56 protein-coding genes, 1 tRNA gene and 1 pseudogene (1 of these 58 only partly in view) are annotated in these 56058 nt (G+C 70.4%); 23 read left to right on the top strand and 35 right to left on the bottom strand.

The genetic code is table 11. The annotated features are described in order from the left end of the window. Positions 1–220, bottom strand: partial view of an acetyl-CoA C-acetyltransferase gene (locus HC031_RS27260; protein WP_167928297.1) — the start only. It extends 965 nt beyond the left edge of the window; the window shows 220 of its 1185 coding nt (coding positions 1–220); it begins with the start codon at positions 218–220; its stop codon lies off the left edge, out of view. A gap of 66 nt (positions 221–286) precedes the next feature. On the opposite strand from HC031_RS27260, the gene mce reads away from it, so the two are divergent. The 4 genes from mce to HC031_RS27240 all read left to right on the top strand — a co-directional run bounded on the left by mce (position 287) and on the right by HC031_RS27240 (position 7132). Continuing rightward, positions 287–757 (top strand): methylmalonyl-CoA epimerase, encoded by a 471-nt coding sequence (gene mce / locus HC031_RS27255; RefSeq protein WP_167928296.1) that lies wholly within the window; start codon positions 287–289, stop codon positions 755–757. Between the two features lie 411 nt (positions 758–1168). Further along, a complete protein-coding gene (ccrA, locus tag HC031_RS27250; RefSeq protein WP_167928295.1) occupies positions 1169–2524 on the top strand; it encodes a crotonyl-CoA carboxylase/reductase in 1356 nt (451 codons plus the stop codon). Positions 2525–2808: 284 nt separating this feature from the next. Further along, entirely contained in the window at positions 2809–4071 is a 1263-nt protein-coding gene (locus HC031_RS27245; protein ID WP_167928294.1) for a DivIVA domain-containing protein, read from the top strand. Between the two features lie 112 nt (positions 4072–4183). Further along, positions 4184–7132 (top strand): hypothetical protein, encoded by a 2949-nt coding sequence (locus tag HC031_RS27240; protein ID WP_167928293.1) that lies wholly within the window; start codon positions 4184–4186, stop codon positions 7130–7132. A 10-nt stretch (positions 7133–7142) separates the two neighbouring features. On the opposite strand, the gene HC031_RS27235 is transcribed toward HC031_RS27240, so the two are convergent. The 3 genes from HC031_RS27235 to HC031_RS27225 are packed head-to-tail and all read right to left on the bottom strand — an operon-like array spanning position 7143 to position 10108. Further along, on the bottom strand, positions 7143–7943 hold the full coding sequence (locus tag HC031_RS27235; RefSeq protein ID WP_167928292.1) for an alpha/beta hydrolase: 801 nt from the start codon (positions 7941–7943) through the stop codon (positions 7143–7145). Between the two features lie 10 nt (positions 7944–7953). Continuing rightward, positions 7954–8280: a hypothetical protein gene (locus HC031_RS27230; RefSeq protein ID WP_167928291.1), complete on the bottom strand. Its 327-nt coding sequence runs from the start codon at positions 8278–8280 to the stop codon at positions 7954–7956. Between the two features lie 37 nt (positions 8281–8317). After that, complete coding sequence (locus HC031_RS27225; RefSeq protein ID WP_167928316.1) at positions 8318–10108, bottom strand: 3-hydroxybutyryl-CoA dehydrogenase; 1791 nt, start codon at positions 10106–10108, stop codon at positions 8318–8320. 291 nt (positions 10109–10399) lie between these two features. On the opposite strand from HC031_RS27225, the gene HC031_RS27220 reads away from it, so the two are divergent. The 5 genes from HC031_RS27220 to HC031_RS27200 all read left to right on the top strand — a co-directional run bounded on the left by HC031_RS27220 (position 10400) and on the right by HC031_RS27200 (position 14091). Further along, entirely contained in the window at positions 10400–10771 is a 372-nt protein-coding gene (locus tag HC031_RS27220; RefSeq protein ID WP_167928290.1) for a DoxX family protein, read from the top strand. Between the two features lie 16 nt (positions 10772–10787). Then, positions 10788–11267, top strand: coding sequence for a MarR family winged helix-turn-helix transcriptional regulator (locus HC031_RS27215; protein WP_167928289.1), 480 nt, complete (start codon positions 10788–10790; stop codon positions 11265–11267). A gap of 10 nt (positions 11268–11277) precedes the next feature. Further along, complete coding sequence (locus HC031_RS27210) at positions 11278–11976, top strand: SDR family NAD(P)-dependent oxidoreductase (RefSeq protein ID WP_167928288.1); 699 nt, start codon at positions 11278–11280, stop codon at positions 11974–11976. A 45-nt stretch (positions 11977–12021) separates the two neighbouring features. After that, positions 12022–13527, top strand: a complete 1506-nt coding sequence (locus tag HC031_RS27205) for an aldehyde dehydrogenase family protein (protein WP_167928287.1) — start codon at positions 12022–12024, stop codon at positions 13525–13527. Positions 13528–13599: 72 nt separating this feature from the next. Next, a complete protein-coding gene (locus HC031_RS27200; protein ID WP_167928286.1) occupies positions 13600–14091 on the top strand; it encodes an ATP-binding protein in 492 nt (163 codons plus the stop codon). On the opposite strand, the gene nucS is transcribed toward HC031_RS27200, so the two are convergent. After that, on the bottom strand, positions 14063–14722 hold the full coding sequence (nucS, locus tag HC031_RS27195; RefSeq protein WP_167928285.1) for an endonuclease NucS: 660 nt from the start codon (positions 14720–14722) through the stop codon (positions 14063–14065). The two genes, HC031_RS27200 and nucS, sit on opposite strands and share 29 nt — an antisense overlap. Positions 14723–14794: 72 nt before the next feature. On the opposite strand from nucS, the gene HC031_RS27190 reads away from it, so the two are divergent. Next, complete coding sequence (locus tag HC031_RS27190; protein WP_167928284.1) at positions 14795–15205, top strand: DUF4259 domain-containing protein; 411 nt, start codon at positions 14795–14797, stop codon at positions 15203–15205. A gap of 89 nt (positions 15206–15294) precedes the next feature. Further along, on the top strand, positions 15295–15900 hold the full coding sequence (locus HC031_RS27185) for a DUF4126 family protein (protein WP_167928283.1): 606 nt from the start codon (positions 15295–15297) through the stop codon (positions 15898–15900). Here HC031_RS27185 and HC031_RS27180 read toward each other — a convergent pair. Next, positions 15890–17059 carry an acyltransferase family protein gene (locus HC031_RS27180; protein WP_167928282.1) on the bottom strand — a complete coding sequence of 390 codons (1170 nt, stop codon included), beginning with the start codon at positions 17057–17059 and terminating at the stop codon, positions 15890–15892. The two genes, HC031_RS27185 and HC031_RS27180, sit on opposite strands and share 11 nt — an antisense overlap. A 329-nt stretch (positions 17060–17388) precedes the next feature. Between HC031_RS27180 and HC031_RS27175 the strand changes: the two genes are divergently transcribed. Beyond that, complete coding sequence (locus tag HC031_RS27175; RefSeq protein ID WP_205863299.1) at positions 17389–18555, top strand: NHL repeat-containing protein; 1167 nt, start codon at positions 17389–17391, stop codon at positions 18553–18555. 61 nt (positions 18556–18616) lie between these two features. On the opposite strand, the gene HC031_RS27170 is transcribed toward HC031_RS27175, so the two are convergent. Further along, positions 18617–19105, bottom strand: coding sequence for a phosphatase PAP2 family protein (locus HC031_RS27170; RefSeq protein WP_167928281.1), 489 nt, complete (start codon positions 19103–19105; stop codon positions 18617–18619). 88 nt (positions 19106–19193) lie between these two features. Next, positions 19194–21200, bottom strand: coding sequence for a protein meaA (locus tag HC031_RS27165; protein WP_167928280.1), 2007 nt, complete (start codon positions 21198–21200; stop codon positions 19194–19196). A 148-nt stretch (positions 21201–21348) separates the two neighbouring features. On the opposite strand from HC031_RS27165, the gene HC031_RS27160 reads away from it, so the two are divergent. Next, on the top strand, positions 21349–22203 hold the full coding sequence (locus tag HC031_RS27160; protein WP_167928279.1) for an ATP-binding cassette domain-containing protein: 855 nt from the start codon (positions 21349–21351) through the stop codon (positions 22201–22203). Further along, entirely contained in the window at positions 22200–23033 is an 834-nt protein-coding gene (locus HC031_RS27155) for an ABC transporter permease (protein ID WP_167928278.1), read from the top strand. The genes HC031_RS27160 and HC031_RS27155 overlap by 4 nt, the downstream gene beginning before the upstream one ends. A 61-nt stretch (positions 23034–23094) precedes the next feature. Here HC031_RS27155 and HC031_RS27150 read toward each other — a convergent pair whose 3' ends face one another. Both HC031_RS27150 and murA read right to left on the bottom strand, forming a co-directional pair. Beyond that, a complete protein-coding gene (locus HC031_RS27150; protein ID WP_167928277.1) occupies positions 23095–23943 on the bottom strand; it encodes a 3-hydroxyacyl-CoA dehydrogenase family protein in 849 nt (282 codons plus the stop codon). Positions 23944–24041: 98 nt separating this feature from the next. After that, positions 24042–25328 carry a UDP-N-acetylglucosamine 1-carboxyvinyltransferase gene (murA, locus tag HC031_RS27145; RefSeq protein ID WP_167928276.1) on the bottom strand — a complete coding sequence of 429 codons (1287 nt, stop codon included), beginning with the start codon at positions 25326–25328 and terminating at the stop codon, positions 24042–24044. A 29-nt stretch (positions 25329–25357) separates the two neighbouring features. Here murA and HC031_RS27140 point away from each other — a divergent pair, with 29 nt between their 5' ends. Genes HC031_RS27140 through HC031_RS27130 form a run of 3 tightly spaced genes read left to right on the top strand, consistent with a single transcriptional unit; the run spans position 25358 to position 27600 of the window. Then, complete coding sequence (locus HC031_RS27140) at positions 25358–25939, top strand: cob(I)yrinic acid a,c-diamide adenosyltransferase (RefSeq protein ID WP_167928275.1); 582 nt, start codon at positions 25358–25360, stop codon at positions 25937–25939. Between the two features lie 46 nt (positions 25940–25985). Further along, positions 25986–26372: a VOC family protein gene (locus HC031_RS27135; RefSeq protein ID WP_167928274.1), complete on the top strand. Its 387-nt coding sequence runs from the start codon at positions 25986–25988 to the stop codon at positions 26370–26372. Between the two features lie 34 nt (positions 26373–26406). Next, positions 26407–27600: a hypothetical protein gene (locus tag HC031_RS27130; RefSeq protein ID WP_167928273.1), complete on the top strand. Its 1194-nt coding sequence runs from the start codon at positions 26407–26409 to the stop codon at positions 27598–27600. Between the two features lie 31 nt (positions 27601–27631). On the opposite strand, the gene HC031_RS27125 is transcribed toward HC031_RS27130, so the two are convergent. From HC031_RS27125 to HC031_RS27075, 11 genes are all read right to left on the bottom strand, one after another. Next, a complete protein-coding gene (locus HC031_RS27125) occupies positions 27632–28072 on the bottom strand; it encodes a DUF2550 domain-containing protein (protein ID WP_167928272.1) in 441 nt (146 codons plus the stop codon). 14 nt (positions 28073–28086) lie between these two features. Next, entirely contained in the window at positions 28087–28377 is a 291-nt protein-coding gene (locus tag HC031_RS27120) for a F0F1 ATP synthase subunit epsilon (protein ID WP_167928271.1), read from the bottom strand. A 146-nt stretch (positions 28378–28523) separates the two neighbouring features. Continuing rightward, complete coding sequence (gene atpD / locus HC031_RS27115) at positions 28524–29966, bottom strand: F0F1 ATP synthase subunit beta (protein ID WP_167928270.1); 1443 nt, start codon at positions 29964–29966, stop codon at positions 28524–28526. Next, a complete protein-coding gene (locus HC031_RS27110; RefSeq protein WP_167928269.1) occupies positions 29966–30868 on the bottom strand; it encodes a F0F1 ATP synthase subunit gamma in 903 nt (300 codons plus the stop codon). The genes atpD and HC031_RS27110 overlap by 1 nt, the downstream gene beginning before the upstream one ends. Before the next feature lie 2 nt (positions 30869–30870). Next, positions 30871–32517, bottom strand: a complete 1647-nt coding sequence (atpA, locus tag HC031_RS27105) for a F0F1 ATP synthase subunit alpha (protein WP_167928268.1) — start codon at positions 32515–32517, stop codon at positions 30871–30873. Positions 32518–32577: 60 nt separating this feature from the next. Continuing rightward, a complete protein-coding gene (locus tag HC031_RS27100) occupies positions 32578–33399 on the bottom strand; it encodes a F0F1 ATP synthase subunit delta (RefSeq protein WP_167928267.1) in 822 nt (273 codons plus the stop codon). Then, entirely contained in the window at positions 33399–33956 is a 558-nt protein-coding gene (locus HC031_RS27095; RefSeq protein WP_167928266.1) for a F0F1 ATP synthase subunit B, read from the bottom strand. The genes HC031_RS27100 and HC031_RS27095 overlap by 1 nt, the downstream gene beginning before the upstream one ends. A gap of 26 nt (positions 33957–33982) precedes the next feature. After that, complete coding sequence (gene atpE / locus HC031_RS27090) at positions 33983–34210, bottom strand: ATP synthase F0 subunit C (RefSeq protein ID WP_167928265.1); 228 nt, start codon at positions 34208–34210, stop codon at positions 33983–33985. A gap of 105 nt (positions 34211–34315) precedes the next feature. Continuing rightward, the gene (atpB, locus tag HC031_RS27085; protein ID WP_167928314.1) at positions 34316–35086 is read right to left on the bottom strand and encodes a F0F1 ATP synthase subunit A; all 771 of its coding nucleotides are present in this window, start codon (positions 35084–35086) and stop codon (positions 34316–34318) included. 42 nt (positions 35087–35128) lie between these two features. Continuing rightward, positions 35129–35344 carry an AtpZ/AtpI family protein gene (locus HC031_RS27080; RefSeq protein ID WP_167928264.1) on the bottom strand — a complete coding sequence of 72 codons (216 nt, stop codon included), beginning with the start codon at positions 35342–35344 and terminating at the stop codon, positions 35129–35131. Between the two features lie 331 nt (positions 35345–35675). Further along, complete coding sequence (locus tag HC031_RS27075; protein ID WP_338090855.1) at positions 35676–36110, bottom strand: Cg1360 family ATP-synthase-associated protein; 435 nt, start codon at positions 36108–36110, stop codon at positions 35676–35678. A 62-nt stretch (positions 36111–36172) separates the two neighbouring features. Here HC031_RS27075 and HC031_RS27070 point away from each other — a divergent pair, with 62 nt between their 5' ends. Further along, positions 36173–37729: an SDR family oxidoreductase gene (locus HC031_RS27070; RefSeq protein WP_167928263.1), complete on the top strand. Its 1557-nt coding sequence runs from the start codon at positions 36173–36175 to the stop codon at positions 37727–37729. On the opposite strand, the gene HC031_RS27065 is transcribed toward HC031_RS27070, so the two are convergent. The 3 genes from HC031_RS27065 to prmC are packed head-to-tail and all read right to left on the bottom strand — an operon-like array spanning position 37726 to position 39841. After that, on the bottom strand, positions 37726–38322 hold the full coding sequence (locus tag HC031_RS27065) for an arsenate reductase/protein-tyrosine-phosphatase family protein (protein WP_167928262.1): 597 nt from the start codon (positions 38320–38322) through the stop codon (positions 37726–37728). The two genes, HC031_RS27070 and HC031_RS27065, sit on opposite strands and share 4 nt — an antisense overlap. 5 nt (positions 38323–38327) lie before the next feature. After that, entirely contained in the window at positions 38328–38969 is a 642-nt protein-coding gene (locus HC031_RS27060) for an L-threonylcarbamoyladenylate synthase (protein WP_167928312.1), read from the bottom strand. Beyond that, positions 38969–39841, bottom strand: a complete 873-nt coding sequence (prmC, locus tag HC031_RS27055; RefSeq protein WP_167928261.1) for a peptide chain release factor N(5)-glutamine methyltransferase — start codon at positions 39839–39841, stop codon at positions 38969–38971. Before prmC ends, HC031_RS27060 begins: the two co-directional genes overlap by 1 nt. A gap of 69 nt (positions 39842–39910) precedes the next feature. Here prmC and HC031_RS34110 point away from each other — a divergent pair, with 69 nt between their 5' ends. Then, a complete protein-coding gene (locus tag HC031_RS34110; protein WP_338090854.1) occupies positions 39911–41440 on the top strand; it encodes a GGDEF domain-containing protein in 1530 nt (509 codons plus the stop codon). A gap of 67 nt (positions 41441–41507) precedes the next feature. On the opposite strand, the gene HC031_RS27045 is transcribed toward HC031_RS34110, so the two are convergent. From HC031_RS27045 to argS, 9 genes are all read right to left on the bottom strand, one after another. Beyond that, positions 41508–41738, bottom strand: coding sequence for a hypothetical protein (locus HC031_RS27045; protein WP_167928259.1), 231 nt, complete (start codon positions 41736–41738; stop codon positions 41508–41510). Between the two features lie 147 nt (positions 41739–41885). After that, on the bottom strand, positions 41886–42974 hold the full coding sequence (gene prfA / locus HC031_RS27040) for a peptide chain release factor 1 (protein WP_167928258.1): 1089 nt from the start codon (positions 42972–42974) through the stop codon (positions 41886–41888). Between the two features lie 103 nt (positions 42975–43077). Further along, positions 43078–43305: a 50S ribosomal protein L31 gene (gene rpmE / locus HC031_RS27035; protein ID WP_167928257.1), complete on the bottom strand. Its 228-nt coding sequence runs from the start codon at positions 43303–43305 to the stop codon at positions 43078–43080. Positions 43306–43566: 261 nt separating this feature from the next. Continuing rightward, positions 43567–45681: a transcription termination factor Rho gene (gene rho, locus HC031_RS27030; protein WP_167928256.1), complete on the bottom strand. Its 2115-nt coding sequence runs from the start codon at positions 45679–45681 to the stop codon at positions 43567–43569. 279 nt (positions 45682–45960) lie between these two features. After that, a complete protein-coding gene (gene thrB, locus HC031_RS27025; RefSeq protein ID WP_167928255.1) occupies positions 45961–46911 on the bottom strand; it encodes a homoserine kinase in 951 nt (316 codons plus the stop codon). A gap of 139 nt (positions 46912–47050) precedes the next feature. Beyond that, the gene (gene thrC, locus HC031_RS27020) at positions 47051–48100 is read right to left on the bottom strand and encodes a threonine synthase (protein ID WP_167928254.1); all 1050 of its coding nucleotides are present in this window, start codon (positions 48098–48100) and stop codon (positions 47051–47053) included. Between the two features lie 2 nt (positions 48101–48102). After that, entirely contained in the window at positions 48103–49386 is a 1284-nt protein-coding gene (locus HC031_RS27015) for a homoserine dehydrogenase (protein ID WP_167928253.1), read from the bottom strand. A 2-nt stretch (positions 49387–49388) separates the two neighbouring features. After that, positions 49389–50774, bottom strand: coding sequence for a diaminopimelate decarboxylase (gene lysA / locus HC031_RS27010; RefSeq protein ID WP_167928252.1), 1386 nt, complete (start codon positions 50772–50774; stop codon positions 49389–49391). Between the two features lie 6 nt (positions 50775–50780). Continuing rightward, the gene (gene argS, locus HC031_RS27005) at positions 50781–52433 is read right to left on the bottom strand and encodes an arginine--tRNA ligase (protein ID WP_167928251.1); all 1653 of its coding nucleotides are present in this window, start codon (positions 52431–52433) and stop codon (positions 50781–50783) included. Between the two features lie 121 nt (positions 52434–52554). Here argS and HC031_RS27000 point away from each other — a divergent pair, with 121 nt between their 5' ends. After that, a complete protein-coding gene (locus tag HC031_RS27000) occupies positions 52555–53508 on the top strand; it encodes a DUF3105 domain-containing protein (protein ID WP_167928250.1) in 954 nt (317 codons plus the stop codon). After that, positions 53508–54146: a DUF305 domain-containing protein gene (locus HC031_RS26995; protein WP_167928249.1), complete on the top strand. Its 639-nt coding sequence runs from the start codon at positions 53508–53510 to the stop codon at positions 54144–54146. The genes HC031_RS27000 and HC031_RS26995 overlap by 1 nt, the downstream gene beginning before the upstream one ends. A 55-nt stretch (positions 54147–54201) precedes the next feature. Here the strand turns inward: HC031_RS26995 and HC031_RS26990 are convergent, their stop codons facing one another. Then, positions 54202–54339 carry a hypothetical protein gene (locus HC031_RS26990; RefSeq protein ID WP_167928248.1) on the bottom strand — a complete coding sequence of 46 codons (138 nt, stop codon included), beginning with the start codon at positions 54337–54339 and terminating at the stop codon, positions 54202–54204. Between the two features lie 193 nt (positions 54340–54532). Here HC031_RS26990 and HC031_RS26985 point away from each other — a divergent pair. Both HC031_RS26985 and HC031_RS26980 read left to right on the top strand, forming a co-directional pair. After that, positions 54533–54607: transfer RNA gene (locus HC031_RS26985), tRNA-Arg, on the top strand. Between the two features lie 301 nt (positions 54608–54908). Then, complete coding sequence (locus tag HC031_RS26980; protein ID WP_167928247.1) at positions 54909–55739, top strand: hypothetical protein; 831 nt, start codon at positions 54909–54911, stop codon at positions 55737–55739. Here HC031_RS26980 and HC031_RS34105 read toward each other — a convergent pair. After that, positions 55706–55855: pseudogene (locus HC031_RS34105) on the bottom strand (integrase); the annotation flags it as partial. The gene HC031_RS26980 and the pseudogene HC031_RS34105 overlap by 34 nt on opposite strands. Between the last annotated feature and the right edge of the window lie 203 nt (positions 55856–56058).

The raw sequence follows: 56058 nt of genomic DNA, 5'->3' as shown, positions 1-56058 counted from the left end.
TGCCGGCCTCGACCGCCGCCTGCCGGGCCGGCATCTGGCCGGCACCGGCCTGCAGCACCTGACCCATGATCACGTACTGCACCTGCTCGGGAGCCACGCCGGAGCGCTCCAGAGCCGCCTTGATGGCGATGCCGCCCAGCTTCGTGGCCGGGAAGTCCTTGAGGGCGCCGAGCAGTCGTCCCATCGGGGTGCGCGCGCCGTTGACGATCACCGAGCTCATGGATACAGGCCCTTCGCGAGGTATCTCACAGGGAATACTTAACGAGGATTAGGTCAGACTAACGCCATGACGGACCAGTCTTCGACGTTGTCTATCTCACCCGAGCCGATCGGCCTGCTGCGGATCGATCATGTCGGCGTGGCCGTGCCCGACCTTGACGCCGCAATTGAATTCTACGGCCGGGTATTCGGCATGACCTGCGTGCACATGGAGACGAACGAAGAACAGGGCGTACGCGAGGCGATGCTGTCCGTGGGCCCGGACCCGTCCGGCGGCTGCATCCAACTGCTGGCCCCGCTGTCGCCGGAGTCGACGATCGCCAAGTTCCTCGACCGCAACGGCCAGGGGGTGCAGCAGGTCGCGTACACCGTGCGCGACGTCGACGCGGCCTGCGAGGCCCTGCGGGACCGGGGGGTGCGCCTGCTCTACGACCAGCCCAAACGGGGTACGGCCGACTCCCGGATCAACTTCGTGCACCCCAAGGACGCCGGCGGTGTCCTCGTCGAACTCGTCGAGCCGGCGGTCTCGCACGCCTGACCATCGGCCACCGCCGGAGCCCGGTCCGCGGGCGGCGGGCCGGGCCGGCCCGGCCCGCCGCCCGCCCATCCGTTGAAAGTTGTGCCCCGCCCCGGGTCTGAGACCGCCCCTTCCGGGAAGTCGTAACGGGGACGAACGCCAGTTCGTGCACTTTTTCACACCACGGTTCCAGACGGAGGCTACTGGGCAGTAACATCGAAGATCACGCGAGACGCTCGACGGTGTCGTCACGTCTCGTCGCGGCCGCGACCGTCACCACGCGCCACGCAGCCACCGCCCGGGCACCCCGCGGGCGAAACATCGCAGCTTGACCCCATATAGCGGCACCACATATACCCGGCGGGCTCGAACCGGCGCAGGCTGGTGGCGTCGCCGACCTATCCACGACCACCTCTTGCGAAAGGTAGCGCCGTGAAGGACATTCTCGAGGCGATCATGGCTGCGGAGAATGCGGCGGATCCCGCCCGGGAACTCGCCTCGATCTCCGGTCTCCCGGTTCCGGACAGTTATCGCGGCGTGGTCGTACGCGCCGACGAGTCGACCATGTTCGAGGGCCTGCCCACCCGGGACAAGGACCCGCGCAAGGCGCTGCACGTCCAGGAGGTGCCGACCCCGGAACTCGGCCCGGGCGAGGCGATCGTGGCGGTCATGGCCAGCGCGGTCAACTACAACACCGTGTGGACCTCGATCTTCGAACCCGTGTCGACGTTCAAGTTCCTGCACCGCTACGGCAAGGTCTCGCCGCTGACCAAGCGCCACGACCTGCCGTACCACGTGGTCGGCTCGGACCTGGCGGGCGTCGTGCTGCGCGTCGGCCCGGGCGTGACGAAGTGGAAGCCCGGCGACGAAGTGGTCGCGCACTGCCTGAGCGTCGAGCTCGAGGACGCCGAGGGGCACGACGACACGATGCTGGACCCCCAGCAGCGGATCTGGGGCTTCGAGACGAACTTCGGCGGCCTTGCCGAGCTCTCCCTGGTCAAGGCCAACCAGCTGATGCCGAAGCCGAAGCACCTGTCGTGGGAGGAGGCGGCCTGCCCCGGCCTGGTCAACTCCACCGCGTACCGGCAACTGGTCTCGCACCACGGCGCCCAGATGAAGCAGGGCGACACCGTCCTGATCTGGGGCGCCTCCGGCGGCCTGGGCAGCTACGCCACCCAGTTCGCCCTCAACGGTGGCGCGCAGCCCGTCTGCGTGGTGTCCAGCCCGGAGAAGGCGGAGCTGTGCCGGCGGATGGGCGCGGAGCTGATCATCGACCGCAACGCCGAGGGCTACAAGTTCTGGAAGGACGAGCAGACCCAGGACCCCTCGGAGTGGCGCCGCTTCGGCGAGCGCATCCGCGAGCTGACCGGCGGCGAGGACCCTGACATCGTGTTCGAGCACCCGGGCCGGGAGACGTTCGGCGCGAGCGTCTACGTCGCCAAGAAGGGCGGCACGATCGTCACCTGCGCATCCACCTCCGGCTACATGCACCAATACGACAACCGGTACCTGTGGATGAGCCTCAAGCGCATCATCGGCAGCCACTTCGCCAACTATCGCGAGGCCTGGGAGGCCAACCGCCTCATCGCGCGCGGTGCGATCCACCCGACACTGTCGAAGGTGTACAGCCTGGAGCAGACCGGGCAGGCGGCGTACGACGTGCACCGCAACGCCCACCAGGGCAAGGTGGGCGTGCTCTGCCTGTCGCCCGAGGAAGGTCTGGGCGTCCGCGACCGGGAAAAGCGCGCCCGCTTCGAGACAGAGATCAACCGTTTCCGCGGACACTGAGTTTCGGCGGACACTGAGTTCCCTCGGACACTGACCGTCGGTCACCGGCAACAGGAGTGACCGATCGGCGAGCCCGGAATAAGCTCCGCGTCGGGCGGGCCACAACGTTGTGGCCCGCCCGACGCGGCCGGCATTTCAACGCGCTCCGTAACGGCAGTCGGACGCCCGTTCGTGCGCACCCGGCAGCCGAATGATCATGTTGCGTGCGTAATAGCGCACATTGGATATCCGACGCGCAAACACACTCTTGCGAAGGTCAGGGGTGAGTCTGCCAGTATGTGCCAATGCCCCAGCAGCAGCAGCAACAGAACATCGCATTCTTCGACAACGCCAACGCCGGCTCCGAGTTCAGCGTTGTCTTGCGCGGTTACGACCGCGCTCAGGTCGATGACTTCATCGGGCGACTGAACGGCGCGCTGACCCAGGCCGAACAGGCACGCGGCGAAGCCGAACAGCGGATGAACGAGGCGCAGCGCCGGCTGCGCCAGACCGAGCAGCGACTCAGCGCGGTGGAGCAGAAGCTCACCGACACCAGCAAGCAGCTCGAGGAGAACAGCCGGCCGACGCTGTCGGGCCTCGGCACCAGGGTCGAGCAGATTCTTCGGCTCGCCGAGGAACAGGCGAACGACCACCGCAGCGAGGCGAAGCGGGAGGCGGAGGGGATCGTCTCCGCCGCGCGGCTGGAGGCCAGGGAGATCACCGACAAGGCCCGCGCCGAGGCCGCCGCGATGAAGGCGACGGCCGAGCGCGAGGCGAGCAACCTGCGTACCGCCGCCGAACGCGAAGCGGCCGAGGTCCGTGTGCAGGCCCGCCGCGAGGCCGACACGCTGCGCACCGACGCCGAGCGCGAGACCAAGCAGCTGCGTACCGCCACCGCGCACGAGGTCGCCGAGCTGAAGGCGACCGTGGAGCGCGAGGTCGCCACGCTGCGGGCCACGGCCGAGCGCGAGATCACCCAGCTTCGCGCCAAGGCCGCGCGCGAGGCGGAAGAGAAGCGCGCCGAAGCGACCAAGCTGCTGACCGACGCCCGGGACAAGCGCGACAAGGACCTGCAGGCGCTGCAGCTGGAGCTGGCGGAGCGGCGCGAGCGGGCCGAGCGCGAGGAGTCGCAGCGCCACGCCGCCGCCGTCGCGCAGACCCAGAAGCTCGTCAGCGAGGCGGAGCAGCGGGCGAACGCCGCGGAGGAGCGGGCCAAGGCGATCGAGCAGCGGGCCGAGGCCCGGCGGGTGGAGTCGGAGCGGACCGCGTCCGAGACGCTCGAGAAGGCCAAGGCACTGGCCGAGAAGACGATCAGCGAGGCTCGGGCCGAAGCCAACCGTCTGCTCACCGAGGCGCGCACCGAGGCCGAGCACACGACAACGGCCGCGCGCCGCGAGGTCGAGGACCTCACCCGTCAGAAGGACGCGGTCACTTCCCAACTCGGTCAGATGCTCTCCGGCCTGGCGGGCATCGTCCCCACGTCCAACCCGGCGCCGGGTGCCGAGAACGCCAAGAAGGCCGACAAGGTCGAGAAGACGGGCGACGGCGCGACGAAGGTGAACCTCTAACGGGAGTACTCCCTGCTGGTGGCTGATGCCTGACCTCGTCGGCAGGCATGGGGGTCCCGTCACGCGGCTTTTGCGCCGAGCGTGACGGGACCCTGCGTGTGAGGATGGGGCCATGTCGCACGGCGGTGAGGTCTTTTCGCTGAGCCAGAGTCCCGTTGCCGAGGCCGGCTTCGACATCGCACTGCGTGGCTACGAACGCCGCCAGGTCGACCGGTACGTCAGCCATGTAGAGGCTGAAGTCGCGGCGCTCAGTGCGGAACGCGACGAAGCCTACGCGCAGGTTCAGCATCTGTCGCTTCAGATCCATGAGCTAAATGGACAGATAAGCGACCTGCGAAAGTTGGCGACATCCGACGTGCGCCGTTCGTTCCGCCACCTCGGCCCCCATGTGGAACAGATCCTCACGCTCGCCGAGGAGCAAGCGGACGCCATCAGGGCCAACGCCATCGACACGGTCGAGCGCAACCGAGCCGAGGCGCACAAGATCCTCGAGGACGCCCGCGAGCGCGCCAACCAGGCTTTCCACGACTTCGAACTGGCCCTCGATACGCGCCGCAAGGAGGAGGACAGGGACGCTGCCGCCCGCCGGGAAGCGCTGGAGGCGGAGGTCGCCGAGGCCGAGGAGTTCGCGCGCGAGGTCCGCGCCCGCGCGGAGGAGCTGTACGGCTCGACGCAGGAGGAGGCCAGGCGCCTTCAGGAAGGCGCGGCCGCCGAGGTCGAGCAGGCCCGGGCCCGGATGGAGGAGGAGTACGCGGAACACCACGCCACCCTGCAGCAGGAACAGCAGAAGATGCTGGAGACCGCTGAGGAGTACGCCCAGCAGGTCCGTGAGCGGGCGGAGGCGCAGGCAACGACGATCGCCAAGCAGGCCGAGCAGCACGCCGCCTCCATCCGCGCCGAGGCCGACAAGGACGCCGAGGAGACGCGCCGCGACGCGAAGCGCGAGGCCGAACAACTCCTCGCCAACGCCCAAGCGACCTTGAAGGCGGCCGAGACCGACGTCCGACAGCTGCGTACCGACGCCGAACGCGAGGCCGACCAGCTACGCAGCCAGGCCCGGGAAGAGCTGGACACCGCCAAGGCCGAGGCCGGCCAGCTGCGCACGGACGCGAAGACAGCCGCCGAACAGCTGCGCACCCGGGCCCAGGAAACGCTCGACGCCGCCACGGCCGAGGCCGAGCAGACGCGCGCCGACGCCCAGAAGAAGGCGGACAAGCTCCTCGCCGATGCGAAGGCGAAGCTGGAAACAGCCGAGACCGACGTCCAACGGCTACGCGCCGACGCCGAACGCGAGGCCGAACAGCTACGCACGCAGGCCCAGGAGAAGCTCGACGCCGCCAAGGCCGAAGCCGAACAGCTACGCGCCCAGGCCCAGGAGAAGCTCGACGCCGCCAAGGCCGAAGCCGAACAGCTACGCACGGACGCGAAGACAGCCGTCGAACAGCTGCGCGCCGAGGCCAAGGCCGCCGCCGAACAGCTACGCACCGACGCCCGGAAGAAGGCGGACAAGCTCACCGCCGACGCCCAGCGCGACGCCGAGCAACTCCTCGCCAGCGCCCAGGCCACACGGGAGGCGGCGCAGGCCGAGGCGCAACAGATACGCGCCGACGCGCGGCGCGCGGCCGAGCAGACGCGCGCCGACGCGAAGAACAAGGCCGGCCAGATCCTCGCGAGCGCGCGGACGGACCTCAAGGCGGCGCAGGCCGACGCGCAGCAGCTACGCGCCGATGCCCAGCGGGCCGCTCAGCAGCTACGTACCGACGCCCGGGCGAAGCTGAAGGCGACCGAGACCGACGCGGGCAAGCTACGCGCCGACGCGGAAGAGGCCGCGCGGCAGCTACGGGCAGGTGCCGAAGCGGACGCCGCACAGCTACGCGCCAGCGCCGGGCGCGAGGCGGAACAGCTTCGGGCGGATGCCGAAGCAGCCCTCGAGCAGCAGCGCGCCAATGCGCAGCGCGAGACCGACCAGCTCCGCGCCGACGCGCGGCGCGCGGCCGAGCAGGTACGGGCCGACGCCAAGGACAAGGCCGGCCAGATCCTCGCGAGCGCGCGGGCGGAGCTGAAGGCAGCCCAGACGGACGCCGCACAGCTACGCGCCGAGGCTGAGCGGCTACGTTCCGACGCCAAGGACAAGGCCGGCCAGATCCTCACCACGGCGAAGGCGAAGCTGGAAGCAGTCGAAGCGGAGGCCGAACAGCTACGGGCGCAGGCTCAGCGCGACGCCGACCAGCTGCGTGCGCGGGCCAAGCGCGAAGGCGAACAGCTCACCGCCCAGCTGGCCAAGCGCGCGGACGAGGCGGAACGTCGGGCGGTCGCCGCCGGCGAGCGCCGCGCCGAGGCGCTCCGGCAGGTCGACGAGGCCGAGCGTCGGCAGGCCGCCGCGCTCACGCAGGCGGAGGAGGCCAAACGGCGCCACGCCGCGGTGCTGGCGCAGATCGAGGACGCCACCGAGCGCCACGCCATGGTGCTGCGCCAGATCGACGATGCCAAGCGGCGTCATGCCGAGCTCGAGCGGCAGGTGGACACGGCGCTGCAGACCCGCGACCAGGCGCAGCATGCGGCCGCGACGGCGCTGCGTGCCGCCGAGGAAGCGGAACGTCAGGCCACCGAGGCGGAGCTCCGCGTCGACGAGGCGCTACGCCTCGCCGAGGAGGCCGAGCGGCTGGCAGCCGAGGCCGAAGAGGAGGCCACCCGGTTGGCCGCGGAGGCCGGCGGCAGCGCCGATCCGGCGCCGGAGGCCGAGCGCGGCGAGGCACAGCAGCGCGCCCGCCGGGTAGACCGGCCCGCTGAGCCCGTCTCCGTCCCGGCGAGCACCGGCGCGGACGCCACGCAGCCCGACGCCCTGCTGGGCGAGGCGAAGGTCAGCGAGGCCGAGGAGTCCGACGACGCGTACGCGGAGCCCGAAGCAGCGGAAGCGAGCCCGGACGCGGCGGACCGGGACGGCGGCGAGGGCGGCGAGGGCGGTGCCCCCGGTTCGTCCAGAGTGGTCGTTGCCGGCCCCCGCCGCAGCCCGGAGAAGGACCTCAGCCGGCGGGGCCCCAAGCGGCGCCCCTCGAAGTGACGGCCCGCCGTCAGCTCGGGCCGGTGCCCGGCCGCGGCACGTCGGAGAACGCGGCGACGGTACGGTCGGCGTACGCGCTCGCGTCGCCGTACTCCATCGGCCCGTCCCACTCCCGCGGCAGCGGGTGCGCGGCCGGGTTGACCCGGCGCACGATCTCGTCGAGTACGGTCTCCGCGTCACCCACCCACAGGTGCTTGGCCCCCGCGATCCCCACGACCTCGGCGTGCGGGATCTCGGCGAAGCGCACCATCGCCTCGTCCGGGCGCAGGTAGTCGTCGAACTCGGGCACCAGCGCGGTGACCGGCTTGTCGGAGCGCGCCCAGACGGCGAGATCCTCGGAGGTCGCCGAGCGCAACGGCGGCGACAGCAGGATGGCGCCGACGACGGCCGGGTCACAGCCGTACCGCAGCGCCAGATCCGTACCGAACGACCAGCCGATCAACCAGACCGCCGGCAGCTCGGCGAACTCCGCGTACTCGATCGCGGCCGCCACGTCGAGCCGCTCGGTCTCTCCGCCGCCGAACTCACCCTCGCTCGTGCCGCGCACGCTGCTGGTACCGCGGGTGTTGAAACGCAGGACGGCCAGGTCGGCGAGGGCCGGCAGCCGCCACGCCGCCTTGCGGAAGACGTGGCTGTCCATCATCCCGCCGTGCGTCGGCAGCGGGTGCAGGCAGAGCAGTGTGGCGACCGGGGGTTTGTCGGCCGGCAACGCGAGTTCGCCGACGAGCGTGAGCCCGTCGGCGGTCTGCAGGGTGATGTCCTCGCGACGGGCGGGCAGGATCGAGTTGGCTCTGATGGGCCGGTTAGACAAGACATTCCTCTCAGCCGTACCGAGGGGCGCTGCGGGAACGCTGGATGTTAGGGGTACGTCGGTCGCGCGCCCGCCAGCAGCCCGTGTGCCAGTGGCGCCGGTCCTCGGCGCCACCGAGCCCGTCGGCCGGCCACGCCACCACGTGCGCCACACCGGCCGCGATCTCCTGATCGCAGCCGGGGCAACGGTAGACCTTGGTCGCCGAGCCGCCGGGGATGGTGCGTACCGCCCACTGGCCGTCACTCCACCGCTGAACACCCTCGACGCCGCGGCGGACCTGAGCCTCATCGAAGGTCCGGGCGGCGTCGGGGCGACGGTGGTGTCGACGTGGGCTCACGCGTCAAGGGTACGGGTGGCCGCCCGCAACGTGATCCTCACCGGGAGTGGTCGCGGAATCCGCGGCCCACCTTGCGCCCCAGATAACCGGCCGTGACCAGCTGTTCCAGCAACGGCGCCGGGGCGAAGCCGGGCTCGCGCAGCTCGTTGTACAGCTCGCGCTCGATGGCCAGCGAGACGTCCAGCCCGACCACGTCGAGCAGCTCGAACGGGCCCATCGGGTAGCCGCAGCCGAGCTTCATCGCGAAGTCGATGTCGTCGGCGGTCGCGTAGCTGGTCTCGAGCATCCGGATCGCGTCGTTGAGGTACGGGAAGAGCAGCGCGTTGACCACGAACCCGGCCCGGTCGGCGCAGACCACCGGGTACTTGCCGAGCTTCTGGCAGAGCGCCCGGGTCGTGGCGACGGTCTCCTCGGAGGTACGGATGGTCCGGACGACCTCGACCAGGCCCATGATCGGAGCCGGGTTGAAGAAGTGCAGGCCGATCACGTCGCCGGGCCGGTTGGTCGCGACCGCGCACTCGACGACGGGCAGGCTGGAGGTGGTGGTGGCGAGGACCGTACCGGGCTTGCAGATCTCGTCGAAGTTGGCGAACAGCGCCTTCTTCACCGACAGCTCCTCGACGACCGCCTCGACGACCAGGTCGACGTCGCCGAGGTCGTCCAGGGAGTTCGACCACGTGACGCGGCCCAGTGCGGCGTCCCGGTCGGCCTCGTCGAGCTTTCCGCGTACGACGGCCTTGGTGAGCGAAGCGGTGATCTTGTCGCGGGCCTTGGTGGACTTCTCGGCGCCCCGGGTGACGGAGACGACGTCGTAGCCGGCCTTGGCGAACACCTCGATGATGCCGGTGGCCATGGTGCCGGAGCCGACCACGCCGACCTTGGCGATCTGCCGGCCGCCGTCGCCCGCCTCGTGCGCGCCCGGCGCGGCCGGCGTCAGCTCGTCGGGTACGACGACGGGCGAGCCGGGCTTCTCGTACGTGTAGAAGCCGCGGCCGGACTTACGGCCGAGCAGACCGGCGGTCACCATCTGCTTGATGAGCGGCACCGGCGCGTGCCGGCGGTCGCGGCCGCCGCGCCGGTACATGGTGTCGAGGATCTCGTACGCGGTGTCCAGGCCGATGAGGTCCATCAGCGCGAGCGGGCCCATCGGCAGGCCGCAGCCCAGCCGCATCGCGGCGTCGATGTCCTCGCGGGTGGCGTACTTCGACTCGTACATCTGCACGGCGTGGTTGAGGTACCCGAACAGCAGCGCGTTGGCGATGAAGCCGGCGCGGTCGTTGATGGTCACGTCGACCTTGCCGAGCCGCGCGCACAGCGCTTCGATGTCGGAGACGACGTCGTCCGCGGTGACGACGGTCTTGATGATCTCGACCAGCTTCATGATCGGCGCCGGGTTGAAGAAGTGCATCCCGACGACCTGGTTGGGCCGGGTCGTCGCGACCGAGATCTCGGTCACCGACAGCGAGGACGTGTTGGTGGCGAGGATGGCCGCGGGCTTGCAGACCTTGTCGAGCTCGGCGAAGATCGCCCGCTTGAGCTCGAGGTGCTCCGGGACGGCCTCGATGACCAGGTCGACGTCGCGCAGCTCGGTGAGGCCGGTGGCGAACCGTACCCGGCTCAGCAGCGCGGCGCGGTCGGCTTCGGTCAGCTTGCCCCGGGCCACCGCCCGGTCGGTGGAGCCGGTGAGCACGGCGCGACCGCGCTCGAGCGCCGACTCGCTGACCTCGACGGCGACGACGTCGACGCCGTTGCGGGCGAAGACCTCGACGATGCCGGCGCCCATGGTGCCCAGCCCGACGACCCCGATCGATGTGAACTCGCGCGCCACCTTGAGACCTCCCACGGATACCTAACGGAAATTAAGGTACGTGTCCGCGCCGCGCCGCGTAACGAGGTGTGACGTATGCCGCCCAACCGCATCTCGATCGATATCTGTGAACCCGGTGGGGCCGGGCGCGTACGCAGCACCCGGGTTCTTCGGGTGGTATCTCCCCCGAGCGGACGCCCCCACGCGACCCGTCGCCGGTGAATTTACTTGACGCTTCAACAATAACTTCGTACATTTCGTTGAAGCTTCAACTAAGAGAGTTATCCGGCGACGATCAAGGAGCGTTGAGCGATGAACGTCTTTCTCTGGATCCTGCAGATCCTCCTCGCACTGGCCTTCCTCGGCGCGGGCGCGTCGAAGTTGCTCCAGCCGAAGGAGAAGCTGCAGAAGAACATGGCGTACGTGGAGGACTTCTCCGCGGGTACGGTCAAGGTCATCGGCGCTGTGGAGGTGCTCGGCGCGCTCGGGCTGATCCTGCCCGCCGCCACGGGGATCGCCCCGGTCCTCACCCCGCTCGCGGCCACCGGCCTGCTGATCGTCATGGCCCTCGCCATCGTCGTCCACCTCCGCCGCGGCGAGGGCAAGATGGTCCCGATCAACGTCGTTCTGCTCGTGATCGCCGCGATCATCGCGTGGGGTCGCTTCGGCCCGTACCACTTCTGAGGGAACCATTGCTCACATGGCTGAGCCACGCTGGTTGGACGAGACGGAACGACGCGCCTGGCTGTCCCTGATGACCCTCGTCATCGTGGGCCTGCCCGAGATCGAGCGAACATTCCGGGCCCACGGCCTCGTCCATGTCGAGTACGGGCTGCTCGCCGCTCTCAGCGAGCAGCCCGACGGCCTGCGACTGTGCGACCTCGCGCAATCCATGAATGTGTCGCCGAGTCGGCTCAGCCACCGGATGCGCAAACTCATCGAGCGCGGCTACGTACAGGTACGTGGCAGCGACGACGACGGCAGGGTGAGCATCGCGGTCATCACCGAGGCCGGCCGCCGCCTGATCGAGGAGGTGGCGCCGCAGCACGCGGCGGACGTCCGCCGGCTGTTGTTCGACCGGCTCTCTCGCGAGCAGACCGCCGCCCTCGCCGACGCCCTGGCAAGCGTCGCCGGGCAACTTGCTCCATGCCCGGGAGCCGAGGTCGAGACCGCGCCGTAGGGTTCCCACTATGCGCTCTGTCGTCCTCACCGGCATCTCCCGCGGGCTCGGCGCCGACCTCTTCGCCCAGTTGCGCGGCGACGGCGACCGGATCTTCGGTATCGGGCGCCGCTTCACCGACGAGCAGGTCAGCCTCGCCACGGCCGAGCCGAGCCGGGTCCGGCTGCACCAGGCCGAACTGGCCGATCCCACTACCCTGCCGAGCGCCGACACCCTGCGCGAGTTCCTCGCGGACGGCTCCGGGCCCGCCGTACTGATCCACAACGCGGGAGTGGTCGAGCCGGTCGGCCCGATCGGGCAGCTTCCGGAGGCGGCGGCGGTCACCGCCGTGGGCGTCAACCTGACCGCGCCGATGCTGCTGACCAACGCGTTCATGAACGCGCTCCCACCTGGCCGGCCGGCACGGGTCCTGTTCATCTCGTCCGGCGCCGCGCACCGGACGATCAAGAACTGGTCGGTGTACTCCGCGACCAAGCGGGGCGCCGAGATGTTCTTCGAGGGGTTGCGGGCCGAGCACCCCGGGCTGTACGTCGCCAACGTCAACCCCGGCGTGATGGACACCGGGATGCAGGCGGCGCTGCGGGCGTCGGAGTTCCCCGACCGGGACCGGTACGTGGAGCTTCACGAACGCGGCGAGCTACCGGACCCGGCCGACGTGGCGCGGCGGATAATCGAGCAACATCTCGATCAGCCTATTACCAGCGAGTAGCTTCACGGCTAAGCTGACGGGCAACCACCACGATGGGAGCCCGGCATGACGGCGACCCGCACCCCCGGCGTACCGGTCGTTGAAGACGGCGTGCTCGTCTCGACCAGCCCAGCCACGGGCGACGAGGTGGGCCGCTTCCCGGTGGCCTCCGCCGCCGAGGTGGACGCCGCCGTCGCCCGCGCCCGTACCGCGTCCTCCTGGTGGGCCTCGCTCGGCTTCGACGGCCGCCGCGAACGCCTCCTGCGCTACCGCAGCCTCCTCGCCAACCGCCTGGCGGAGCTGGCCGATCTGGTCCACCGCGAGGGCGGCAAGCCCGCGGCCGAGGCCGTCGTCGAGGTCACGGCCGCCATCGACCACGTGGCGTGGGCCGCCAGACACGCCCGCCGGGTGCTCGGTCCGCGCCGGGTGCGCGGCTCGCTCCTGGTGGCCGAGCACGCGGCGTACCTGGAGTACCAGCCGTACGGGGTGATCGGTGTGATCGGCCCCTGGAACTACCCGGTCTTCACCCCGATGGGCTCGATCGCCTACGCCCTCGCCGCCGGCAACGCGGTCGTCTTCAAGCCCAGCGAGTACACCCCGGCCGTCGGGCAGTGGCTGGTCGACCGGTTCGCCGAGGTGGTGCCCGAGCAGCCGGTCCTGCAGATCGTCCACGGCACCGGCGAGGTGGGCGGCGCGCTGTGCCGGTCGGGCGTCGGCAAGCTCGCGTTCACCGGCTCGACCGCCACCGGCAAGAAGGTGATGGCCGCGTGCGCGGAGACGCTCACTCCCGTACTCGTGGAGTGCGGCGGGAAGGACGCGATGATCGTCGAGGCGGACGCCGACCTCGACGCGGCGGTCTCGGCCTGCCTGTGGGGCGGCATGACGAACGCCGGCCAGACCTGCATCGGCATCGAGCGGGTCTACGTGGCCGAGCGGGTCTACGACGACTTCCTCGGCAAGCTGGTGGAGCGCGCGGCGAAGCTCACCGTGAGCGACGGCGAGGACGCCGACTTCGGCCCGATCACCATGCCCGGCCAGATCGACGTGATCCGCCGGCACATCGACGACGCGATCGCCCGGGGCGGCCGGGCGGTGCTGGGCGGCCCCGACGCGGTGCAGCCTCCGTACGTGAAGCCGACGATCCTCGTGGACGTGCCCGAGGACAGCGTCGCCGTACGCGAGGAGACGTTCGGCCCGACGCTCACGGTGACCAGGGTGCGCGACGGCGACGAGGCGGTGGAGCGGGCGAACGCGTCCGTCTACGGCCTCGGCGGCTCGGTCTTCTCCCGCTCGCGCGGCATGGAACTGGCCCGGCGGCTGCGCTCGGGCATGACGGCGGTCAACGGGGCGCTCTCCTTCGCCGGGGTGCCGAGCCTTCCGTTCGGCGGCATCGGCGACTCCGGCTTCGGCCGCATCCACGGCGAGGACGGGCTGCGCGAGTTCGCCCGGGCCAAGGCGATCACCCGCCGCCGGATGCCGTCGCCGCTGCCGGCGATGTCGTTCGACCGCTCCCCCAAGGCGGTCGCGATGATCGCCCGCGCCGTCCGGCTGGTGCACGGCCGCAGCCGCTGACTCCGCGATCTTGGACACTTCGCGGGGTTATAGGCCCGCTAACTGTCCAAGATCGCGGGTAGAGGGGTCGGCATGGCCGAGGTGGCGCTGCTGGCCGGACTCCAGGCGTCGGGCAAGTCGACGTTCTACCGGCAGCGCCTGGCGTCCACGCATGCGCACGTCAGCAAGGACAACTGGCCCAACGCCCGGCACCGCGAGCAGCGGCAGCGGCGGGAGATCGCCGCGGCCCTCATCGAAGGCCGCGACGTCGCCGTCGACAACACCAACCCGTCACGCCACGAGCGGGTACCGCTCATCGAGATGGCGCACGCCCACGGCGCGAAGGCCGTCGGGTACTGGTTCCCGCCCGACCCCGCCGTGTCGCTGGCCCGTAACGCCCAGCGTGAGGGCCGCAAACGGGTACCGGACGTCGGACTGTTCTCCACCCTGAAGCGGCTGACCCGGCCCTCCTTCGACGAAGGATTCGACGCGCTGTACACCGTTCGTCAGGACGGGCGGGGCGGCTTCACCGTCACGCCGTGGGCGCGGGAGACCGTCAGAACAGCGTCATCTCGTCGCGGGTGATGCCCCTCAGCGCGTGGTAGTCGAGGACGACGCAGCGGATCCCGCGGTCCTCGGCCAGTACCCTCGCCTGGGGTTTGATCTCCTGGGCGGCAAAGACGCCGGAGACCGGGGCGAGCAGCGGGTCCCGGCCGAGCAGCTCCAGATAACGGGTCAGCTGCTCCACCCCGTCGATCTCGCCGCGCCGCTTGACCTCCACGGCGATGGTCGCGCCGTCCGCGTCGCGGCACAGCAGGTCGACCGGCCCGATCGCGGTCGGGTACTCGCGGCGGATCAGCGTGTAGCCCTCCCCCAGCACGCTCGGGGTCGCCGCGAGCAGCTCCTGCAGGTGCGCCTCCACGCCGTCCTTGATCAGGCCCGGGTCGACACCCAGCTCGTGTGAGGTGTCGTGCAGCACCTCCTCGATGGTGATGCGCAGCTCCTCACCGGCCTTGTTGACCACCCGCCACACGCCGGGGGCCTCCTCGACCCGGCATGGCGGGCTCATCCAGTTGAGTGGTTTGTATGCACGGTCGTCGGCGTGGATGGACACCGACCCGTCGGCCTTGACCATGAGCAGCCGCGTCGCGAGCGGAAGATGGGCTGTGAGCCGGCCGATGTAATCCACCGAACACCGGGCGATGACTAGTCGCACCGGGAGAGGGTACCCACAAGCAGACAGCCGCGTGCTACGACCGGCCGGTTGTCGATGCTGGAGGGAAGTTCGATGAACGTCTGGGGTACCGGTCCGTTCGACAACGACGTCGCCGAGCAGTTCGCGACGGAGCTGGACGACGCCGACCCCGACCAGCGCGTGCTCATGCTCCGCGGGAGCCTGCAGGCGGCGGTCGACGCCGACGAGGCGGTCGACGCCGAGTCCGCCTTCCGCGCGTTCGCCGCGGCCACGGTCGCGGCGGCCGGCTGCCCCGGCGCGCCCCTCATCGAGTCCGACTACGCGCCGGAGTTCCTGACGCTGGACGATCCACCCAAGATCCCTCCGGACCTCCCCTCGCTCGCGCGCGACGCGTTGGAGCGGATCGAGGAGCATGACTCGGGCTGGTACCAGCTGTGGCAGAAGGCGGACAACCTGCGTGAGGCGGTCGAGACGCTGGAGGTCGTCCGCGATTCGCTGTGCTGAGCCGTATTGCCGTGGTGAGCCGTATTCGCTGCGCTGAGCCATCATTGCCGTGCTGAGCCATCATTGCCCGTCGCTGTCATGCTGAAGCGGTGCTGGAAGCGCTGACCGGAGCCGGGCTCGCCACGTCGGCCGGCCTGAACGCCTACATCCCCCTGCTGGCGATGGGGCTGCTCGCGCGGTACACCAGCGTGGTCACCCTCCCGCCGTCCTGGCACTGGCTGGCGGGCGGCTGGATCCTCGCGATCCTCGGCGTGCTGCTGGCGGTCGAGATCGTCGCCGACAAGGTCCCGGTGGTCGACCATGTCAACGACATCGTCCAGACGGCGGTCCGCCCGACCGCCGGCGGACTGGCGTTCGGCGCGGCTTCCGGCGCCCGGACGGTCACGGTCTCCGACCCGGGCCGGTTCTTCTCCGGGCACCAGTGGGTGCCGGTCGTACTCGGCGTGCTGATCTCCCTGACGGTCCACAGCGGGAAGGCGGCAGCGCGGCCGGTCGTCAACGCCAGCACGGCCGGTTTCGGTGCGCCGGTCGTGAGCACCGTCGAAGACCTCGGCAGCATCGCCCTGTCCCTGGCCGCGATCCTGCTTCCGGTACTCGTGCTGGTCGGACTGGTCGCGATGGTCGCCGGGTTCTGGGCCCTGCGTCGGCGCCGGCGCCGGCGCCGACGCAGGGCCACCCCTTCGCTCAGTCGGTGACCACCGCCTGGAAGCGGCGGCGCAGCGACAGGAACCGCTTCTCGAACAGCTGATAGCTGAGCACCGCGAGCACCACCGTGAGCACCAGGGAACACACCAACTGCGCCGGCCCGAACCGCCACCCGAGGGACGCGTCCAACGCCTCCAGTGAGAGCAGAACCGGCCAGTGGTACATGTACAACCCGTAGGTCCGCCGACCCAACCAGCCGAGGACGCGGGCCGGCGGGTTCGCGCAGCGGGCGCGCTGTGCCACCACGATGGCGGCTGCCGCGAGCAGGGAGACCAGCGAGTACGACACGACGCTGAGCCGGCCCGCGTAGATCGCCGGATACTGCAGCCCGGCGAGGGTCATCAGCGCAATCAGGCCCAAGGTGAGGACGACCGGCCCGCGCCGGCCGCCCAACGCCCTGTCGAGGTACCGCCACGCCCGCCCGTGCCGATGGTGCACAGTGGCGAGTACGGCGCCGATGACGATCGCGTCGAGGTGTGAGGTGGTGGCGTTCCAGACCATCGGGTAACGTGCGCCGGCCTCGATGGTGACCAGGCGGGCGATCGGACCGAGCGCCGCCAGCGTGACGAGGACCCGCCAACGGCCGGTGGCGCCGAGCAGCGCAAGGAGCGGCAGCAGCAGGTACGCCTGCTCCTCCACGCCGATCGACCAGGTGTGGCTGAGAAAGCTCACCGGCCCGGGCAGCAGCGGCACCGCCCAGTTGAATGTGAAGGTCAGGTAGTAGGGAACCGCGCTGGTGGGCAACGCTCCCCGGACTCCAACCGCGTCACCGACCCAGGCGATCGCCAGCAGGACGAAGTACAGCGGCCAGATTCGCAGGATGCGACGCCACCAGTAGGCGCCTTGCCGGATCCGACCGGTGGTCGAGCGCTCGATGAGCAACAGCCGGGTGATCAGGTACGAGCTGAGGGTGAAGAAGCCGACCACGCCGAATCCGCCGAACCGGGAGGCGCCGACGAACGCCCGTCCGAGTGACTCGACTGCGGGTAGGCGGCCGACGCTGTGCAGCAGCCACACGCACAGAAAGAGCGCGAACCGCAGGACGTCGAGCCCAGGAGCGTGCCACCGGGTCTGCCGGCGGCCGGTCTGACCGCTCCCCCAGGTTGGACCGATCAGGGTCCCGCTCTCGTGCGCCGTCGGTTGGTGCATCGCAGTCCGAACGCCTCCTATCGCGGCTCGTGGATCCGGCGAACGCACCGTGGCGCTGGTCACCCTCGTTCATGAGCGCCGGCACTCACTCAACGGCGATGGCGTAGGGGCCGATACGGGATGCCATGACTCTGTGCGACGCCCGGCGCCTGGCTGTACCTGGTGGACAGTGCGACGGCGCGCATCACCCGGCGGTCCACTTCGAACGGTTGGTTTCGTCCGTTCCTGAGGGGGCAAGCGCCCTCCGCCACTTCGCACGATTCCCAGCCTGACCGGGCCGGACACTCCCGCCGGTCGGGCCGTCCGCGAACGGGAAGGGAGATGCCGTTGTGAAGTTCCCCCTCAAGATGGCTCTGGTGGCGGCCGGCGCGCTGGTCGTGAGCGCCGTCAGCACCGTCAGCGCCGCCAGCGCCGCCAGCCCGAGCGCCTACGCCGATTCGCCACCGAAGCCGAAGACACCGTTCGTGCAGCCGTTCCACACGGTTTCGACGATCTCCTCGACGGTGCCCGCGAACGGAGACCTCAACCCCTACGGGACCACCGTCGTACCCGTCAGCAAGGACCGGCTGCGCACCGGCGACGTGTTGGTCAGCAACTTCAACAACGCGCAGAACCAGCAGGGCCGAGGGTCGACCATCGTGGAGATCAGCCCCGGCGGTAAGCAGCGGCTGTTCGCTCAGATAAGTCCCGCGAAACTACCCGGCGGCCCCGGCTCGTGCCCGGGCGGGATCGGCCTGACCACCGCGCTCGTCGTCCTGCGGTCCGGCTGGGTCGTCGTCGGAAGCCTGCCCACCACCAACGGCATGGCCGCCACGGCGAAGGCGGGCTGCCTGATCGTGCTCGACAGCAACGGCACGGTGCGCGAGACGATCGCCGGCCACGGCATCAACGGACCGTGGGACATGACCGCACACGACAACGGCACGTCGGCCGAACTGTTCGTCACCAACGTTCTCAACGGCACGGTCGCCGCCGGCGGCAACGTCGTCAAGAAGGGCACCGTGCTGCGGCTGTCCCTGGAGGTCGACAAGCACAAGCCGCCGAAGCTGCGACACGTCACCACGATCGGCTCCGGTTTCGGGGAGCGGACCGACCCGGCCGCGCTGGTCGTCGGCCCCACCGGGGTCGGCCTCGGCGCGGACGGCACGCTGTTCGTGGCCGACACCGTCGGCAACCGGATCACCGCCATCCCCGACGCGGTCAGGCGCGAGAACAGCGCCGGCACCGGACGTACCGTCAGCACGGACGTCCACCTGAACGGGCCGCTCGGACTGGCGATCGCCCCCAACGGAAACATCCTCACCGTCAACGGCGGCGACGGCTTTCTCGTCGAGACCACACGTGACGGCAGGCAGGTGGCGACCCGACTCCTCGACAACACCGGTACGCCGCCCGGCGTCGGCGCCCTCTTCGGTCTCGCCGTGGCGCCCGCTCACATCGGCGTCTACTTCGTCGACGACAACACCAACACGCTCAACCTTCTCCACCGTCCTTAGGACGCGCGACGGGCGCACCGGCCAGCACCGGTGCGCCCGATCTGGAGGAGGGTCCGCGCCCTCAGGAGCGGGCCTGCGCCGTCCTGGCCTGCCAGCGGTTCCAGACCAGCCCACCCAGGTACAGCCCGAGCGCGGAACCGATGGCCGAGATGACCAGCGCGCCGATGATGTCGACGGGCGAGTGCACGTGGGCGACCACCCGGGCCGCGCCGACGAGGACGGCCGCCACCCAGAGCACGGCGGCGATCCGCTTGCGGTACGACCACAGCACATACCCGGCGAGCGAGCCGACGGCGGTGTGGTCGGACGGGAAGCCGTTGTCGGCGGGGTGCGTGAAGTACGGGTGCACGTGCCCGCCGACGAACGGGCGCGGGTCGTAGTAGGCGGCGGCCGCGAGCTTCACGATCATGAGCGTGAAGACCGCCGCGAAGACCGCCTGGACGGCCGACCTCCAGCGATCGCCGGTCGGCAGCGTGAGCCAGACTGCCGCGGCGGCGACCGCGATAAGAAAGATCAGGTACTGGGCCACGTCCGTTACGACTGCGTGCACTGGCGATCCCCCTCAAAACCCCACACGTTGTAGGGTTCGATTAGATCACCCCTGGCTCGCAACCGCCCGTTCGCCCCGCGGCCACCGGTCAGGCCAGGCTGTTCGCCTCCCGTACCACGGTCACCAGCTCGTCCATGATGTCGTTGAGCGCGAAGTCCTTCGGCGTGAACACCCGCGCCACCCCGGCCTTGCGCAGCGTCTCGGCGTCGTCGGCCGGGATGATGCCGCCGACCACGACCGGCAGGTCCGCACGGCCGGCCGCCTTGAGCCCGTCGAGCACCGCCGGCACCGCGTCCAGGTGCGAGCCGGAGAGCACCGACAGGCCGACCAGGTCGACGTCCTCGGCCACCGCCGCCGACACGATCTGCGCCGGGGTCAGCCGGATGCCCTGGTACACGACCTCGAAACCGGCGTCGCGGGCGCGTACCGCGATCTGCTCGGCGCCGTTGGAGTGCCCGTCCAGGCCCGGCTTGCCGACCAGCATGCGCAGCCGCGCGGCGCCCAGGTCGGTCGCGGTCGCCCGGACCCGCTCCCGGACCCTGGCCAGCGGCGAGCCGGCGGCGGCCTCCCCGGCGGAGGCGGCGGCGCTCAGGCCCGTCGGCGGGCGGTACTCGCCGAACACCTCGCGCAGCGCGCCGGCCCACTCCCCCGTCGTCACGCCCGCACGGACGCACTCCAGGGTCGCCGGCATCAGGTTCGCGGTACCCGCGGCGTCGGCGCGCAGCCGGTCCATCGCGGCGGCCACGGCGTCCGGGTCCCGCCGGGCGCGCCACGCTCGCACGCTCTCGACCGCCGCGTGCTCCACCGCCGGGTCGACCTGCTCGATGTGATTGGCGCCGCTGGCCGTCAGTGGGCTCGGCTCGGTCTCGGTGAACCGGTTGACGCCGACCACGACGTCGTTGCCGGCCTCCATCCGCCGGCGGCGCTCGGCCAGCGAGGCGACCAGGGCGCTCTTGAGGTAGCCGGTCTCGACGGCGGCGACCACGCCGCCCATGTCGAGCACGCTCCGTAGCTCCGCGCGGGCACCGTCGACGATCTCACTGACCAGCGCCTCCACCACGTGGGAGCCGTCGAAGAGGTCCGGGTACTGCAGCAGGTCCGACTCGAAGGCGAGGACCTGCTGCATGCGCAGCGACCACTGCTGGTCCCAGGGGCGGGGCAGGCCGAGCGCCTCGTTCCAGGCCGGCAGCTGAACGGCCCGGGCGCGGGCGTCGCGCGACAGGGTCACGCCGAGCATCTCCAGCACGATGCGCTGGACGTTGTTCTCCGGCTGCGCCTCGGTAAGTCCGAGGGAGTTGACCTGTACGCCGTACCGGAAGCGGCGCTGCTTGGCGTCGGTGACGCCGTACCGCTCGCGAGTGATCTCGTCCCACAGCCGGCCGAACGCGCGCATCTTCGCCATCTCCTCGACGAAGCGGACGCCGGCGTTGACGAAGAACGAGATCCGCTCGACGACGCGGCCGATCTGATCTTCCGGCACCTGCCCGGAGTCGCGTACCGCGTCGAGCACCGCGATCGCCGTCGACAGCGCGAAGGCCACCTCCTGGACCGGCGTGGCCCCGGCCTCCTGGAGGTGGTACGAGCAGATGTTGACCGGGTTCCACCGGGGCGTGTTGGCCACGGTCCACGCGATCACGTCGGTGGTCAGGCGCAGCGACGGCCCCGGCGGGAAGATGTACGTCCCGCGGGACAGGTACTCCTTGATGATGTCGTTCTGGGTGGTGCCGGCGAGCTTCTCGCGCGGCGCGCCCTGCTCGTCCGCGACGGTCACGTACAGCGCGAGCAGCCACATGGCCGGCGCGTTGATCGTCATGGACGTATTCGCGGCGGCGAGGTCGATGCCGTCGAAGAGGGCGCGCGCGTCGCCGAGGTGCGCCACCGGCACACCGACCCGGCCGACCTCGCCGCGCGCCATCTCGTCGTCGGGGTCGTACCCGGTCTGGGTGGGCAGGTCGAACGCGACCGACAGGCCGGTCTGCCCCTTGGCGAGGTTGCGGCGGAAGAGCGCGTTGCTGGCCGCTGCGGAGGAGTGACCGGCGTAGGTGCGCATCACCCACGGCCGGTCAGGCTGCTCCAGCCGGCTTGCGTCGGACATGACCAACCTCCGCGGTCCTGGATGCCGTTTGCAGAAGTTTACTAAGTGGTAACTTAGGTTGGTCCCGTGACAATCGTCACCGCTGCGGAGGCCGGCGACAACGGCCCCGGCCAGTGTTCTTGGGCACTGGCGCGACATAGTGGACGCCGTGACGGAAAATCTGGCGATCGAGGTGCGCGGCCTGCGCAAGGCGTACGGCACGACGGTCGCCGTCGACGGCCTCGACCTTGCCGTGCGGCGGGGCGAGGTGTTCGCGCTGCTCGGCCCGAACGGCGCGGGCAAGACCACCACCGTGGAGATCCTGGAGGGCTTCCGGCGGGCCGACGGCGGCGAGATACGGGTACTGGACACCGACCCCCGCGCCGTGACCCCGGCCTGGCGGGCGCGCGTCGGCATCGTGCTGCAGAGCACCGGCGAGTTCGAGGAGTTGACGGTCGCCGAGGTGGTGCACCACTTCGCGACGTACTACCCCGACGCCGACGACCCGGACAAGGTGATCGAGCGGGTCGGGCTGACCGAGAAGCGCGACGCCCGCGCGGAGAAGCTCTCCGGCGGCCAGAAGCGCCGCCTGGACGTCGCCCTCGGCATCATCGGCCGCCCGGAACTGCTGTTCCTCGACGAGCCGACCACCGGCTTCGACCCGGAGGCGCGCCGGCAGTTCTGGGAGCTGATCCGCGACCTGGCCGCCGCCGGCACCACGATCCTGCTCACCACGCACTACCTCGACGAGGCCGAGGCCCTCGCCGACCGGGTCGGCGTCATCGCCGGAGGCCGCATGGTCGCCGTCGCCGCCCCCGCCGATCTCGGCGACCGGCGCAACGCCATGGCGACAGTCCGCTGGCAGGGCCCGGACGGCCCGCGGTCGGAGCGCACGCACACGCCGACGGCCGTGGTGGCCGCACTGGCCGAACGCTTCGGTGGCGAGGTGCCCGGGCTGACGGTGAGCCGGCCCACGCTCGAAGACATCTACCTCAGCATGATCAGTAAGGAGGAAGCGGAATGACCACGGTCGCCGACCGACCGGCCGCCCGCTCGGCAGGTCGGCGCCCCGGCGCGCTGACCATCGGGCTCAGCCGCGGCGCGCTCGAGCTCAAGCAGTTCGTGCGCACCCGGGCGTACCTGGTCTTCACGCTGCTCTTCCCGGTCCTCATCGTGCTGATCTTCGGTGCCGCCTTCCACGGCTCGGCCGGCGGCGGCGTCAGCTACACCCAGTACTTCGTGACCGGCATGATCGCCTCCGGGCTGCTCGCCACCGGCTTCCAGAACCTGGCCATCCAGATCCCGATCGAGCGCGACCGGGGGGTGCTCAAGCGGCTGGTCGGCACGCCGATGCCGCGGTCGGCGTACTTCATCGGCAAGATCGTGATGGTGCTGGTGATGAGCGTCGTCAGTACGGTGATCCTGCTGGCCCTGGCGGTCGCCCTCTACGGGCTGAGGCTGCCCGACACCGGCACGAAGTGGTTCACGCTCGTCTGGGTGGGCCTGCTCGGCGTGATCGCCTGCACCCTGCTCGGCATCGCGTACTCGTCGCTGGCCCGCACCGGGCGCGCGGCGCCGTCGATGACGACGCCGGTGGCGCTGGTGCTCCAGTTCATCTCGGGCGTGTTCTTCGTGTACACCAGCCTGCCGGGCTGGATGCAGCAGATCGCGGCGCTGTTCCCGCTGAAGTGGATGACCCAGGGGCTGCGGTCGGTGTTCCTGCCCGACGCGTACGCCCAGCACGAAGTCGCGCACTCCTGGGAGCTGGGCAAGGTCGCGGTCGTACTGGGCGCCTGGTGCGTCGCCGGCCTGATCCTGTGCCTGCTGACGTTCCGCTGGACGGAGAAGGATTAGTCCCCGATCTTGGACACTTGGCGGGCCTATGACACCGCCAAGTGTCCAAGATCGGCGGGAATCAGTAGCGGTAGAACCCGCGACCCGTCTTGCGGCCCAGGTCGCCGGCGGTGACCATGCGCGCCAGCAGCTCCGGCGGGAAGAACTTCTCGTCCGCGGTGTCGTTGTAGATGTTCTTCGTGGCGTGCAGCAGCACGTCGACGCCGGTGAGGTCGGTGGTCGCCAGCGGCCCCATCGGGTGGCCGAAGCCGAGCTTGCACGCCGTGTCGAGGTCCTCCGGGCTCACCACGCCGCTCTCCACCAGCTTGACCGCCTCGACCACCAGCGCGGAGATGAGCCGGGTGGTCACGAAGCCGGCGATGTCCCGGTTGACGACGATGCAGGTCTTGCCGATCTCTTCGGCGAACGAGCGCGCCCGGGCCAGCGCCTCGTCGGAGGTCTTGTAGCCGCGCACCAGTTCGCAGAGCTTCATCATCGGCACCGGCGAGAAGAAGTGGGTGCCGACGACCGACTCCGGCCGGGAGGTCGCCGCGGCGATCTGGGTCACCGGGATCGCCGAGGTGTTGGTCGCCAGTACGGCGTCCGTCTTGCAGATCCGGTCCAGCTCGCGGAAGACATCCTGCTTGATGTCGAGCCGCTCGAAGACCGCCTCCACCACGATGTCGGCGTCCGCCGCCGCCTCCAGGTCGGTGGTGGGCGTGATCCGGCCCAGCGCCGCCTCGACGTCGTCGGCCGCGATCGAGCCCTTGCTCGCGAACTTCTCCAGCGACTTGCGGATGCCCGACAAGCCGCGCTGCACGGCCGCGTCGTCCAGGTCGCGTAGGACCACCGACCAGCCCGCCGCCGCTGCGACCTGGGCGATTCCGGACCCCATCAGACCGGCACCGATGACCGCCAGTCGACCCGCCATCTGCACATCCTCCTCATCCGTGGTGCCGAGCCGTCCCAGGCGGACAGCCAGCGTTGGCTGGCACCCTACCCGTCACCTGAACGGTCGCTCAGGTGAGGCTAGAAGGAGAACTGCTCCTCGTCGGGGACGGTCGCCCGCTCCACCTGCACGCCCAGTGCCCGCAGGTCGGCGACGAAGTCCGGATAACCGCGGTCGATGTGGAAAACGTCACCTACCTCGGTGACGCCGTCGGCGCACAGGCCGGCGATGACCAGCCCCGCGCCGGCGCGGATGTCGGTCGCCCGTACAGGTGCGCCGGACAGGCGTTCCCGGCCGCGCACGACGGCGTGGTGGCCGTCGGTACGGATGTCGGCACCCAGGCGCACCATCTCGTTGATGAACGAGAACCGGCCGTCGAAGATGTTCTCGGTCACCAGCGACGCCCCCTCGCTGACCGAGGCCAGACCGATCGCCATGGGCAGCAGGTCGGTGGCGAAACCAGGGAACGGCAGGGTGACGATGTCGACCGCCTTGGGGCGCTGCTCCATCCGTACCCGGAACTGCCCCTCACCCGCGTCCACCTGGGCGCCGGCGTTCGTGAGCTTGTCGAGCGCGATCTCGAGGTGGCTTGGTTCGGCGCCGATGACGGTCACGTCGCCCCGGGTCATCGCCGCCCCGAAGGCCCAGGTGCCGGCGACGATCCGGTCGCCGATGGTGCGGTGCGTGACCGGCTCGAGCTGGTCGACGCCCTCGACGACGAGCTGCGACGTACCCGCGCCCTCGATCTTCGCGCCCATCGCGGTGAGCATCGCGCAGATGTCGACGATCTCCGGTTCCCGGGCGGCGTTGTCGATCTCGGTCGTACCCTTCGCCAGCACCGCCGCCATCAGCAGGTTCTCGGTAGCGCCGACGCTCGGGAAGTCGAGCCAGATGGTGGCGCCGTGCAAGCGGGGCGCCGAGGCGATGACGAAGCCGTGCTCGCTGGTGACCTCGGCGCCCATCCGGCGCAGCCCGTCGATGTGCATGTCCAGGCCGCGGGAGCCGATCGCGTCACCACCCGGGTAGGCCACCCGTACGTACCCGCAGCGCGCCACGAGCGGCCCGAGTACACAGATCGATGCGCGCAGCCGGCGCACGAGGTCGTAGTCGGCCTCGCTGCCCGGCGTGTCAGGGGTGTCGATGACGGCCTGGTTTCCCTCGAGCGTCACCTCGCAGCCCAACCGGCGTAAGACCTCCCCCATGATCGCAATGTCGGTGATACGGGGAACGTTCGTCACCACGGTCCGGCCGGGCGCGAGCAACGCCGCCGCCATCAGCTTCAACGCGGAGTTCTTGGCGCCCACCACAGGTACTTCGCCAGCGAGCCGGGCGCCACCGACAACACGGATCAGGTCCACGCCGGCCATCGTATTGTGGTGTCCGTACCCTTGCAGACATGGCCGTCCACCTGACCCGTATCTACACGAAGACCGGCGACGACGGATCGACCGGTCTCGGCGACTTCAGCCGGGTACCGAAGACACACTCGCGGATCGCCGCGTACGCCGACACCGAAGAGTGCAACGCGGCGCTCGGCGTGGCTCTCGCGCTTGGCCAACTCCCCGACGACCTGCGGCGCGTCCTCACGATCGTGCAGAACGACCTGTTCGACGTCGGCGCCGACCTGTGCAACCCGATCGTGCCCGAGCCACAGTACGAGCCACTCCGGGTGACCGAGGAGTACATCACCCGGCTTGAGGGCTGGTGTGACGAGTACAACGCCGGTCTGTCCAAGCTGGACTCGTTCATCCTCCCCGGCGGTACGCCCGGCGCGGCGCTGCTGCACGTCGCCCGCGTCGTGTGCCGGCGGGCCGAGCGTGCGGCCTGGTCGGCGATCTCCGACGACCCGGAGCGTACGAACGTGCTCACGGCCAAGTACCTCAATCGCCTGTCGGATCTGCTGTTCATCCTGTGCCGGGTGGCCAACCCCGACGGCGACGTGAAGTGGATCCCCGGCGGCGAACGGCTCTCCCCATGATCACGGAAACCTTTCCGTGCCCCGACGCGGAGACGTTTCCGCGATCATGAGTGGGATCCACCATGTCGAGCTGTGGGTGCCCGATCTCGGCCGGGCCGAGACGACCTGGGGCTGGCTGCTCGCCGCGCTCGGCTGGCAGCCCTATCAGCGGTGGGACCATGGGCGGTCCTGGCGCCTCGACGGCACTTACCTCGTGGTCGAACAGTCGCCGGGGCTCACGTCACCCGACCACGACCGGTGCCGACCCGGCCTCAACCACCTGGCACTGCATGCCGGCCCGCCCGCGAACGTCGACTCCCTGGCCGCCGAGGCGCCCGCACACGGCTGGTCGCCGCTGTTCGCCGACCGCTACCCGTACGCGGGCGGCCCGGACCATTACGCCGCGTTCCTGGTCGACCGGGACGGCTTCGAGGTGGAGCTTGTGGCCGGCTGAGCGACCCTGCCGACGATCCCCGGCACGCGCCGGCGTGCTCGTCGCCCTGGTCGCCGCCGGTAGCCTGACGGCCTGCTCCCCCGCGCCCTCGCCCACCCCGCGGCTCACGCCGACCTGGCACCCGGTGTCGCTGCCCGTACCGCCGGGCCGGCGGGCCGTGATCGGCGACTTCACGGTCTGCGCGGGCGGGTGGTTCGCGGTCGGTGGCGTCGTGAGCGGCGACGGTACGAGCGCCCCGGCCGCGTGGACCAGTCACGACGGTGGCGACTGGACTCCTTTGCCGGTACGGCCGGCGTCGTACTACGGCGAGCGGGCGGTGTTCTCGTCCGTCGCGTGCCGGGACCGGGGCTCGACCGTCGACGTCGTCGCCGTCGGAGCGGCCAACGGCGGCGCGCACGGCAACCCGCGTACCGCGACGTGGCGGGGCGACGGCAGCGGCATAGCCGAGACGCCGGCGCCGTTCGAGCTGTACGGGGGCCCGGACGCGGTGACCGTCGGCCGGGTGGCGGCGGGCCCGCGGGGGTTCCTCGTCGTCGGCGGCCGGGTGTCACCGGGGACCTCACTGGCCGGCGCGGCCACCTGGTACTCCCGGGACGGCGACACGTTCACGCTCGTCGACTCCGACCCGGTGCTGGGATCGGCTGTGTCGGCGGCGACGAGCGCGGCCGACGCGACCGCCGTACCCGACGGTTGGCTGGTGGTCGGAAGCGTGACCCCCGCCGGGGCGCCCGCGGCGAACCGCGACCCGGGCGCCTGGTACTCGGCCGACGGCGTGTCCTGGCGACGGGAGGCGGTCCCCCGGAACACCGCCGGCGGTACGGCGGCCGACGACGAGACGCTCACGCGCGTCACGCCGTGGCACGGCGGCGCGCTCGCCCTCGGCGTTCACGGCAACCGGTTCGGCGCCTGGCTACGTGCCACGACCGGGGGCGGCTCGTGGCGCTCCGGTGGCCGGTTCGGCGCGTTCACCGGTACCGGCGTACCGGCGATCACCGGCCTCGCCGCCGGTCGCGGGTCGGTCTTCGCCGGGGGCTGCGACGGTGCGACGTACCGGCTGTGGGCCAGTCAGGACGGGATGTCCTGGCGGGAGGTGCGCCTGCCCGCCGCGATGGACCAGGGCGGGTCACGCGTGCTGCTTGTCGCCGCCGGCGGCGGGCGGCTGGCCGTGGCGGCCGGGGGCGACGCGGGCGTACGGATCTGGCTGACGGCCGAGCCCGCCGCACGCTGACGCGGCCGAGCCCGCCGGTTGACCCGAAAAGCTAACGGGCCGCAATACGCGTCGAGACCGTCCCCGGTGGGACGGCCTCGATCCAGGACAGGAATCCGGCGAGCGTCGACTGCGCCATCGCGATCTCGACGGACGTCTCCTTGCTGCGGCAGGAGACGATCACCCAGTCAGGCGCGAGCACGAGACGCTCCGGCCCGTCCGGGGTGCGCCGCCCTTCGACCACGAGCGTCCGCCGCGACAGGGTGCGCCGGGGGCGGGGCGAGAAGCTGAACATCCGGTACCACCGCAGTTCGTCGCCCGCGAACCGGCCGATGCCGGGCGACCAGCCCCGGCCGGGGACAACGGTGGACAGTCGCCAGCTCATCTCGATGGTGCCGACGCTGCGGGCGATGAATCCACGCCGCAGGAAGAGCAGCGCCAACGCGAACAGCAGGACGAACACACCGATGCCGATCCCTTCCAAGATCTCCATCGGTGCCGTCCGGGTCAGTGCGCCGTGGCTGGTGCCGTGGTGGCTGGCGCACAGTCCTCAGCGAGGACCGTGACGCCGTTTTCCGTCACGGACAGGAAGCCGCCGGACACGTCATAGCGTTGCTCACCACCGCCTGGGAGCTTGATGCGCACCTGGCTCGGCTCGGCCAGCTGGCCCAACTGCGGAGCGTGACCGGGCAGTACGCCCAGCTCACCCTCGGTCGTCCGAGCGATCAGCATGTCAGCCTCGCCGGACCACACCATCTCCTCGACGGACACGACCTCGACGTGCACCTGCCTCGCCACGCGGTTCTCCTCAAACGCCAGGACGGGATCGCCCGAGTGTAGTCAATAGCCCGGACGACCAGGTCAGTGGGGCCAACTCTGCGTGAGCGGGCCCATGAACGAACGGGCCGGCCCGCGCAGGGGCCGGCCCGTTCGTCACAGCGGAACTACTTCATCAGGTCGTGCGCCTTGCGCTCGAGGTCCTCGAGCCCACCGCACATGAAGAAGGCCTGCTCGGGGAAGTTGTCGTACTCGCCGTCGCTGATCTTCTTGAAGGCCTCGATCGTCTCCTTCAGCGGGACGGTCGAGCCGGGCGTACCCGTGAACTGCTCGGCGGCGTACGTGTTCTGCGAGAGGAAGCGCTCGATGCGGCGGGCGCGGCCCACCACGATCTTGTCCTCCTCGGACAGCTCGTCCATACCGAGAATGGCGATGATGTCCTGCAGGTCCTTGTAGCGCTGGAGGATCTGCTGGACGCCACGGGCCACGCTGTAGTGCTCCTGGCCGACGTACTCCGGCGCGAGGATCCGCGAGGTCGAGGCCAGCGGGTCCACGGCCGGGTAGATGCCCTTGTCCGAGATCGACCGCTCGAGGTTGGTCGTCGCGTCCAGGTGGGCGAACGTGGTGGCCGGCGCCGGGTCGGTGTAGTCGTCGGCGGGCACGTAGATCGCCTGCATCGACGTGATGGCCTTGCCCCGGACGGAGGTGATCCGCTCCTGCAACTGGCCCATCTCGTCGGCCAGGGTCGGCTGGTAACCCACCGCGGACGGCATCCGGCCGAGCAGGGTGGACACCTCGGAACCGGCCTGGGTGAACCGGAAGATGTTGTCGATGAACAGCAGCACTTCCTGGTTCTTGACGTCCCGGAAGTACTCGGCCATCGTCAGCGCGGCCAGCGCCACCCGCAGTCGGGTGCCCGGCGGCTCGTCCATCTGGCCGAAGACCAGGGCGGTCCGCTCGAGGACGTTGGACTCCTCCATCTCCAGGATCAGGTCGTTACCTTCGCGGGTGCGCTCACCCACGCCGGCGAAGACCGAGGTACCACCGAAGTTACGGGCGACACGGATGATCATCTCCTGGATGAGCACCGTCTTGCCCACGCCGGCGCCACCGAACAGCCCGATCTTGCCGCCCTTGACGTACGGGGCGAGCAGGTCGATGACCTTGATGCCGGTCTCCAGCATCTCGGTCTTCGGCTCGAGGTCGGCGAAGAGCGGCGGGTCCCGGTGGATCGGCCAGCGCTCGGTGATCTCGAGCTTGCTCTCGTCGGCGTTGAGCACCTGACCGAGGGCGTTGAACACGTGGCCCTGGGTCACGTCGCCCACCGGCACGCTGATCGGCGCGCCGGTGTCGGTGACCTCGGTGCCCCGGATCAGGCCGTCGGTCGGCTGCATCGAGATCGCCCGGACCATGTTCTCGCCGAGGTGCTGTGCCACCTCGAGGGTCAGGGTCCGGCGCCCCTCGGCCAGCTCGACGTCCACGTGCAGCGCGTTGAACATGTCGGGCATCGCGTCGCGCGGGAACTCGGCGTCAACGACCGGGCCGATGACTCGGACGACGCGGCCCACGCCGGTCTTGGTGCCTGCGGCATCCTTCTCAATAACAGTCATCACACTTCATCTCCAGCCGCAGCGAGCGCGTTCGCGCCGCCGACGATTTCGCTGATCTCCTGGGTGATCGCCGCCTGGCGCGCCGAGTTCATCTGGCGGGTCAGGGTCCGGATCATCTCTTGCGCGTTGTCCGTGGCGCTCTTCATGGCGCGCCGGCGGGACGCCGACTCGCTCGCCGCAGAGTCCAGCAACGCCGCGTAGATGCGGGTGTTGATGTACTTGGGCAGCAGCGCGTCGAGCAGCTCCTCCGCTGACGGCTCGAACTCGTACGCCGGCAGCAGACCGGCCTCGCGCTCCTCGACCTGCATCGGTGCGAGGATCCGCGCCGTCGGCGTCTGGGTCATCAGGGACACGAACTGCGTGGAGACCACGTGCAGCTCGTCCACGCCCAGAGCACCGTCGCCATCGGCACCGGTCACGAACGCCTCGATCAGCGACTGGCCGATCTCCCGGGCGTCGTCGAAGGTCGGCCGCTCCGAGAAGCCGGTCCAGCTACCGGTGATCTCCCGGTTGCGGAACCGGTAGTACGACACGCCCTTGCGGCCGACGACGTACAGCGCGACCTGCTTGCCCTCCGCCTTCAGCCGGGCGATCAGCTCCTCCGCCGTGCGGATCGCGTTGGCGTTGTAGGCGCCGGCGAGGCCGCGGTCGCTGGTGACCAGCAGAACGCCGGCCCGACGCACCTGCGGCCGTGGCACGAGCAGCGGGTGGTCGATGGAGGCGTTGCTCGCCAGCGCCGTCAGGACACCCGTGATCGCCTCGGCGTAGGGGCGGGCCGCTTCGACCCGCTCCTGCGCCTTGGCGATCCGGCTGGTGGCGACCAGCTCCTGCGCCTTGGTGATCTTCGCGGTCGACCGGGTCGACCTGACCCGCCGACGCAGCGCCTGAATCTGACCGGCCATCGCTACGCCTGAGCCCTCGGCCGCACCTGGCGGGTGACGGTCTCCTGGCTCTCGACGCCGTCAGCCATGGCCTCGGCCGGCGCCTCGTTGACCCGGAAGGTCGCGTCGGTGGCCAGGAACTCCTGCTTGAACCGGTTGACCTCCTCGGTCAGCGCGTTGACCGTGTCGTCGTCGAGGTCGTTGGTCTCGGCGATGTTGGTCAGCAGCTCCGAGCGGTGCCGGCGGAGGTGCTCCAGGAAGCCCTGCTCGAAGCGGCGGACATCGGCGACCGGGATGTCGTCGAACTGGCCGGTGGTGCCGGCCCAGATCGAGACGATCTCCTCGACGACCGAGTACGGCGAGTACTGCGGCTGCTTGAGCAGCTCGACGAGGCGGGCACCGCGCTCCAGCTGGGCCCGCGACGCCTTGTCCAGGTCGGACGCGAACGCGGCGAACGCCTCCAGCTCGCGGTACTGGGCAAGGTCGAGCCGCAGCCGGCCGGAGACCTTACGCATGCCCTTCACCTGGGCCGAGCCACCCACCCGCGACACCGACGTACCGACGTTGATCGCCGGTCGCACGCCCTGGTTGAACAGGTCGGACTCCAGGAAGATCTGGCCGTCGGTGATCGAGATGACGTTGGTCGGGATGTAGGCCGAGATGTCGTTGGCCTTCGTCTCGATGATCGGCAGACCGGTCATCGAGCCACCGCCCAGCTCGTTGGAGAGCTTGGCGCAGCGCTCCAGCAGCCGGGAGTGCAGGTAGAAGACGTCACCCGGGTAGGCCTCGCGGCCCGGCGGGCGGCGCAGCAGCAGCGACACGGCGCGGTAGGCCTCGGCCTGCTTCGACAGGTCGTCGAAGACGATGAGGACGTGCTTGCCGTTGTACATCCAGTGCTGGCCGATGGCCGAACCGGCGTAGGGGGCGATGTACTTGAAGCCGGCCGGGTCGCTGGCCGGGGAGGCCACGATCGTGGTGTACTCCAGCGCGCCCTGCTCCTCCAGCGTCGCCCGGATCGAGGCGATGGTGGAGGCCTTCTGGCCGATGGCGACGTAGACGCAGCGGACCTGCTTCTTCGGGTCGCCGGTCTTCCAGTTCGCCCGCTGGTTGAGGATCGTGTCGATCGCGACCGTGGTCTTACCGGTCTTGCGGTCGCCGATGATCAGCTGGCGCTGGCCGCGGCCGATCGGCGTCATGGCGTCGATCGCCTTGATACCGGTCTGCAGCGGCTCCTTCACGGGCTGGCGCGCCATGACGTTGGGCGCCTGCAGCTCGAGCTCGCGGACACCCTCGGCCTCGATGTCGCCCAGGCCGTCGATCGGCTGGCCCAGCGGGTTGACCACGCGACCGAGGAACGCGTCGCCGATCGGTACCGACAGCACCCGGCCGGTGCGCTTGACCTGCTGGCCTTCCTCGATACCGGTGTAGTCGCCCAGGACCACGACGCCCATCTCGCGGACGTCGAGGTTCAGCGCGACGCCCAGGGTACCGTCGGCGAACTCCAACAACTCGTTAGCCATCGTCGAGGGCAGGCCCTCGACGTGCGCGATGCCGTCGCCCGCGTCGGCAACAATGCCGACCTCCTCACGGGAAAGTTCCGGCGTGTACGACGTGACGTAGCGCTCGAGGGCGCTACGGATCTCGTCGGAGGAGATGGTCAGCTCGGCCATCCTCTGCTTCCTCTAGTCTCAGCTCGGGCTACCCGAGGTAAATAAGAATCGTTCTCGTGGTTACCTGGCGAGCCCGGCTCGGGCGTCCGCCAGCCGCCGCTGCACTGTCCCGTCGTAGAGGTCGGAACCGATCCGAACCCGCATCCCGCCGATGACCTCAGGCTTGACCTCGACTTTCAGGGATACCTGACGACCGTACATCTGGGATAGCTTGTCGGCCAATGTCCGTTCCTCGGCCTCCGTGGGCGCCACCGCCGTGACGACGTAGGCCACAGACGCGTCCCGCCGCGCCGCCGCCAGCTCGACGAGCCGGGTGAGCGAGCTGAGCAGGGAACGCCCGCCGAAGCCGGTCAGCGCCAGCTCGGCCAGACGTACCGTGGTCGGCTTCGCCTTGCCCTCGAGTAGCGAGCGCACCAGCTCGGTGCGCCGCTCGACGGGGACGATCGGGTCACCGAGCGCCAGGGCCAGCTGTTCGTTGCCCTCGACGATCTGCCCGAACCGGAACAGCTCGTCCTCGACGTCGGCCAGCTCGCCGTCGCGCTCCGACGCGGCGAGCAGCAGGTCGACACCGAGCCGCTCGGTCGCGTTGAGCAGCTCGCTCGGCACCGCCCAGCGGCCGCTGACCAGGTCGGTCAGCAGCGCCAGGGTCTCGTTGCCGACCTTGCCGGCCAGCAGGTTCCGCAGCAGGTCGGTCCGCGCGAGGGTCGGCCGGCCGATGTCCGCGAGCGCCCGGCGCAGCCGGGGCTCCCGGGCCAGCAGCCGGGCCACCATCAGGACCTCGTCGGCGATCTCCCGCAGACGCTCGGAGTCAACGGCGGCAGCCAGCTGGTCCAGCCGTTCCTTGACCCGGGCGTACGCCTCGCGTACGGCGGCGGGTTCCATCAGCGTCGCCCTCCCGCCTGCGCGGGGGTGGGACCCTCGCCCAGGTCGGCCAGGAAGCGCTCGACGGTGCCGTGCCGCCGGGCCTCGTCGGCCAGCGACTCACCGACGATGCGACCCGCCAGGTCGACCGCCAGGGTGCCGAGCTCGGCGCGCAGCTCCCGGACGATCGTCGACCGCTCGGCCGCGAGCGACTCCCGACCGGCCGCGATGATCCGCTCGGACTCCTCGCGCGCCTGCGCCAGGATCTCGTCACGGATACCCGCGGCGTCCGCGCGCGCCTCGTCACGGATGCGGGCGGCGTCGCTGCGGGCCTCGGCGAGCTGCTGGCGGTACTGCTCCAGCAGCGCGTTCGCCTCGGCCTGCGCCTCCTCGGCGCGCTTGATGCCGCCCTCGATCGCGTCGACGCGCGCCCGGAACGTCTCCTCCATCCGGGGGAAGACGTACTTCATCAGGATGAAGCAGAGCAGGGCGAAGCCGATGGCCCCGATAACGAGTTCCTGCCAGATCGGCCAGACCGGGTTGGGAGTCTCGTCAGCGGCTAGGTAAAGAAGATGCATGGGGCCCTCCCCTTATCTGAGGTAGATCAGCCCTTGGCCCACACGAAGCCGAGCGCGACACCGATCAGAGCCAGCGCCTCGGAGAGGGCGAAGCCCATGAACAGCCAGGTGCGGTTGAAGCCGGCCGACTCGGGCTGGCGGGCGGACGCCTGGATGTAGGCGGCGAAGACGATGCCGACGCCGATACCGGGGCCGACAGCGGCGAGACCGTAGCCGATGGCGGCGAGGCTACCGGTGATTGCGAGTTCCGTCATTTCCGGGATTTCCTCCTGGGACTGGCGCGTGCTTGTCACGCGTCGTTGGGTTGGCAGCGATTGCCAGGTGGTGCGGAAGTCGGGGGGTCGGGTCGAAAGTCTCTATCAGTGCTCTTCCGCCAGCGCGCCCTGCAGGTAGGCGGCGGTGAGGATGACGAAGACGTATGCCTGCAGCACCGCGATGACCGTCTCGAACAGCGTCAGCACGATAGCCAGCGCCCACGCCACGATCGAGACCGGCTTGATGAAGACCGCGTTCGCACCGAGCAGCGCGAAGCCGGCGAGCGTGAAGACCAACAGGATCAGGTGGCCGGCGAACATGTTGGCGAACAGCCGGATCGCGAGCGTGATCGGCCGCAGGATCAGGTTGGAGAAGAACTCCATCGGAACCAGCAGCGGCGCGATCCACAGCGGCGTTCCCGGCGGGAAACAGTTCAGCTTGATGTACTTGGCGAACCCGTGCTTGCGGATGCCGACGTAGTTGTACATCACCCAGGAGAGAAGGGCGAGGAACGTCGGGAACGCGATGTGCGAGTTCGGCGAGATCTGGGCCACCGGGATGATGCCCCACAGGTTCGTGACCAGGATGAACAGGAACAGCGACGTCAGGTACGGCGCGAACCGGATGCCCTCGTGGCCGATGGTCTCCTTGGCGACGCCGTCCCGGATCATGCCGTACATCGACTCGGCGACCCACTGGCTCTTCGTGGGCACCAGCTTGGGGCTGCGGTACGCGAGCAGGAAGAACAGGATCACCAGCGCGACGCCGATCCAGAGCAGCACGGTGATCTTGGAGATCCACGGCTGCCCACCCAAGCCAGGCAGGAAGAAGTCCTCGACACTCGGTGGGAAAGGCGTCTTGCCTTCCGCGAGCATCGCCGGTAGCTGCTCCACTGCACCACCCTTCGTACGCCGGCGCTACGCGCCCAGCCTCTTGACAATCAGGTAGACCGCCAGCGCGGTGCCGACGACCAAGCCCAGCATCAGTCCGATGTGCGGCAGCCCGAGCCAGCGGTCGAGGAGCCATCCGAGGAAGCCCCAGAGACCGATCCCGGACATGAGGTAGCCGAGCGCCGCGTATCCAGCGTTGGCGCCCTCGGCACCCTGCCGTCGTGGGGACTGGTCATCGGACATGACGCGGGAAACATATCAGCCGGGAATCCGCGCCTGTGACTCGGCCCCCGCGTGTCTGCGCGCGGGGGTGCGTCAGCCATCTCAGGGGACTCAAACCGGCGTGCGCTCACATTACTCCGCGTGGCGCTGCTGTCCAGTGCCTCCGCCCCCGAGCTTCCCGCGACCCCCGCGCCCCGAACCCCGCAACGGACACCGTTTCCGCAGTTCACCGCACCTACGGGGCGGATGGCCCGCGCCAGGGCCACGTTGTCGAGGTCTCAGCGGGCGGCAGGCCTCGACGTCGCGGACCTGGTCGGGATCTCTCGCCGCGCAACCCCTGCCACAGACCCCGTCAAGACGGGTCGATCTGCACGTACGGGATGCGGGCCCGCGCGGCCCACCAGATGTGGCCGGCGTTCCACCCCAGCACCGCGGCGATGATCGCGAACGCCATCGGATGCAGCCCGGGCCAGGTGCTGTCGCCGAAGGCCACCAGCGGAATCGCCAGGAGGGTGAACTTGATGGCGTAGGTGGCCAGGCCGACCGGCATGGTCAACTGAGGGCTGATCGAGTCGGCCCAGGCCACGACCACGCCCGACAAGAGGTAACTGACAGCGACGCCGACGACACCGATGGCCGCGCCGAGCGCACCCGGCGCGCCCTTGACCACGCCGCCGATCACGGTGGCAGCCACGAGCACCACCCCGCAGCCGAGCAGCCCGGCGGGCACATGGTTGAGCCGCCGGCGGATACGGCCCGGACGGCGGACGGTTTCGGTGCTGGTCACCCGCTGAAGTCTACGGTGGCCCCGCCGGGCCGCCCCGGCGCTGCCCGCGCGACGCTGGAGGTATGCGCTGTCTGGTCACCGGTGCCACCGGATACGTCGGCGGACGGCTGGTTCCCCGCCTGCTGGGCGCCGGTCACGACGTACGCTGCCTGACCCGCGACGCCCGCCGGCTTCGCGACGTCCCGTGGGCCGGGCAGGTCGAGATCGTCACCGGTGACGTGAGCGACCCGGCCACCCTTCCCCCGGCGTTCGCCGGCGTCGACGTCGTGTACTACCTCGTCCACTCCCTCGGCCGGGGCGACTTCGAGGACGTCGACCGCGCCAACGCCGCGAACGCGGCCGCGGCGGCCCGCGCCGCCGGGGTGGGCCGGATCGTGTACCTGGGCGGGCCTGTTCCCACGGGCCGAGGCGGCTCCGCGCTGCGCCGCCGCGGCGCCGGCTCGGCGCATCTGCGCTCCCGCACGGAGGTGGCCGACATCCTGCTCGCCAGCGGTGTTCCCACCGTCGTGCTGCGGGCGGCAGTGATCATCGGGTCGGGGTCGGCCTCCTTCGAGATGCTGCGCTACCTGACCGAACGGCTGCCGGTCATGGTCACCCCGAGCTGGGTGCGCAACCGGATCCAGCCGATCGCGATCCGCGACGTGCTCCGCTACCTCGTCGAGGCCGCCGACGCGTTCCCACCCGAGGTCAACCGCGCCTTCGACATCGGAGGGCCGGACGTCCTCACGTACACGGCCCTGATGCGGCGCTACGCCGCCGTCGCCGGGCTACGACGGCGGCTCATCGTCCCGGTACGGCCGCTCACGCCGAAGCTGTCCGCGCTGTGGGTCGGCCTCGTGACGCCCGTACCGAACGCGATCGCCCGGCCCCTGGTCGCCAGCCTGATCCACGAGGCGGTAGCGGCCGAGCACGACATCGCGCGGTACATTCCGGACCCGCCACCGGGGCTGACCGGCTTCGACGACGCCGTCCGGCTGGCGCTACGCCGCGTCCGCGACGCCGAGGTCGAGACCCGCTGGTCGACGGCGGCCTGGGCGGACACGCCGAGCGAACCCTTGCCCACCGACCCGACGTGGTCGGGCGGCACCGCCTACACCGACACCCGCGAACGCCCGGTGCGGGCCCCCGCTGACGACCTGTGGCGGGTCATCGAGTCGATCGGCGGCGAGCACGGCTGGTACTCGTTCCCGCTCGCCTGGTCGGTGCGCGGCTGGCTGGACCGCCTGGTCGGCGGGGTCGGCCTGCGCCGCGGTCGGCGCGACCCGCAGCGGCTGCAGGTCGGCGAGGCCCTCGACTTCTGGCGGGTCGAGGAGATCCTGCCCGGCTCCCTGCTGCGGCTGCGCGCGGAGATGCGGCTGCCCGGCCGGGCCTGGCTGGAGATGCGGGTGTGCCCCGAGCGCGGCGCCCGTCGCGACAGCGACCGCGGGGACGTCGGCGAGGCCGAGCGCAGCCGGTACCGGCAGCGCGCCGTCTTTCTGCCGAAGGGCCTGGCCGGCCACGCGTACTGGGCCTGTGTCTGGCCGTTCCACGCGCTGGTCTTCGGCGGGATGGCCCGCAACATCGCCCGCGCCGCGGAGCGCACGGGCAGCCGGTCATCGCCGGCCCCGGTGTCCCGTTAGACGCCGAGCAGCGCCGCCGCCAGCGGTCGGACGGTCTCCTCGATCTCGTCGGCGACGCGACCGAAGTACGCGTGCCCCCGGCCCCACGGGTCGTCGAGGTCGTCGCCGACCAGCGGCTCCTGTCCGCCCCGTACGGCGGCGGCCGCGGACACGAGCGCCACCCCACGGGCGTACACGGAGTCGGGGGTCGGCGCGGCGGCCGGCAGCGCGGACAGGTCCACCCGGGGCAGCAGCCGGCCGAACTGGCCGAGGACGAAGGTCCGGTCGGCGGCGGCCGGGTCCAGCCCGAGAACGAACTCGTACTGCTCCCCCGTCGCGGTCAGGATCAGGTCGGACGCCTCGATGTGCTCGGCGGCGAGCTGCCGGGCCCGGAAGGTGTCCGGGTCGCCGCCACGGGCGCGCACCTGGCGGGCCGCCGACGGGTCCATCCGGTCGCCGACGTGCCACCTGCCCGTACCGGTGCTGTGGACCAGCAGCAGCTCGTCGGCCTTGTCTCCGACCAGGTCGCGGGCGGCGACCACGAGCAGCCGCTCGGCCATCGGCGAACGGCAGATGTTGCCCATGCACACGTGCAGGATCGAAAACGGCGGCATCGGCGTCAGCGCTGGATGTCCTCGATGTCAGGTACGACCTCGCGCAGCTTCTCGATCGGGATCGCGCCGGCGCGCAACACCCGGGGCCGGTCCGAGGTCAGGTCGACGATCGTGCTCGGCACCCGGTCCGGGCACTCCCCCGCCTCCAGGTAGACGCTCACCGCGTACCCGAGCTGCTCGCGCGCCTCCTCGGCGGTGATCGCGGGCGGCTGGCCGGTCTTGTTCGCGCTGGACACGGCCATCGGACCGGTCTGGCGCAGCACCTCCAGCGCGACGGGGTGCAGCGGCATCCGTACCGCCACCGTCCCGGTGCCGGCGGCGCCCAGGTCCCACTGCAGGCTGGGCGCGTGCTCGACGACGATGGTCAGCGCCCCCGGCCAGAACGCCTCCACCAGGTCGCGGGCGGCCGACGGCAGGGTGTAGACGAGGCCGTCGAGGGTGTGCTTCGAGCCGACCAGTACCGGCGAGGCGTTGTCACGTCCCTTGGCGTCGAGCAGCGAACGCACGGCCCAGGTCTTGAACGCGTCGGCGCCGATGCCGTACACCGTGTCGGTCGGCATGACGACCAGGTCACCGCGCTGGACGGCCTCGATGGCGGCGGCGATCCCCCGCTCGCGCTCCTCGGGCTTCGAGCAGTCGTAGAACATCACGACGAGTAGTCTGCCACGGCCGTCTTCGCCCGTCGGGCGGTGGCGAACCTCGGCCGCCCCGCCAGGTCGCGGTGGTCGCTGACCTCGTCGAAGCGGCCGTCGGCGCGCAGCAGCGCGGGCACGGCTGCGCCGTGGGTGTCGTCGTGCTCCACCCCGAACCAGCCGCCGGGTCGCAGCAGCCGGGCGACCCGGGGCACCAGCTCTCGGATCAGGTCCAGGCCGTCCGGACCCGAAAAAACCGCCGGGTACGGGTCGAAGCGGGCCACCTCGTCGGGTACCGGGGTGCCGGCGGGCACGTACGGCGGGTTGCACAGCACCAGGTCGACGGCGCCGTCCAGGTCGGCGAGCAGGTCGGGGTCGGTGACATCGCCCGCCACGACGCGTACCGAGGTGCTTTCGGCGTTGCGGCGCAGCCACTCCAGCGCAGCGGCGTCGCGCTCGACGGCGTACACCCGCGCGGCGGGCCGCGCCGCGGCGACCGCGAGGGCGATCGCCCCCGAGCCGCTGCACAGGTCGACGACGACCTCGCGGTCGAACACGCTCAGCCCCCACTCGACCAGCAGTTCGGTCTCGGGGCGCGGGACGAACACCCCGGGCCCCACCGCCACGTCGACGTGGTGGAACGGTGCGACGCCGGTGAGGTGCTGCAGCGGTACCCGCCGGGCGCGGTCGGCGACAAGCTCGCGCAGCCGCCCCGCCCGCGCCGGATCAAGAGCCGGCGCGAGGAGCAGCTTCGACCGGGGCACGCCGAGCACGTGGGCGGTCAGGATCTCGGCGTCGACGCGCGGCGAGGGTACGCCCGCCGCCGACAAAACGGCCACCGCTTCACGGATCGCCCGCGATGAATCGATCGGCTGCTCTGCTTCCATGTCGTCAGGGGCCGGGGACACCCCATAATCATGGGGCACCGTTGCGTACACGCGATGGGGGGTCCACGGGTGGCCGTTGGCGTCGGGAGCGCCGCTGAGCTCGAACACGTCCGCAATCTTCTGCTCGCCGGCAGATGCGCCGAGGCGGGCGGGATCCTCCAGCCGATTCTCGCGACGTCCACCGGCCCCGACCTGGCGGACGCGCTGGCCGAGCAGCTCGTCGTGCTGATCAACCTGCGGCGCGGCGACGAGTACAGCGCGACGATGGACGCCGCGTTCGAGGCCGCCCGCGCCTACCCGGAGCCGGCTCGGGTCGGGCTGCTGCACGCCTTCGCCGCCCTGGTCGGCCTGCACAGCGGCTCGCTGGAGACGTGCGTGTGGCACCTGGTGCTGTCGGCCCGCACGCTCAACGCCGTCGAACTGACCGACGCCGGGATCGTCCGCGCCTGGCACGACCTCGCCCTGGCCTACTCGTACGCGGGCTTCCACGGCCACGCTCTCGGCGCGCTCGCCCGCGCCCGCACCATCGGCGCCGGGCTCGGCATGCCGCCCGGGTTCTTCGCCGCCCCCGACATCCGGGTCCGGCACGCGGTCTCCCTGGACCAGTTCGGCGACACCGAGGGCTGCTCGCGCATCCTGCGCGACGTCGTGCAGGACCTTCGCCTGCGCCGGCTGGGCGGCGAGCTCGGGCTGCTGCGGCCGGTCAGCCTCCGGGCGTACGGGTACGCGATCGCCCGGTTGGCCGCGCTCGGCCGTCACGGGCCGATGCTCGACTCGGATCCCCGGCCGCTGCTGCAGGCCGCCGACGACTCCGGCACCGCCCACGACCTCGCGGTGCTGGGCGCCGTGTGCCTGGCCATCGCCGAGCACCGGCCGATCGAGGCCCTCGCCCGGCTGGAGACGGCGGAGGTCGCCGATGAGACGCTGGGCGCGGCGGAGGGGCACCGGCTGCGCGCGCTGGCGTACGTGGCCGCCGGCGACCTCGCCGCCGCGTACGACGCCGACCGGCAGGCGTGCCGGATCGCGGGCGCGTCCAACGAGAAGCTGCGCGACCTGTTCGTCGAGGGTATGGCCGCCAGGGTCGACCATGACGAGCTGCGCCGCCGCGCGGACTGGTACGCGGGCGCCGCGAGCACCGACCCGCTGACCGGGCTGCCCAACCGCTGGGCGCTGGAGCACTACGTGAACCAGCTCATGGCCAAGGGCGAGTCCCTCGTGCTCGGCGTGTGCGATCTGGACGGTTTCAAGGCCGTGAACACGGTGCACGGGCACCTGTCCGGCGACCTGGTGCTGCAGCGGGTGGCGGCGGTCCTGAGCCGGGTGATGCGCCGCGACGACTTTGTGGCCCGCTACGGCGGTGACGAGTTCGTGGTGGTGCTGGCGACGACGTCGCAGGAGGAGGCCAGCGAGATCGCCCGCCGGATCGTCACCGCGGTGTCCTGCGAGGACTGGGAGTCGCTCGTGCCCGGTACGCCGGTGAGCGTGACGATCGGCTGGGCCGGAATCTCCGAGGAGGGTCCGATCACCACGGTGGCCGAGGCGTTCGTGGCGGCCGACCACGAGATGCTCAAGGCGAAGGAGATGCCGCGCGCCTGCTGAGGGGGCGCACATACGATGACGGGCAGCCGGTGCTCCGGCTGCCCGTCAGTACGTGAATGTCCGGTTCTTACCGAACCGGCGTGGTGCGGCGCTGTCGGTCGCTGGCGAGCCAGCGCTCCAGCTCAGCCCGGGACTGCGCCCGCTGGCGGTCGGCGCAGACGGCCTCCCAGGCGTTGGCCTGTGCCGTCGGGACCCGGCTCTCGCCGAGCACGGAGCGGCCGACCTTGTAGAGCAGGCCGGCGGTGGCGCTGATGACGGCACGCGGGGCGGCAGTGATATCGACTGGCGCGGTTCGCAACGGCGAAGACATGACTGCGGTTTCCCCCTGGCGGATTCTGATGCCTATCAAACCGTACCGGACACAATGTTGCCCGATACCAGTTTCAGGAGTGTGACGGTGACATCAATCGACAGCGGCGATGACCGTCACCGCTTTGTGCAAGATCTACTTGCGCACCAGCTGGGTTTCTCCCGCAAGACGGGCCTGCCGCTCGGCCTCGGTCAACGCATCGAGAACACCGTCGAGGTCGCCGGCGAGCGCCAGGTCCAGGTTGTACGCGGTGTACCCGATCCGGTGGTCGGTAATCCGGTTCTGCGGGAAGTTGTACGTGCGGATCCGCTCGGACCGGTCGACGGTGCGCACCTGGGCCTTGCGCGCGTCGGACGCCGCCGCGGCGGCCTGCTCCTCCGCCACCTGGGCCAACTTGGCGCGCAGCATCCGCATCGCGCGGTCCTTGTTCTGCAGCTGCGACCGCTCGTTCTGGCAGGAGACGACGATCCCGGTCGGGAGGTGGGTGATCCGTACGGCCGAGTCGGTCGTGTTGACGCTCTGGCCGCCGGGGCCCGACGAGCGGAACACGTCGATCCGCAGGTCGTTCTGGTCGATCTCGACCTCGGTCTCCTCGGCCTCCGGCGTGACCAGCACACCGGCGGCGCTGGTGTGGATGCGCCCCTGCGACTCGGTGACGGGCACCCGCTGGACGCGGTGGACGCCGCCCTCCCACTTCAGCCGGGACCAGACGCCGTAGCCGCCGTCGGGCACCCCGCGCGTCTTGATCGCTACCGCGACGTCCTTGTACCCGCCGAGGTCGGACTCCTGCGAGTCGAGCACCTCGGTGACCCAGCCGCGCCGCTCGGCGTACCGCAGGTACATCCGCAGCAGGTCGCCGGCGAACAGCGCCGACTCCTCGCCACCCTCACCGGCCTTGATCTCCAGGATCACGTCCTTGGCGTCGCTGGGGTCGCGCGGCATGAGCAGCTCGGCGAGCCGCTCCTCCAGCTCCGGCAGCCGCGCTTCGATCTCGGCCGCCTCGGCGGCGAAGTCGGGGTCGGCGTCGGCCAGCTCCCGGGCGGCGTCGAGATCGGCGCGGGCCTGGCTCAGCTCGGTCGCCGTCTTGGCGATCGGCGTCAGCTCGGCGTACCTGCGACCGACCTTGCGGGCCGCGTTCTGGTCGGCGTGGATGGCCGGGTCGGCAAGGCGCTGCTCCAGCTCGGCGAACTCGGCGAGGAGGGACTCCAGGCGCTCGCTGTTCATCGTCTTCCTATCTGTGGACCGGCCCGGACACGTGCGGATACGAAGACGGCGCCCGCCCGCGGCCCCGATGAGGGGCAGCGCGGTACGGGCGCCGTCAGCGCAGCTACTTGCCGGCCTTCTTGGCCTGAACCTTGGCGTACTTCTGCTGGAACTTCGCGACCCGGCCAGCGGTGTCGAGCACGCGCTGCTTGCCGGTGTAGAACGGGTGGCACACGTTGCACGTCTCCACGTGGATCTGCCCGTTCTTGGCGGTGCTGCGGGTCGTGAAGGTGTTGCCGCAGGAGCAGGTGACCTGGGTCACGTCGTACTGCGGGTGAGCGTTGGGCTTCAAAGCAGGTGGTCCTTCCGTGAGTGGTCGCCGGGTCGCCGTCAACACCACCGCCTGGGCGATGCTGCCTTTGCCACCGCCGGTGGCGGATCGGGCGTGAACCGGTACCTGGCCGACGTACCAGTGTGCCATGCCGGCTGCGACCCTGCGGTCGGCCCTACCCGCTTGAGCACACCATCTCCAGATAACGCCGGGGCTGACCCCGGCATTCCCGCGCGGAGGCGGCCGGGTCGTCGCCCGGCCGCCTCCGACGGGTAGGTGCCGCTACTCGCCCGGCGTGGACTGGGCGATCTGCATCAGGAACTCGATGTTGGTCCGGGTCTTCTTGAGCCGGTCCAACAGCAGGTCGAGCGCCTGCTGCGAGTCGAGCGCGTGGAGCACCTTGCGCAGTTTGTGCACGATCACGAGCTCTTCCGGCGCCATCAGGATCTCTTCCTTACGGGTACCGGACGCGTCGATGTCGATCGCCGGGAAGACCCGCTTGTCAGCGATCTTGCGGTCGAGCTTGAGCTCGGCGTTACCCGTGCCCTTGAACTCCTCGAAGATGACCGTGTCCATCATGGAACCGGTCTCGACCAGCGCGGTGGCGATGATCGTCAGCGAGCCGCCGTTCTCGATGTTGCGGGCCGCGCCGAGGAACCGCTTCGGCGGGTACAGCGCCGTCGAGTCGATACCACCGGACAGGATCCGGCCGCTGACCTTGGCTTCGAGGTTGTACGCCCGACCCAGCCGGGTGATCGAGTCGAGCAGCACGATCACGTCGTGGCCCAGCTCGACGAGGCGCTTGGCCCGCTCGATCGCCAGCTCGGCGACCATGGTGTGGTCGCCCGGCGGCCGGTCGAACGTCGAGGCGATGACCTCGCCCTTCACCGACCGCTGCATGTCGGTGACCTCTTCGGGACGCTCGTCGACCAGCACCACCATCAGGTGGCACTCCGGGTTGTTGCGGGTGATCGCGTTCGCGATCGACTGCAGCACCATCGTCTTACCGGCCTTCGGCGGCGAGACGACCAGCGCCCGCTGCCCCTTGCCGATCGGCATCACCAGATCGATGACCCGCGTCGTCAGGATCTGCGGCTCGGTCTCCAGCCGCAGCCGCTCCTGCGGGTACAGCGGCGTCAGCTTGTAGAACTCCGGCCGACGGCGCGCCTCCTCGGGCTCCATCCCGTTGATCGTGTCCAGCCGGACCAGCGGGTTGTACTTGTCCCGGCGCTGCTCACCGTCGCGGGCCTGGCGGACCGCGCCGGTGACCGCGTCACCGCGCCGCAGGCCGTACTTCTTGACCTGCGACATCGAGACGTAGACATCGTTGGGGCCGGCCAGGTAGCCGGTGGTACGGATGAAGCCGTAGTTTTCGAGCACGTCGAGGATGCCGGCGACCGGTACGAGAACGTCGTCCTCGCTGGTCTGCGGCTCGCCGCCCTCACCGCCGCGCTCGCCACGGCCACGCCGCCGGTCACGGAAGCGGCTACGCCGGCCGCGCCGGCCGCCGCCCTCGTCGTCGTCCTCGTCGGAACGGGCGTCGTTGCGGTTGTCGGTGCGGACGTTGCCGTCGCCCCGGCCACCCCGGTCGTCGGTACGCCCGTTGCGCCCGCCGCGATCGCCCCGCTCGGCGCGCTCGCCGCTCTCGGACCGCTCACCGCGGTCGGTGCGCTCACCGCGCTCGCCGCGGTCGGCACGCTCGGCCCGCTCGGCCCGCTCACCCCGGTCGGCACGCTCACCACGGTCGGACCGCTCGGCCCGCTCACCCCGGTCGGCCCGCTCACCCCGGTCGGTGCGCTCGCCGCGGTCGGTGCGCTCGCCGCGCTCGCCGCGGTCGGACCGCTCGGTGCGCTCGCCGCGGTCGGGCCGCTCGGCCCGGTCGGTGCGCTCTCTGCGGTTGGCGCGCTCCGGGCGCTCGCCGGCGTCCTCGCGGCGCTCGGTGAGGTCGGTGCGCTCGGTGGTCTCGACGCGGGCGCCCGTGTCGGCCCGCTCGACGGTGTTCTCGCTGACCGCGCGCGACTCGGGCGGTCCCGCCGGCCGGGTCGCCCGGCGCGGCGCGCGCTCGGCGGTGTCGCCCGACTCGTCGGCGCGCACCTCGGCACGCACGGCGGCACGGGGTGCTTCCGCGCGAGCGGCGACCTCGCCACGGACGCCGGACGTCCGCGCGTCACCGCTCTGCTTTTCCTGAATGGCGGCAACCAGCTCGCTCTTACGCATGCGCGCGATACCGGATATGCCGAGCGACGAGGCCAGGTTCTGCAACTCGGGCAGCAGCATCGCGGACAGTCCGCTGCCGGTGCGTCGACGGCGAGGCGCGGTCGCGCGCTCAGCGGTCTCGGCCACGACCGACGAACGGTCGCCAGAGACGTCCGACGTCACGTCGGTAGTGTCGCTCAATGGATTCCTTCCCTCGATAAGGCCGGGGACTGTCCGGGTCGAGATACAACGGCCGGAACGGTCCGCGGATACACCCGCTTCGCATAGGCGTTACGGGAGTCTTTGCAGCCGTGCGGAGACCGGGCCACCGGTGCGGTCAGGCCCCGCCCAACGCAAGCGATCTGTACAAGCTGCGGTTGGCGGCCGAGGCTTCAGCAAGGGGTGCCACGGGTGAATGTGCGGTACGCCGTCCCGCTCAAGATCGCCGCACTTGAAACGGCTGCTACCCCGGTAGCGTAGTCAACCCGCCCAACCTGCGGCAACAGGGTCCCGCTCGGCGTGTTCCACAGTACCCGATCTCGTGCCGATCGTCACTGTCGCCCCCCTCGTATCGAGGTCAAGGGGCCACACCTGCCAATCGGCGAGCTGCGGCGGTGTCCAGCCGTCGGGCACGAAGGCGAGCACCGTCGGTCCCGCGCCACTCACCACGGCGGCGATGCCGTCGGCGCGCAGCTGCGCCACGAGGGCCGCACTGGCCGGCGCCCCGCTCGCGCGGTACGGCTGGTGCAGACGGTCTTCGGTAGCGGGAAAAAGCAGCTCAGGCGACCTGGTCAGGGCTTGGACCAACAGTGCCGAACGGCCGGCGTTGAACGCCGCGTCGGCGTGCGGAACGGTGGCCGGCAGGGCCGCGCGAGCGACCTCGGTCAGGCCCTGCTCCGACGGCACGAACACCACGGCACGAACCCCGGGTGCCGGGTCCTCACGGACCGCACGCGCCCCGTCGTCCTGCGTCCAGGCGATGGTGAATCCGCCGAGCAGACAGGGCGCGACGTTGTCGGGATGACCCTCCAGCCGGGCGGCGAACCGTAGCACCGCCTCGTCCGGCATCCGCGCTGCACCATCCACAACAAGCGCCCGAGCGGCGAGTATTCCCGCCACGATGGCCGCCGAGGACGACCCGAGCCCGCGCGCCTGCGGAATGCGGTTGAGGCAGTGCAGCTCCAGCCCGGCCGGCCGCTCTCCCAGCTCGTCGAACACGGCCATCATCGAACGCACCACCAGGTGGCTGTCGTCGGTCGGCAGGTGCCCAGCGCCCTCGCCGGTCACCTCCACGCTGACACCGCCCGCGGTCACGCGGGCCGTCACCTCGTCGTAGCGCCCGAGCGCAAGCCCCAGCGCGTCGAAGCCGGGCCCCAGATTCGCGCTGGTCGCGGGCACCCTGACCCATACCGGGTCGCTCAGCAACGCCATGCCGCACATGCTAGGCAACCGCTCCGACAACACCGCTCACCGCGGGTACACCGGCGCGGCGCAGCCCCGCCATCCCCCACGATCCTGAAGGATTTTCCGTGTTCCTGCACGGCAAATCCTTCAGGATCATGGAACCGGGTCAGGCCAGGCCGAGCTCGCGGGCCGCGGCGAGAGCGTCCGCCGGGATGGTCGTCGGGGACGGGGCGGTGGAGATCGCCCACTCCGGGTCCTTGAGGCCGTGACCGGTCACCGTGCACACGATCGTCGAACCGGCCGGTACGAGGCCGGCCTGCGCCGACTGCAGCAGCCCGGCGACGCTCGCCGCGCTCCCCAGCTCGACGAAGACGCCGACCTTGCGCGCCAGCAACCGGTACGCGTTGAGAATGTCCCGGTCGCTGACCGCGTGGATCAGCCCGCCGGACTGGTCACGGGCGTCGACCGCCTTGGTCCACGACGCCGGGTTGCCGATCCGGATCGCGGTGGCGATCGTCGACGGCTCGCGTACCACCGCGCCGTTCACGATCGGTGCGGCGCCGGAGGCCTGGAAGCCGTACATCTTCGGCTTACGCGTCGCCTCGCCGGCGTCGAACGCCTCGTTGTAGCCCATCCAGTACGCCGTGATGTTGCCGGCGTTGCCGACGGGCAGGCAGTGGATGTCGGGGGCGTCGCCGAGCGCCTCGATGATCTCGAACGAGGCGGTCTTCTGCCCGTGTAGCCGGTCCGGGTTGACCGAGTTGACCAGGGCCACGGGATAGTCGATGGACAGCTTCGACGCCAGCGCCAGGCAGTCGTCGAAGTTGCCGTCGACCTGCAGCAGCCGCGCGCCGTGCACGAGGGCCTGGGCCAGCTTGCCCATTGCGATCTTGCCGCTCGGCACGAGAACGGCGCAGGTGAGACCGGCGCGGGCCGCGTACGCCGCCGCCGACGCCGAGGTGTTGCCGGTCGAGGCGCAGATCACGGCCTTCGCCCCAGCCTCGACGGCCTTGGACACAGCCATCGTCATGCCGCGGTCCTTGAACGAACCGGTCGGGTTGGCGCCCTCCACCTTCAGGTACACGTCGCAGCCGGTCCGATCGGACAGCTCCGGCGCGGGCACCAACGGGGTGTTGCCCTCCAACAGGGTCACGACCGGCGTCGACTCGGACACCGGCAGGCGGTCCCGGTAACGCTCGATCAATCCACGCCACATGGCTACTCCCCCTCGACGCGCAGGACGCTGGCGACAGACCGGACGATATCCAGGGCACGCAGCTCTTCGACGGTCGCGGCGAGCGCCGCGTCCGTCGCACGGTGCGTCACGATCACCAGTACGGCCTCGTTGCCGCGCCCCGACTGGTGGACGGTGGCGATGCTCACCCCGTGCGCCGCGAACACGCCGGCCACGGCGGCCAGCACACCGGCGCGGTCGGCGACGTCCAGGCTGATGTGGTAGCGGGTGGTCGCCTCGCCGATCGGGCGGATCCGCAGGTCGGCATAGGCGGACTCGCTGGCGGCACGTACCCCCGCCAGGCGGTTGCGCGCGACGGCCACGATGTCACCGAGCACCGCGCTCGCGGTCGGGGCCCCGCCGGCACCCTGGCCGTAGAACATCAGCTGACCGGCGGCCTGCGCCTCCACGAACACCGCGTTGAACGCGCCGCCGACGCTGGCCAGCGGGTGCGTACGCGGGATCATCGCCGGATGCACGCGGACGCTGACCGCGTCGCCCGAGCTCTCGGTGATGCACAGCAGCTTGATCGTGCAGCCCATCGCCTTCGCGCTGGCCATGTCCGCCGCGCTGACCTCGGTGATGCCCTCACGGTGCACGTCGGCCGCCCGTACCCGGGTGTGGAAGGCCAGCGACGCGAGGATCGCCGCCTTCGCCGCGGCGTCGAAGCCCTCGACGTCGGCGGTGGGGTCGGCCTCGGCGTACCCGAGCGCGGTCGCCTGGTCGAGCGCCTCGGAGAACCCGACGCCGGTCTCGTCCATGGACGAGAGGATGAAGTTGGTGGTGCCGTTGACGATGCCGGTGACCCGGGTGATGCGGTCGCCGTGCAGCGACTCGCGCAGCGGCCGCAGCAGCGGGATGGCGCCGGCGACGGCCGCCTCGTAGTACAGGTCGGCGCGGCCGTCCACGGCCGCCGCGTGCAGCGTGGCGCCGTCCTCGGCGAGCAGCGCCTTGTTGGCGGTCACGACGCTCTTGCCCGCGCGCAGCGCCTCGACCAGCCACGTACGCGCCGGCTCGATGCCGCCCACCACCTCGACCACGATGTCGACGTCGTCGCGCTTGACCAGGCCGAGCGCGTCGGTCGTGAACAGGTCGGGGTCGACGGGCAGGTCACCGCGGTCGCGGCTGAGCCGGCGTACGGCCACCCCCACCAACTGCAGCGGGGCGCCGATGCGGGCTGTCAGGTCGGCGGCCTGTTCGTGCAGCAGGCGCACCACCTCGGTGCCCACGGTGCCGCAACCGAGAACCGCAATCCTGACCGGATTCATGCTCACCCCATGTCCAACGCGAGAAGGTCGTCCTCTGTCTCCCGCCGGACGACCACGCGGGCGGCGCCGTCGGCGACAGCCACCACCGGCGGCCGCGGCACGTGGTTGTAGTTGCTCGCCATACTGCGGCAGTACGCCCCCGTGCCCGGCACGGCGAGAAGATCTCCCGGCCGCACGTCAGCGGGCAGGAATTCATCCTTCACGACGATATCCCCGGCCTCACAATGTTTTCCCACAACACGGGCAAGCATCGGGGGTGCAGTTGAGGTGCGACTCGCGACCGTGGCCGAGTACGACGCGTCGTAGAGGGCCGTACGGATGTTGTCGCTCATCCCGCCGTCGACGCTTACGTAGCTGCGGATCCCGTCCACGTCCTTGACGGTGCCGACCTCGTACAGCGTGAACATCGCCGGGCCCACGATCGCCCGGCCGGGCTCGATCGACAGCCGCGGCACGGCGAGCGTCGCCAGCTCGCACTCGTCCTCGACGATCTTGACAAGACGCTTGGCCAGCTCGCCCGGTTCGCTCGGGTCGTCCTGGCTGGTGTACGCGATACCGAAGCCGCCGCCCAGATCGAGCTCGGGCAGTTCGACCCCGCGCGCGTCCCGGATCTGCGCGTGCAGGCCCAGCACGCGGCGCGCCGACACCTCGAACCCGCCGGTGTCGAAGATCTGCGAGCCGATGTGCGAGTGCAGACCGCGCAGCTCGAGCACGTCCTCGTCAATGATCTTGAGGGCGGCGGCGAGCGCGGCGCCACCGGCGAGCGAGAAGCCGAACTTCTGGTCCTCGTGCGCGGTCGCGATGTACTCGTGGGTGTGCGCCTCCACCCCCACGGTCACCCGGATCAGCACCGAGGGCCGGACGCCGCGCTCGCGCGCGATGGCGGACAACCGGTCGATCTCGTGGAACGAGTCCACGATGATGCGGCCGACCCCGGCCTCGACCGCGCGCGTGAGCTCCGCGACCGACTTGTTGTTGCCGTGGAAGCCCAGGCGCTCGGGCGGCATGCCCGCGGCGAGGGCGACCGCCAGCTCACCGCCGGAGCACACGTCGAGGAAGAGCCCCTCCTCGGCGACGATGCGCACCACCGCCCGGCACAGGAACGACTTGCCGGCGTAGTACACGTCACAGTCTGCGAACGCCGCCGCGAACTCCCGGCAGCGGGCCCGGAAGTCGGCCTCGTCGAGCACGTACGCGGGGGTGCCGTACTCCTCGGCCAGTTCCTGTACGTCGACGCCGCCCACCGTCAGGGCGCCGGTGCCGGCGCGGCGCACCGTCCGCGGCCACAGCTGCGGCATGAGGGCGTTGACGTCCTCCGGTACGTGCAGCCAGGCCGGCCCGCGGTAGCCGATGTCGGCGTGGAGCGCCCCCGCCTCGTGTGCGCGCATGGGTAGTTACATCCGTTCCGGTGCGGTGACACCCAGTAGATCCAGACCGTTGGCGAACACCGTCCGGGTCGCCTCGACCAGCCACAGCCGCGCCCTGGTCAGGTCGGTGGCCTCTTCGTCACCGCGCGGCAGGACCCGGCACGCCTCGTAGAACTTGTGGTAGGCGGTCGCCAGCTCTTCAAGGTAGCGCGCGACCCGGTGGGGTTCGCGCAGCTCAGCGGCGCTCGCCACGATGCCGGGGAACTCGCCCAGCGCCTTGAGGAGATCGTTTTCCCGCTCGTGGCTGAGCAGCCCGGGGTCGAAGTCGTCACCGCGGGTGATGCCCAGCTCGGCGGCGTTGCGCAGCAGGCTCGCGATCCGGGCGTGCGCGTACTGCACGTAGAACACCGGGTTGTCGTTGCTGCGCCGGGTCCACAGGTCGAGGTCGATGTCGATCGGCGAGTCGACCGAGTACCGGGCGAGGGCGTACCGGGCGGCGTCCACACCGATCGCGTCGACCAGGTCCTCCATGGTCACCACCGTGCCGGCGCGCTTGCTCATCCGCACCGGCTGGCCCTCCCGTACGAGGTTGACCATCTGGCCGATCAGGATCTCCAGGTTGCGGTCGGGGTCGTCGCCGAAGCACGCCGCCATCGCCTTCATCCGGCCGATGTAGCCGTGGTGGTCGGCGCCGAGCATGAGCACGGCCCGGTCGAAGCCCCGCTCGCGCTTGTCCAGGTAGTAGGCGCAGTCGGCGGCGAAATACGTCCACGAGCCATCGGACTTGCGCAGTACCCGGTCCTTGTCGTCGCCGAACTCGGTGGTACGCAGCCAGGTGGCGCCCTCGGCCTCGTAGACGTGGCCCTGCTCGCGCAGCCGGTCCAGCGCCGTGTCCAGCTCACCCCGGTCGTGCAGGTCCTTCTCGTTGAAGTACCGGTCGAAGCGCACGCCGAACTCGGCGAGCGACTCCTTGATCTCGTTGAACATCAGCGCGATGCCCTCGACCCGGAAGATCTCCTGCGGGTCGGGCGTGGTCAGCGTGTCGGGGCGCTTGGCCAGGACCGCCCGGGCGATGTCGTTGATGTACGCGCCGCCGTAGCCGTCCTCCGGGGTCGGCTCACCCTTCGCGGCGGCCAGCAGCGACTTCGCGAACCGGTCGATCTGCGCGCCGGCGTCGTTGAAGTAGTACTCGGTGCCCACCTCGGCGCCGACCGCGCGCAGCAGCCGGGCCAGCGCGTCACCCACCGCGGCCCAGCGCACGCCGCCGATGTGGATCGGCCCGGTCGGGTTCGCCGACACGAACTCGAGGTTGATGCGCTCGCCGGCCAGGGTCGTGCTGCGCCCGTACCCGTGACCGGCCTCGACCACGACGCGGGCCAGCCGCCCCGCGGCGGCCGGGTCGAGCCGGATGTTGAGGAAGCCCGGACCGGCGACCTCGGCGGCCTTCACGCCGTCGACGCGCTCGAGCTGACCGGCGATCGCCGTGGCCAGTTCACGCGGATTGGCGCCGACCTTCTTCGCCACCTGGAGAGCGAGCGTCGAGGCGTAGTCGCCGTGCTCTGGGTTACGCGGTCGCTCGACGCTGGTGGAGCCGGGCAGAACGGACGCGTCGAGCCCGCGCTCGGTCAGGACGGCACGGGCGGCGTCGAGGATTGCGGCAGCAAGGTCGGCGGGAGTCACCGAGTAATGCTATCCAGGGTAGACTCGTCGATCTGGCGGCGACCCGAGGTACTGGTCAGAATGCGGGACGCCGGCCCGCCCCGGGACCGATATTCCTGATCACCCTACGTGACGAGGCCCCATGAGCATGAGTACCCAGCACGGCGGCGGGACCCGCCGTCCGTCGAGCACGAAGCCGGGCGGTAAGCCCAAGGACAACCCGGGTGAAAAGTCCGGATCGGCGGCCCGGAGCGGCGGTTCGGCCACGTCGAACGCGGCCAAGTCAGGCGCCGCGAAGTCGGGTGCGACCAAGCCGGCTGCCGCCAAGGCCGGCGCCGCCAAGGCCGGCGCCGCCAAGAAGGGCGGACCGGGCGGCCCCCGCCGACCGGTGACTCCGGTGAAGGTCAACCAGGGGCGCAACTGGGGCCCGATCGCCCTGTTCGGCCTGGTGGGCGTCATCGCGCTGGGCATCGTCGGCTTCGGCGGCTACCAGGTGTACCAGAACGGCCTGACCTGGGAGGATCGGGCGGCGAAGATCCCCGGGATCATCAACTACCGCAAGTCCAACCCCAAGATGCTGGATTACCAGCAGCACGAGAGCGGCCCTCTCAAGTACTCGGTGCTTCCCCCGGTCGGCGGCACCCACAACAACAACTGGCAGCGCTGCCTCGGCGACGTCTACGACGCGCCGATCGCCAACGAGCACGCCGTCCACAGCGAGGAGCACGGGGCCATCTGGGTCACGTACCGTCCTGATCTGCCCAAGTCGCAGGTGGACGAGCTGGCCAAGAAGGTCAAGGGCCACGACTTCATGCTCATGAGCCCGTTCCCGGGGCTGGACAAGCCGATCTCCGTGCAGACGTGGGGCTACCAGCTCAAGGTCGACAAGGCCAGCGACCCGCGTATCGACGACTTCATCAAGGCCCTGCGCGAGGTCTCCGCCCGCGAACCCAACTCGACCTGCTCGTCCGGCGCGTACATCACCGAGACCGGCACCACGCCGCATGACCTCGACCCCAACACCGCATCCGGCGGCCAGGCCGGCATGCCCGGCGGGACGGCTCCCGGCGGGACCGCTCCCGGCGGCACCGGCTGATGCCGGTCTCGTCGATCCTGCCGTCGTCGCGGCGGGTCCGGCTACTGCTGGCCGGGCTCGCCGCGGTGGTGGCGCTGGTTCTCGCGTACGCCGCCGGCGTCGTCTCCGCCGGGCTCTACGCGCCGGGTGAGGACTCCCCCGAGGCCGGCTTCGCCCGGGACATGTCGCTGCACCACGCGCAGGCCGTCGAGATGGGGATGCTCGCGTACCAGCGGGCCACGAACGCCGAGGTGCGCCACGAGGGGTACGACATCGCCCTCACCCAGCAGGGTCAGATCGGCACGATGAAGGCCTGGCTGGACAAGTGGCACGTGAGCCGCTCAGGTGACCAGGCGCCGATGGCCTGGATGCCCGGCGGCGACAAGGAACTGACCCCGGACGGCCGCATGCCGGGCATGGCCTCCGACGCGGAGCTGACCAAGCTCAACACGGTGACGGGCAAGGACTTCGACATCCTGTTCTGCCAGCTGATGATCCGCCACCACCTCGGCGGCATCCACATGGCCGACGCGATCCTGAAGCTCAGCCACAACCCGGACGTGACCTCGCTCGCCGAGTCGATCAAGTCCGGTCAGCAGACCGAGATCACGATCTTCACCAACCTGCTGACCAGCATGGGAGCCAAGCCGCTTCAGTAGACGTTCCCGATCTTGGGGAGTTTGACGCCGTATTCGATGTCGAACTCCCCAAGGTTCACTTCCGTTCCTGGTTCTTGGGAGCTGGCGGCGCCTTGCGCGACTTACGGTCGACCGCCTGCGCGTACAGAAGGTTCGAGAGGGCCGCGTTCGCGCTACTGACCGCCGCGACTGCGGCGATGCGGTAGCTCGTCATGGTTGCCTCCCGGGTGCAGGTTGGTTGCAAGCGAAGATCCTGCCCGTCCCGGGTGGCGCGGCAAAGTCCGCCGAACAGCCAGGATTCGTTGCTGTGAACCGCCCATTCCGGTATATACACGGCACGTGGCGACGCGCCGAGATCCGGCGCGCAGGTCCCTCGGCGTCTCTGCTAGTCTTCTCTGGTCGCAAGGGCCCCCGTAGCTCAGGGGATAGAGCACCGCCCTCCGGAGGCGGGTGCGCAGGTTCGAATCCTGCCGGGGGCACCAAGATCGAATTTCGATCCAAATGCCAAAACAAGGCCGCTGACCAGCACGAAGCCGGTCAGCGGCCTTGTTCGTATGTCCGGTTGTCACCGGCTCGATCCGGCCATGATCGGGCGTCCACGCCCTATACGCGCCCAGGTTCGCAGCGAGATCAGTAGGCGGCGACGTGTGGGCAGAGGACGCGTGTCCGGGAAGCCGACGATGAACGAGCCACCGTGTTCCGGCCGAAACTGACGATCTGCCCAACGACGGTTAGCACGATCAGTGGACAGACTGGCCATCGTCGTGCCCCTACGCTCCCGCAATGCTCTCCGCGATGGCTACCGGGGCGGTCCGGCACCGACGCCTGATACTCAGCATGGCTGTCGCCCTGGCCGTGGGCTGCCCATGGATCGGACTACAGATGCGATCGGCGAGCTTCATCGGGTTTGCGCTGATCGGCGTGCCCACTCTCCTAGCACTGGCCTCGTGGGTGCTCTGCTTGGCCGTGGCTACGTTGCCCCAGCCGGCAACGTTCACCGTTGACCCATGCACGCGCTCGTTCCGCACGTTGCCCAATGTCCGGCAGATCTACTTCGCCATCGGAGCGGTTCTCTTTGCTGGTAGTCAGGTCGCAATGAGACTCGACCCGGCTTCGCGGGGCGCAACGCGCGGCGATCCGATCTTACTGGTCATGAGCGGCATAACGGTCGCAATGACCGGCCTGTACGTCCTGTTGGCGGCGGGATGGCTTGTTGCGGTGTGGCGCAGCGCCTTCTACGTGCAACTGCGCCCTGACGGCCTAATCGACCGATCCCCGTTCGGGAAACTGATTGTGCCGTGGGAAGCGCTGGCACCCGGCTACCCGATGTTGCGTTCGCCGTTTTCGTCGTCGTTCAGTTCACTGTTACTCACCTACGCCCGGCCGGAGCTCGTGCGCCGTCACGGCCTGTTCTTTGGCCGTCGTCGGATCAGCGCAGACGCGGTCGACCCGCGCTTCCTCGGTGCCTCAATTGCCTATTACGTTGCATATCCGCAGTGCCGGGCGGAGATCGGTACCCAGGAAGGACATGATCGTTTGCGCTGGGCGCTCACCGGCGAGCCGCCCTCGGATCAACGGCGCTATGGCTGGCCCGGAAGCCCCGACTTCGCGTAGATCCTGAAGAGGATTTCCACCGACTGCCCGGCCAACTCGGCGACGTCGGTGGGCGGCACTCCCCGGTTGAGCCAGGTGGACACAGCCGCGTGCCGGAGGTCGTACGGCCGCCGAGCATCGTCGTCAGGTACGTCGTGCGAAGTCCCGGGTGCGCCACCGCGGGCGCTGAGCCGCTGGCCCGGAACGGGAGTGGGCCGGTCCGCGCGGACCGGCCCATCCCATCCCCCCCGGGGTGGTGTGCTATCGGATTCTCACGGTGACCGTGTGGGTGGTCGGATCACCGGCGACGGTGAAGGTGAACCGGTGGGTGCCGGCGGCC

The organism is Planosporangium thailandense, from assembly GCF_011947195.1.
Lineage (GTDB): Bacteria > Actinomycetota > Actinomycetes > Mycobacteriales > Micromonosporaceae > Planosporangium > Planosporangium thailandense.
Note: the sequence above shows the minus strand (reverse complement) of the source record. Positions and strands in the feature narration are given on the sequence as shown.

Bases quoted from the DNA above. Each gene is read 5' to 3' on its own strand.
- HC031_RS27070 (WP_167928263.1), top strand. From the start codon at position 36,173: ATGCGCTGTCTGGTCACCGGTGCCACCGGATACGTCGGCGGACGGCTG.
- HC031_RS27015 (WP_167928253.1), bottom strand. From the start codon at position 49,386: ATGAATCCGGTCAGGATTGCGGTTCTCGGTTGCGGCACCGTGGGCACC.
- HC031_RS27205 (WP_167928287.1), top strand. From the start codon at position 12,022: ATGACGGCGACCCGCACCCCCGGCGTACCGGTCGTTGAAGACGGCGTG.
- lysA (WP_167928252.1), bottom strand. From the start codon at position 50,774: ATGCGCGCACACGAGGCGGGGGCGCTCCACGCCGACATCGGCTACCGC.
- HC031_RS27110 (WP_167928269.1), bottom strand. From the start codon at position 30,868: ATGGCCGGTCAGATTCAGGCGCTGCGTCGGCGGGTCAGGTCGACCCGG.
- HC031_RS26990 (WP_167928248.1), bottom strand. From the start codon at position 54,339: ATGACGAGCTACCGCATCGCCGCAGTCGCGGCGGTCAGTAGCGCGAAC.
- HC031_RS27080 (WP_167928264.1), bottom strand. From the start codon at position 35,344: ATGTCCGATGACCAGTCCCCACGACGGCAGGGTGCCGAGGGCGCCAAC.
- HC031_RS27240 (WP_167928293.1), top strand. From the start codon at position 4,184: ATGTCGCACGGCGGTGAGGTCTTTTCGCTGAGCCAGAGTCCCGTTGCC.
- HC031_RS27125 (WP_167928272.1), bottom strand. From the start codon at position 28,072: ATGGAGATCTTGGAAGGGATCGGCATCGGTGTGTTCGTCCTGCTGTTC.
- HC031_RS27150 (WP_167928277.1), bottom strand. From the start codon at position 23,943: ATGGCGGGTCGACTGGCGGTCATCGGTGCCGGTCTGATGGGGTCCGGA.
- HC031_RS26995 (WP_167928249.1), top strand. From the start codon at position 53,508: ATGCCGGTCTCGTCGATCCTGCCGTCGTCGCGGCGGGTCCGGCTACTG.
- HC031_RS27210 (WP_167928288.1), top strand. From the start codon at position 11,278: ATGCGCTCTGTCGTCCTCACCGGCATCTCCCGCGGGCTCGGCGCCGAC.
- HC031_RS27180 (WP_167928282.1), bottom strand. From the start codon at position 17,059: ATGCACCAACCGACGGCGCACGAGAGCGGGACCCTGATCGGTCCAACC.
- HC031_RS27165 (WP_167928280.1), bottom strand. From the start codon at position 21,200: ATGTCCGACGCAAGCCGGCTGGAGCAGCCTGACCGGCCGTGGGTGATG.
- HC031_RS27200 (WP_167928286.1), top strand. From the start codon at position 13,600: ATGGCCGAGGTGGCGCTGCTGGCCGGACTCCAGGCGTCGGGCAAGTCG.
- prfA (WP_167928258.1), bottom strand. From the start codon at position 42,974: ATGAACAGCGAGCGCCTGGAGTCCCTCCTCGCCGAGTTCGCCGAGCTG.
- murA (WP_167928276.1), bottom strand. From the start codon at position 25,328: ATGGCCGGCGTGGACCTGATCCGTGTTGTCGGTGGCGCCCGGCTCGCT.
- HC031_RS27000 (WP_167928250.1), top strand. From the start codon at position 52,555: ATGAGCATGAGTACCCAGCACGGCGGCGGGACCCGCCGTCCGTCGAGC.
- HC031_RS27095 (WP_167928266.1), bottom strand. From the start codon at position 33,956: ATGCATCTTCTTTACCTAGCCGCTGACGAGACTCCCAACCCGGTCTGG.
- HC031_RS27220 (WP_167928290.1), top strand. From the start codon at position 10,400: ATGAACGTCTTTCTCTGGATCCTGCAGATCCTCCTCGCACTGGCCTTC.
- atpA (WP_167928268.1), bottom strand. From the start codon at position 32,517: ATGGCCGAGCTGACCATCTCCTCCGACGAGATCCGTAGCGCCCTCGAG.
- HC031_RS27155 (WP_167928278.1), top strand. From the start codon at position 22,200: ATGACCACGGTCGCCGACCGACCGGCCGCCCGCTCGGCAGGTCGGCGC.
- HC031_RS27215 (WP_167928289.1), top strand. From the start codon at position 10,788: ATGGCTGAGCCACGCTGGTTGGACGAGACGGAACGACGCGCCTGGCTG.
- atpB (WP_167928314.1), bottom strand. From the start codon at position 35,086: ATGCTCGCGGAAGGCAAGACGCCTTTCCCACCGAGTGTCGAGGACTTC.
- HC031_RS26980 (WP_167928247.1), top strand. From the start codon at position 54,909: ATGCTCTCCGCGATGGCTACCGGGGCGGTCCGGCACCGACGCCTGATA.
- HC031_RS27065 (WP_167928262.1), bottom strand. From the start codon at position 38,322: ATGCCGCCGTTTTCGATCCTGCACGTGTGCATGGGCAACATCTGCCGT.
- mce (WP_167928296.1), top strand. From the start codon at position 287: ATGACGGACCAGTCTTCGACGTTGTCTATCTCACCCGAGCCGATCGGC.
- HC031_RS27245 (WP_167928294.1), top strand. From the start codon at position 2,809: ATGCCCCAGCAGCAGCAGCAACAGAACATCGCATTCTTCGACAACGCC.
- HC031_RS27190 (WP_167928284.1), top strand. From the start codon at position 14,795: ATGAACGTCTGGGGTACCGGTCCGTTCGACAACGACGTCGCCGAGCAG.
- HC031_RS27140 (WP_167928275.1), top strand. From the start codon at position 25,358: ATGGCCGTCCACCTGACCCGTATCTACACGAAGACCGGCGACGACGGA.
- atpE (WP_167928265.1), bottom strand. From the start codon at position 34,210: ATGACGGAACTCGCAATCACCGGTAGCCTCGCCGCCATCGGCTACGGT.
- thrC (WP_167928254.1), bottom strand. From the start codon at position 48,100: ATGTGGCGTGGATTGATCGAGCGTTACCGGGACCGCCTGCCGGTGTCC.
- prmC (WP_167928261.1), bottom strand. From the start codon at position 39,841: ATGGAAGCAGAGCAGCCGATCGATTCATCGCGGGCGATCCGTGAAGCG.
- HC031_RS27135 (WP_167928274.1), top strand. From the start codon at position 25,986: ATGAGTGGGATCCACCATGTCGAGCTGTGGGTGCCCGATCTCGGCCGG.
- atpD (WP_167928270.1), bottom strand. From the start codon at position 29,966: ATGACTGTTATTGAGAAGGATGCCGCAGGCACCAAGACCGGCGTGGGC.
- HC031_RS27060 (WP_167928312.1), bottom strand. From the start codon at position 38,969: ATGTTCTACGACTGCTCGAAGCCCGAGGAGCGCGAGCGGGGGATCGCC.
- thrB (WP_167928255.1), bottom strand. From the start codon at position 46,911: ATGGCGTTGCTGAGCGACCCGGTATGGGTCAGGGTGCCCGCGACCAGC.
- HC031_RS27100 (WP_167928267.1), bottom strand. From the start codon at position 33,399: ATGGAACCCGCCGCCGTACGCGAGGCGTACGCCCGGGTCAAGGAACGG.